53 protein-coding genes and 2 pseudogenes (1 of these 55 only partly in view) are annotated in these 55,341 nt (G+C 66.5%); 28 read left to right on the top strand and 27 right to left on the bottom strand.

Annotation, left to right across the window (positions count from 1 at the left end):
- Nucleotides 1-842, top strand: partial view of an alpha/beta fold hydrolase gene (locus AC1DFE_RS16270; protein WP_476906911.1) — the 3' portion only. Its footprint begins 1 nt before the window's first position; 842 of the gene's 843 nt are visible here — the last part of the coding sequence; its start codon straddles the left edge of the window (only 2 of its three bases are visible, at nt 1-2); it ends in the stop codon at nt 840-842.
- 69 nt (nt 843-911) lie between these two features.
- Here AC1DFE_RS16270 and AC1DFE_RS16265 read toward each other — a convergent pair whose 3' ends face one another.
- Nucleotides 912-2,198: a glycosyltransferase gene (locus tag AC1DFE_RS16265; RefSeq protein WP_476906910.1), complete on the bottom strand. Its 1,287-nt coding sequence runs from the start codon at nt 2,196-2,198 to the stop codon at nt 912-914.
- A 217-nt stretch (nt 2,199-2,415) separates the two neighbouring features.
- On the opposite strand from AC1DFE_RS16265, the gene AC1DFE_RS16260 reads away from it, so the two are divergent.
- On the top strand, nt 2,416-3,243 hold the full coding sequence (locus tag AC1DFE_RS16260; protein WP_476906909.1) for a hypothetical protein: 828 nt from the start codon (nt 2,416-2,418) through the stop codon (nt 3,241-3,243).
- A 35-nt stretch (nt 3,244-3,278) separates the two neighbouring features.
- Here AC1DFE_RS16260 and AC1DFE_RS16255 read toward each other — a convergent pair whose 3' ends face one another.
- Entirely contained in the window at nt 3,279-3,725 is a 447-nt protein-coding gene (locus AC1DFE_RS16255; RefSeq protein WP_476906908.1) for an arsenate-mycothiol transferase ArsC, read from the bottom strand.
- A gap of 33 nt (nt 3,726-3,758) precedes the next feature.
- A pseudogene (locus AC1DFE_RS16250) lies at nt 3,759-4,728 on the bottom strand (flavoprotein); the annotation flags it as partial.
- Nucleotides 4,729-5,055: 327 nt separating this feature from the next.
- Here AC1DFE_RS16250 and AC1DFE_RS16245 point away from each other — a divergent pair.
- Nucleotides 5,056-5,439 carry a hypothetical protein gene (locus tag AC1DFE_RS16245; RefSeq protein WP_476906907.1) on the top strand — a complete coding sequence of 128 codons (384 nt, stop codon included), beginning with the start codon at nt 5,056-5,058 and terminating at the stop codon, nt 5,437-5,439.
- A 15-nt stretch (nt 5,440-5,454) separates the two neighbouring features.
- On the opposite strand, the gene AC1DFE_RS16240 is transcribed toward AC1DFE_RS16245, so the two are convergent.
- From AC1DFE_RS16240 to AC1DFE_RS16225, 4 genes are all read right to left on the bottom strand, one after another.
- A complete protein-coding gene (locus tag AC1DFE_RS16240) occupies nt 5,455-7,431 on the bottom strand; it encodes an APC family permease (RefSeq protein ID WP_476906906.1) in 1,977 nt (658 codons plus the stop codon).
- 155 nt (nt 7,432-7,586) lie between these two features.
- Nucleotides 7,587-8,267 carry a response regulator gene (locus AC1DFE_RS16235; protein WP_476906905.1) on the bottom strand — a complete coding sequence of 227 codons (681 nt, stop codon included), beginning with the start codon at nt 8,265-8,267 and terminating at the stop codon, nt 7,587-7,589.
- On the bottom strand, nt 8,264-10,843 hold the full coding sequence (locus AC1DFE_RS16230; protein WP_476906904.1) for a DUF4118 domain-containing protein: 2,580 nt from the start codon (nt 10,841-10,843) through the stop codon (nt 8,264-8,266). The genes AC1DFE_RS16235 and AC1DFE_RS16230 overlap by 4 nt, the downstream gene beginning before the upstream one ends.
- A gap of 88 nt (nt 10,844-10,931) precedes the next feature.
- On the bottom strand, nt 10,932-11,669 hold the full coding sequence (locus AC1DFE_RS16225) for a GAF and ANTAR domain-containing protein (RefSeq protein WP_476906903.1): 738 nt from the start codon (nt 11,667-11,669) through the stop codon (nt 10,932-10,934).
- Between the two features lie 73 nt (nt 11,670-11,742).
- On the opposite strand from AC1DFE_RS16225, the gene AC1DFE_RS16220 reads away from it, so the two are divergent.
- Nucleotides 11,743-12,024, top strand: coding sequence for a hypothetical protein (locus AC1DFE_RS16220; RefSeq protein ID WP_476906902.1), 282 nt, complete (start codon nt 11,743-11,745; stop codon nt 12,022-12,024).
- Between the two features lie 401 nt (nt 12,025-12,425).
- Entirely contained in the window at nt 12,426-13,307 is an 882-nt protein-coding gene (locus AC1DFE_RS16215) for a response regulator transcription factor (RefSeq protein ID WP_476906901.1), read from the top strand.
- On the opposite strand, the gene AC1DFE_RS16210 is transcribed toward AC1DFE_RS16215, so the two are convergent.
- The 8 genes from AC1DFE_RS16210 to AC1DFE_RS16175 form a co-directional block, all read right to left on the bottom strand.
- Nucleotides 13,286-14,029 (bottom strand): response regulator transcription factor, encoded by a 744-nt coding sequence (locus AC1DFE_RS16210; protein WP_476906900.1) that lies wholly within the window; start codon nt 14,027-14,029, stop codon nt 13,286-13,288. The genes AC1DFE_RS16215 and AC1DFE_RS16210 overlap by 22 nt on opposite strands.
- Entirely contained in the window at nt 14,026-14,766 is a 741-nt protein-coding gene (locus AC1DFE_RS16205) for a hypothetical protein (RefSeq protein ID WP_476906899.1), read from the bottom strand. The genes AC1DFE_RS16210 and AC1DFE_RS16205 overlap by 4 nt, the downstream gene beginning before the upstream one ends.
- Nucleotides 14,763-16,187, bottom strand: coding sequence for a glycosyltransferase family 2 protein (locus AC1DFE_RS16200; RefSeq protein WP_476906898.1), 1,425 nt, complete (start codon nt 16,185-16,187; stop codon nt 14,763-14,765). Before AC1DFE_RS16200 ends, AC1DFE_RS16205 begins: the two co-directional genes overlap by 4 nt.
- Nucleotides 16,188-16,527: 340 nt before the next feature.
- Nucleotides 16,528-17,865, bottom strand: coding sequence for an alkaline phosphatase family protein (locus AC1DFE_RS16195; protein WP_476906897.1), 1,338 nt, complete (start codon nt 17,863-17,865; stop codon nt 16,528-16,530).
- A 415-nt stretch (nt 17,866-18,280) separates the two neighbouring features.
- Nucleotides 18,281-18,445 (bottom strand): hypothetical protein, encoded by a 165-nt coding sequence (locus AC1DFE_RS16190; protein WP_476906896.1) that lies wholly within the window; start codon nt 18,443-18,445, stop codon nt 18,281-18,283.
- Nucleotides 18,442-18,831 (bottom strand): S26 family signal peptidase, encoded by a 390-nt coding sequence (locus AC1DFE_RS16185; protein ID WP_476906895.1) that lies wholly within the window; start codon nt 18,829-18,831, stop codon nt 18,442-18,444. The genes AC1DFE_RS16190 and AC1DFE_RS16185 overlap by 4 nt, the downstream gene beginning before the upstream one ends.
- Nucleotides 18,832-18,906: 75 nt before the next feature.
- Nucleotides 18,907-19,497, bottom strand: a complete 591-nt coding sequence (locus AC1DFE_RS16180) for a hypothetical protein (RefSeq protein ID WP_476906894.1) — start codon at nt 19,495-19,497, stop codon at nt 18,907-18,909.
- A 70-nt stretch (nt 19,498-19,567) separates the two neighbouring features.
- On the bottom strand, nt 19,568-20,101 hold the full coding sequence (locus AC1DFE_RS16175) for an alternate-type signal peptide domain-containing protein (RefSeq protein ID WP_476906893.1): 534 nt from the start codon (nt 20,099-20,101) through the stop codon (nt 19,568-19,570).
- Nucleotides 20,102-20,339: 238 nt separating this feature from the next.
- On the opposite strand from AC1DFE_RS16175, the gene AC1DFE_RS16170 reads away from it, so the two are divergent.
- Nucleotides 20,340-21,290, top strand: a complete 951-nt coding sequence (locus AC1DFE_RS16170; protein ID WP_476906892.1) for a trypsin-like serine protease — start codon at nt 20,340-20,342, stop codon at nt 21,288-21,290.
- Between the two features lie 92 nt (nt 21,291-21,382).
- Here the strand turns inward: AC1DFE_RS16170 and AC1DFE_RS16165 are convergent, their stop codons facing one another.
- On the bottom strand, nt 21,383-22,276 hold the full coding sequence (locus AC1DFE_RS16165; protein ID WP_476906891.1) for an SGNH/GDSL hydrolase family protein: 894 nt from the start codon (nt 22,274-22,276) through the stop codon (nt 21,383-21,385).
- A 201-nt stretch (nt 22,277-22,477) separates the two neighbouring features.
- Here AC1DFE_RS16165 and AC1DFE_RS16160 point away from each other — a divergent pair, with 201 nt between their 5' ends.
- The 4 genes from AC1DFE_RS16160 (at nt 22,478) to AC1DFE_RS16145 (ending at nt 25,906) form a co-directional block, all read left to right on the top strand.
- A complete protein-coding gene (locus AC1DFE_RS16160) occupies nt 22,478-23,416 on the top strand; it encodes a hypothetical protein (RefSeq protein ID WP_476906890.1) in 939 nt (312 codons plus the stop codon).
- A gap of 67 nt (nt 23,417-23,483) precedes the next feature.
- Nucleotides 23,484-23,954: a hypothetical protein gene (locus AC1DFE_RS16155; protein WP_476906889.1), complete on the top strand. Its 471-nt coding sequence runs from the start codon at nt 23,484-23,486 to the stop codon at nt 23,952-23,954.
- Nucleotides 23,955-24,674: 720 nt separating this feature from the next.
- Nucleotides 24,675-25,055 (top strand): nuclear transport factor 2 family protein, encoded by a 381-nt coding sequence (locus tag AC1DFE_RS16150; RefSeq protein WP_476906888.1) that lies wholly within the window; start codon nt 24,675-24,677, stop codon nt 25,053-25,055.
- A 2-nt stretch (nt 25,056-25,057) separates the two neighbouring features.
- Complete coding sequence (locus tag AC1DFE_RS16145; protein WP_476906887.1) at nt 25,058-25,906, top strand: Rieske (2Fe-2S) protein; 849 nt, start codon at nt 25,058-25,060, stop codon at nt 25,904-25,906.
- Between the two features lie 45 nt (nt 25,907-25,951).
- Here AC1DFE_RS16145 and AC1DFE_RS16140 read toward each other — a convergent pair whose 3' ends face one another.
- The 3 genes from AC1DFE_RS16140 to AC1DFE_RS16130 form a co-directional block, all read right to left on the bottom strand.
- A complete protein-coding gene (locus AC1DFE_RS16140; RefSeq protein ID WP_476906886.1) occupies nt 25,952-26,143 on the bottom strand; it encodes a hypothetical protein in 192 nt (63 codons plus the stop codon).
- Between the two features lie 6 nt (nt 26,144-26,149).
- Nucleotides 26,150-26,434, bottom strand: coding sequence for a hypothetical protein (locus AC1DFE_RS16135; RefSeq protein WP_476906885.1), 285 nt, complete (start codon nt 26,432-26,434; stop codon nt 26,150-26,152).
- Nucleotides 26,435-26,759: 325 nt separating this feature from the next.
- On the bottom strand, nt 26,760-28,451 hold the full coding sequence (locus AC1DFE_RS16130; RefSeq protein ID WP_476906884.1) for a hypothetical protein: 1,692 nt from the start codon (nt 28,449-28,451) through the stop codon (nt 26,760-26,762).
- Between the two features lie 436 nt (nt 28,452-28,887).
- Between AC1DFE_RS16130 and AC1DFE_RS16125 the strand changes: the two genes are divergently transcribed.
- The 3 genes from AC1DFE_RS16125 to AC1DFE_RS16115 all read left to right on the top strand — a co-directional run bounded on the left by AC1DFE_RS16125 (nt 28,888) and on the right by AC1DFE_RS16115 (nt 33,421).
- Nucleotides 28,888-30,108, top strand: a complete 1,221-nt coding sequence (locus AC1DFE_RS16125) for a multicopper oxidase domain-containing protein (RefSeq protein ID WP_476906883.1) — start codon at nt 28,888-28,890, stop codon at nt 30,106-30,108.
- A gap of 178 nt (nt 30,109-30,286) precedes the next feature.
- Nucleotides 30,287-30,673: a DUF1622 domain-containing protein gene (locus tag AC1DFE_RS16120; protein ID WP_476906882.1), complete on the top strand. Its 387-nt coding sequence runs from the start codon at nt 30,287-30,289 to the stop codon at nt 30,671-30,673.
- Between the two features lie 99 nt (nt 30,674-30,772).
- Complete coding sequence (locus AC1DFE_RS16115; protein ID WP_476906881.1) at nt 30,773-33,421, top strand: bifunctional lysylphosphatidylglycerol flippase/synthetase MprF; 2,649 nt, start codon at nt 30,773-30,775, stop codon at nt 33,419-33,421.
- Nucleotides 33,422-33,496: 75 nt separating this feature from the next.
- On the opposite strand, the gene AC1DFE_RS16110 is transcribed toward AC1DFE_RS16115, so the two are convergent.
- Nucleotides 33,497-34,231, bottom strand: coding sequence for an SDR family NAD(P)-dependent oxidoreductase (locus AC1DFE_RS16110; RefSeq protein WP_476906880.1), 735 nt, complete (start codon nt 34,229-34,231; stop codon nt 33,497-33,499).
- 326 nt (nt 34,232-34,557) lie between these two features.
- Between AC1DFE_RS16110 and AC1DFE_RS16105 the strand changes: the two genes are divergently transcribed.
- The 4 genes from AC1DFE_RS16105 to AC1DFE_RS16090 all read left to right on the top strand — a co-directional run bounded on the left by AC1DFE_RS16105 (nt 34,558) and on the right by AC1DFE_RS16090 (nt 38,792).
- Nucleotides 34,558-35,598 (top strand): NAD(P)-dependent alcohol dehydrogenase, encoded by a 1,041-nt coding sequence (locus AC1DFE_RS16105; RefSeq protein ID WP_476906879.1) that lies wholly within the window; start codon nt 34,558-34,560, stop codon nt 35,596-35,598.
- 113 nt (nt 35,599-35,711) lie between these two features.
- Nucleotides 35,712-36,989, top strand: coding sequence for an MFS transporter (locus tag AC1DFE_RS16100; RefSeq protein WP_476906878.1), 1,278 nt, complete (start codon nt 35,712-35,714; stop codon nt 36,987-36,989).
- Between the two features lie 160 nt (nt 36,990-37,149).
- Nucleotides 37,150-38,175: a hypothetical protein gene (locus AC1DFE_RS16095; protein WP_476906877.1), complete on the top strand. Its 1,026-nt coding sequence runs from the start codon at nt 37,150-37,152 to the stop codon at nt 38,173-38,175.
- 347 nt (nt 38,176-38,522) lie between these two features.
- Nucleotides 38,523-38,792: a hypothetical protein gene (locus AC1DFE_RS16090; RefSeq protein ID WP_476906876.1), complete on the top strand. Its 270-nt coding sequence runs from the start codon at nt 38,523-38,525 to the stop codon at nt 38,790-38,792.
- 94 nt (nt 38,793-38,886) lie between these two features.
- On the opposite strand, the gene trxB is transcribed toward AC1DFE_RS16090, so the two are convergent.
- Together trxB and AC1DFE_RS16080 are read right to left on the bottom strand one after the other, a co-directional pair.
- A complete protein-coding gene (trxB, locus tag AC1DFE_RS16085) occupies nt 38,887-39,909 on the bottom strand; it encodes a thioredoxin-disulfide reductase (protein ID WP_476906937.1) in 1,023 nt (340 codons plus the stop codon).
- Between the two features lie 94 nt (nt 39,910-40,003).
- Complete coding sequence (locus AC1DFE_RS16080) at nt 40,004-40,438, bottom strand: arsenate reductase ArsC (protein WP_476906875.1); 435 nt, start codon at nt 40,436-40,438, stop codon at nt 40,004-40,006.
- Nucleotides 40,439-40,794: 356 nt separating this feature from the next.
- Here AC1DFE_RS16080 and AC1DFE_RS16075 point away from each other — a divergent pair, with 356 nt between their 5' ends.
- Entirely contained in the window at nt 40,795-42,441 is a 1,647-nt protein-coding gene (locus tag AC1DFE_RS16075; protein ID WP_476906874.1) for a serine hydrolase, read from the top strand.
- Nucleotides 42,442-42,539: 98 nt separating this feature from the next.
- Here AC1DFE_RS16075 and AC1DFE_RS16070 read toward each other — a convergent pair whose 3' ends face one another.
- A complete protein-coding gene (locus tag AC1DFE_RS16070; protein ID WP_476906873.1) occupies nt 42,540-43,547 on the bottom strand; it encodes a LacI family DNA-binding transcriptional regulator in 1,008 nt (335 codons plus the stop codon).
- A gap of 137 nt (nt 43,548-43,684) precedes the next feature.
- On the opposite strand from AC1DFE_RS16070, the gene AC1DFE_RS16065 reads away from it, so the two are divergent.
- On the top strand, nt 43,685-45,151 hold the full coding sequence (locus tag AC1DFE_RS16065; protein WP_476906872.1) for a sugar porter family MFS transporter: 1,467 nt from the start codon (nt 43,685-43,687) through the stop codon (nt 45,149-45,151).
- An 83-nt stretch (nt 45,152-45,234) separates the two neighbouring features.
- On the opposite strand, the gene AC1DFE_RS16060 is transcribed toward AC1DFE_RS16065, so the two are convergent.
- Both AC1DFE_RS16060 and AC1DFE_RS16055 read right to left on the bottom strand, forming a co-directional pair.
- Nucleotides 45,235-45,627 (bottom strand): VOC family protein, encoded by a 393-nt coding sequence (locus tag AC1DFE_RS16060; RefSeq protein ID WP_476906871.1) that lies wholly within the window; start codon nt 45,625-45,627, stop codon nt 45,235-45,237.
- A 27-nt stretch (nt 45,628-45,654) separates the two neighbouring features.
- A complete protein-coding gene (locus AC1DFE_RS16055) occupies nt 45,655-46,023 on the bottom strand; it encodes a VOC family protein (RefSeq protein ID WP_476906870.1) in 369 nt (122 codons plus the stop codon).
- A 1,107-nt stretch (nt 46,024-47,130) separates the two neighbouring features.
- On the opposite strand from AC1DFE_RS16055, the gene AC1DFE_RS16050 reads away from it, so the two are divergent.
- The 6 genes from AC1DFE_RS16050 to AC1DFE_RS16025 all read left to right on the top strand — a co-directional run bounded on the left by AC1DFE_RS16050 (nt 47,131) and on the right by AC1DFE_RS16025 (nt 50,885).
- Nucleotides 47,131-47,640, top strand: coding sequence for a hypothetical protein (locus AC1DFE_RS16050; protein WP_476906869.1), 510 nt, complete (start codon nt 47,131-47,133; stop codon nt 47,638-47,640).
- A 390-nt stretch (nt 47,641-48,030) separates the two neighbouring features.
- Complete coding sequence (locus AC1DFE_RS16045; RefSeq protein WP_476906868.1) at nt 48,031-48,288, top strand: hypothetical protein; 258 nt, start codon at nt 48,031-48,033, stop codon at nt 48,286-48,288.
- Nucleotides 48,289-48,401: 113 nt separating this feature from the next.
- Nucleotides 48,402-48,719 (top strand): hypothetical protein, encoded by a 318-nt coding sequence (locus tag AC1DFE_RS16040; RefSeq protein ID WP_476906867.1) that lies wholly within the window; start codon nt 48,402-48,404, stop codon nt 48,717-48,719.
- Nucleotides 48,720-48,920: 201 nt separating this feature from the next.
- On the top strand, nt 48,921-49,322 hold the full coding sequence (locus AC1DFE_RS16035) for a response regulator transcription factor (RefSeq protein WP_476906866.1): 402 nt from the start codon (nt 48,921-48,923) through the stop codon (nt 49,320-49,322).
- 76 nt (nt 49,323-49,398) lie between these two features.
- Complete coding sequence (locus tag AC1DFE_RS16030; RefSeq protein WP_476906865.1) at nt 49,399-50,220, top strand: sulfurtransferase; 822 nt, start codon at nt 49,399-49,401, stop codon at nt 50,218-50,220.
- 290 nt (nt 50,221-50,510) lie between these two features.
- Nucleotides 50,511-50,885: a VOC family protein gene (locus AC1DFE_RS16025; RefSeq protein ID WP_476906864.1), complete on the top strand. Its 375-nt coding sequence runs from the start codon at nt 50,511-50,513 to the stop codon at nt 50,883-50,885.
- A 318-nt stretch (nt 50,886-51,203) separates the two neighbouring features.
- Here the strand turns inward: AC1DFE_RS16025 and AC1DFE_RS16020 are convergent, their stop codons facing one another.
- Nucleotides 51,204-51,779, bottom strand: coding sequence for an ArsR/SmtB family transcription factor (locus AC1DFE_RS16020; RefSeq protein ID WP_476906863.1), 576 nt, complete (start codon nt 51,777-51,779; stop codon nt 51,204-51,206).
- Nucleotides 51,780-52,093: 314 nt separating this feature from the next.
- On the opposite strand from AC1DFE_RS16020, the gene AC1DFE_RS16015 reads away from it, so the two are divergent.
- Nucleotides 52,094-52,807, top strand: coding sequence for a GAF and ANTAR domain-containing protein (locus AC1DFE_RS16015; protein WP_476906862.1), 714 nt, complete (start codon nt 52,094-52,096; stop codon nt 52,805-52,807).
- 222 nt (nt 52,808-53,029) lie between these two features.
- Nucleotides 53,030-53,182 (top strand): hypothetical protein, encoded by a 153-nt coding sequence (locus AC1DFE_RS16010; protein WP_476906861.1) that lies wholly within the window; start codon nt 53,030-53,032, stop codon nt 53,180-53,182.
- A 31-nt stretch (nt 53,183-53,213) separates the two neighbouring features.
- Here AC1DFE_RS16010 and AC1DFE_RS16005 read toward each other — a convergent pair whose 3' ends face one another.
- A complete protein-coding gene (locus AC1DFE_RS16005) occupies nt 53,214-54,689 on the bottom strand; it encodes a protein adenylyltransferase SelO (RefSeq protein WP_476906860.1) in 1,476 nt (491 codons plus the stop codon).
- A gap of 287 nt (nt 54,690-54,976) precedes the next feature.
- Between AC1DFE_RS16005 and AC1DFE_RS16000 the strand changes: the two are divergent.
- Nucleotides 54,977-55,341: pseudogene (locus AC1DFE_RS16000) on the top strand (hypothetical protein); the annotation flags it as partial.

Here is a 55,341-nt window from a genome sequence, read left to right as displayed (position 1 = left end):
TGTCCACATATGCCGCCGGGCCGGATGCAGGAAACCAGCAGCACAACGCCCCGACAGAACGGGTTCTTCAGATGATTGAGTACCAGCGCTCACAGGACGGTACCAGGATTGCCTACGAGCGGACCGGTGACGGACCGCCGTTGATCATCATCGGCGGAGCCCTGAACAGCCGCCAGTCCGCGGGCATGCTTGTGCCTTTGCTCTCGCCGCATTTCACGGTCTACGCGTACGACCGCCGCGGCCGGGGTGACAGCACGGACACGTCCCCGTACAGTCCGGAGCGTGAGATCGAGGATCTGGAAGCCCTGGTGGGCGCTGCGGGCGGACAGGCCTATGCCTATGGCCACTCATCGGGCGCCATCCTGGCCCTGGAAGCGGCCGCTGCCGGGGCGTCCATCACCAAACTCGCGGCCTACGAGCCGCCCTACCTGACCGGAAGCGCCGGCGGCGAGCCCTGGGAGGATTTCCGCGAACGCGTCCAGGCGGCGGTGGACAACGGGGACCGGGCCGCTGCGGTGGAACTGTTCATCCGCCACACCGGCGCCGGCTTCGACGAGGGCATCAAAGACCAGCCGTGGTGGCCGGGCCTCCTTGGCCTGGCCCACACACTGCCTTATGACCTTGAACTGACCCGGGACGGCAGCGTCCCGGCCGGCCGGCTGGCGAAAGTCCACGCCTCCACCCTGGGAATCTATGGAGGAGCGAGCCCGTCCTGGGCAGAAGCATCAATAAACGCCCTCGCCGACACCATTCCCGGCACCGGCCGGGAACGGCTGGAGGGCCAGAACCATGCGGTTGCCAACGAAGTCCTGGCCCCTGCACTGATCAGTTTCTTCAACTAGCCCCGCACAAACCGCGATCCTCCGGCAGAAAGCGACACGCCGGCGTCGTACTTCTTTACGGCGCGCTAATCACTCAGCGGGGGACGCGCCGCTGCTCAGCATCGCTTCCAGCTCGTCGATGAGCCCGTCCACGCCCGGGGAAGCGGCGATCGCCGCCCCGATCCGCTGGCTTCCGGCGCGGTACCGGCCGTCGTTGAGGACCTTTCGCACGGCTTTGCGGATGGCCTCCGGTTTGGGCCGGCCGGTCTTGAGATTTATTCCGACGCCGGCCCAGGCCACCCGCGCGGCCCCCTCCGGTTTGTCCTCGGTGTCCCCCGCGACCACGATGGGCACGCCGTTTTCCATCGCGTAGTGCAGGCCGCCGTAGCCACCGTTGGTGATGTAGACAGCGACCTTAGGCAGGAGTTCGGCGTCCGGGAGGAACTCGGCGGCGCGGGCGTTGGCGGGCAGCGGCGGCAGCGCTTCGAGGGGCCGGCGGCCGGTGCTGACGACGACGGTGACGTCCTCCTCGGCGAGCCCTTCGAGCGTGGGGCCTACCAGGGCGCTGAAGTCCTCGTTGGAAACGGTCCCCTGCGTCACGTAGACCACCGGCCGGGAGCCGTCCAGCTCGCCCCACCACGCCGGCTTCGGGGTCACGGAGGCGGAGGCGGCGTGCCGGGACATGGGCCCGAAGAAGCGCAGGTTGCCCGGGGCGTCCGAGCGCGGGTACTCGAACTCCTCCACCGTGAACTGGGCGATGAGTTCGGCGCGGCGTGCCCAGTCCAGGATGAACAGCCCGTCCAGCCCCACCCCCACCAGCTCGCGGGTGAGGTCGTCCACCTGCTGCTGGCTGTCCTTCAGCACCACATCCTCAACCATCCAGTTCAGCACGCGGTTCCGCAGCCGGGCTGCTTTTCCCTTGCCCGGCGCCAGACCGGAGCCGTAGGGGGCGCAGTCCGGGCTGGACAGCGTCAGTGGCAGGATTCCGCAGGCGATGACGGCGGGGCGCGTGTGGCGCGGAAGCACGGACAGCGTGGCGGCGCCCATGAAGGTGACCTCCGCCAGGACCGCGTCCGTGTGCTCGGCGGCGATCGCCGCCTCGAGCGGCAGGTACTGGCCGCGGGCCGGCTCGATCACCAGCCCGCGGATGCCCTCGCGGATGGCCTGGACTCCGGTGGCTGCGCTGGGCTCGGACGAGTATTGGGCGCCGGGCCCCAGCGGCAGGAATTCGGCGCCGACGGCGTTGACCGCGCCCTCATAGGCGGGGCCGGTGAGGAACCGCACCCTGTGGCCGCGGTCGATCAGCTGGCGGGCGACTCCGAGCATGGGCGAAACGTGGCCGTCGTGCGGGCCGCTGCAGACGATGACTGATGACATGCTCGGAGCCTATGTGCTGCGGGGGTGCGGGGATAGAGCGGGGCCGGGGTATTTGAGGTGGGCGCATTTATCTGCTGCTCCGTGGTCCTGGCCAAGGTGAAGGCGACGATTCCGGCGGCGATGCCGAACAGGGAGAGCCCGATGATGCCGCAGCCGGATATGCTTCCCCGTGGATACAGGCGCGACCGCGCGGGCTGCACACTATCGGGGGAATTTCATGGCAGGACTGACGGCAACCGGCAGGCTATCCGGGGCCGAGCGAGGGGCGCTGCATGTCACGTTGTGGGGCGCCGTGGCCGTGGCCGTTATTGCCTGGTGCCTGGCCGGAGTCCAGATCTACGGTTTCTGGGTGGGCGATCCTGTCCTCTCGGTCTCCCTGCTGAACAGCTTCTTTCCGGAAATTGGGGAGGACAGCCCCGGTGTCCTGGCCGGCCAGTACGAGACCGCGTCCCTGACCGTCAGCTACATCCCGCTCCCGGCCCGGCTGATGCTGACCTGCGCCGCGCTGCTGCGGCACCTGCCGGTGGTGGCCATCTGCCTGGCGACGGCATTCCTCTGCCGGCAACTGCTCCGGTACCGGCCCCTTGCAAAAGTTGCCACGCCGGCCCTGGGCGGGGCTGGCATCGCAGTTTTCCTCGCAGGCGCGCTACCCGGAATTCTGGAAACCGCCGCCACGGTCACGTCCGCCCAGGAGCTGGGCCTGCCCGGACCGGACCAGTCTCGCGTCCGCGAGACTATGACCATCCCGTTCCTGCCCTTCGACTGGCCGCTGCTGGCCACCGGCATTTTCCTCATCGTGGTGGCCGGCACTTTCCAGATGGGCGCCATCCAACTCGGCGCACGCAATGCCCGCCCGCTCAGGTCCGGCATGCCCGGAACCGATTTCCCGCCGTCGAACGGCTATCCGCTGCCAATCGGGTTCCCGCCGCCAGCCGGATTCCCGGCGCCAGCCGGATTCCCGGCGCACCGCCCGACGTCGGAGAGTTTTCCGGCGTCGGCCGGCCACCCGCCGTCGGACGGAATGCCACGCACTCTGGACGATTGACGGCCACCGCGACCCGGACAGAATTACGCTGGCGGCTACCGGCCGGGCTGGAGCTCACTAACCAGCGCCTCAACCCGGCTTTTGATGTCGTCGCGGACGAGGCGCATGCGTTCCATGCCGTCGATGCCGCGTTCTGAGGGTTCGTCGGTGTCCCAGCGTTCGAACCGGGTGCCGTCGCGGGGTTCGAGCTTGGCTTCGGTGCCGAGGACAACAATGACATCGGCAGCGTCGATGACATCCTCGGTGACGGGCTTGGGGTGTTCGCCGGCGACGTCGATGCCAAGTTCTGTCAGGGATTCCACGGCGAGGGGGTTCAGATCCTGGCCGGGTTTGGTGCCGGCCGAGTGCACGTCGACGCTGCCGGCTGCGAGCTGCCGCATGAGCCCGGCGGCGAGCTGGGACTTGCCGCCGTTCTTGCTGCAGACGAACAGGACGGAGGGCTTCTTTTCGCTGGCTTCAGGAGTGGGCGTGGTGTGGGTCATGAGGTCATTCTTCCTTGTTCGGGCTTGTTCGGGTCAGTTCCCCGCGGAGCGGCCGTCGGCCAGGCCGGTCGGGAACCCGACGAGTACGGGCGCGGGGGCCGCACAGACGCCGGTTTCGGGGAGTGTGAGGTGGACGGCGCTGGCGGCTTCGCGGTCACCGGCGAGGGCGGCGGCGACAGAGCGGACCTGCTCGTAGCCGGTGGCCAGCAGGAACGTGGGGGCCCGGCCGTACGACATCATGCCCACGATGTAGAAGTCCATCTCCGGATGGGCCAGGAGCCTGGTACCGTGCTGCGGGACAGTACCGCAGGAGTGGAATTCGGGGCTGATCAGCGGACCGAGTTCCACCGGGGCTTCGACGGCGGGGTCCAGGTTGAGCCGGAGTTCACGCAGGGTGTCCAGGTCGGGCCGGAACCCGGTGCATGGCACGACGATGTCCGCGTGTAGGGTGCGGCCGTCCACTGCTCCGACGGTGACGAGGGACCACTGGTTTCAGTGAGCTGATGCCGAAGCCGGTATGCAACTCGATCTTGCCGGCCTAGACCAGGCGGCGGAGCCGGCCGCCGAGCTGGCCGCGGGCGGGGAGCCCGTCGGCGTCCCCGCCGCCATAGACCTTTGCGGCCGAGGCGCCGCGGACCGCCCACAGGATCCTGGTGCCCGGTTCTTCCCTGGCAAGCCCGGCCAGGCTGATGAGGGTGTTGGCGGCGGAGTGTCCGGCGCCGACGACCAGGACGCGGCGGCCAGCGAAGGCTCCCCGGTCACGGCCGGTGACGTCGGGAAGTGGGGCGGAGATCCTGGACGCGGCGGCGTTTTCGCCGATGGCGGGCAGGCCGGAGGTGCCCAGCGGATTACGCGTGGACCAGGTGCCCGAGGCGTCGATGACCGCGGCCACGGTGTGGTCACGGGTTTCGCCGTCCCCGGGGGTGAGGTAGTTGTCGATGAGCTCGCCGCCATACGGGAGGGCGGTCAGGCGGGGGGTTTGCCAGCCGGCGGCTTCGAGCACGGTCGGCAGCTGAAGACCCGTCTCAAGGACTAGTAGGGTTGTCCTCGCCGTTGGCAACGGCTTCGATCCAGTCCACGGCCGCGTCGGTCAACTGGGGTCCGTCCGCCGACTCACCCGCCCACCACTCGGGGCCTGTCGCGCCGCTCGTGACCGACAAGTGGCCGGTAAAGCTCACCGGCGTCAGGGATGCGTATGTCCTCGTTGGTGGTTGCGTAAATAATCCGTCAATAAAACTCGCTGGAGCGGTTGGGAAGCCGTTCCTGGACCTTTGATTAAGCACCGGGCAGGGCACGGGCCCCGTCAGGCCGGTTTTGAAGGTGCGTGGAGGTGGGCTTGCAGATGCGTTGGGATGACGGTGATGCAGAAGCCGGGATCAGGTTCTCGGCGTCGGCCGATGCGGTCGAAGGGTACGGTGGCCATGGAGTGGAGGGTATAGCGTTCGCCCCGAGGTCCGGTTACCTCTTCAGGGACGAAGCAGGTGACACGTGGTGGGTAATTTTCCAGCCGTTTTCAGATTCCGGATTTCATGGAGATCAGGTGCTTGGAGACATACTGGCCTGCAGCGCTGCCTACGACGAAGTGGTTCACGTGAAAGTGTTGGCGTCCGGTGTTCGCCGCGCCGACGCCGAGGCAGCCTTCCGGCAGGGATCACCCCTCAAATATGAGGAGGCTGCCGTGGTTGCCCGGCAGGTTCCACGCGTGGTTCGGTAACTGCACCCCAGCCTGTCAGCCGACGTGGACCCAGGGGCGGTTGGTGACGTCGGGGACGGCCTCGCGCAGCACTTCCCTGGTGACGGGAGCGATTTCGCCTTCCCCGAGGAAAAGGAATTTCAGGAGGTTGGTGACGGGGTTGCCTTCGGTCCAGCGGAAGTAGATGTGGGGCATTAGTCCCGTGACGTCCCTGATGTGGAGCAACACGGAAGCGATGGTATTCGGGACGACTGGGCCGTGGACTTCAAGAATCTTGTAGCCGTGCCGGATCACGCCATGGACGTGGAGCTCTGTTTCGAAGTCTGAGGAGTCGTCGACGACGACTTCAAGGAACAGTGCTTCTTGCGCGAGCGGGAGGTGGCTGACTTCGATGGCCGAGGCAAGTTTGTCGCGGTAGGCCTCAGCAGACAGGCGAAGCGGCTCATGGGCAATGATGGCGATGGGGCCCTCGAGCGTATCGGACATAAATTCCAGCGCCTGCTGGTCCAAATGGACGTGGGTGGCGTGCAGTTCGAAGGAGCGCCTTACCCGGGAAAGCAGCGAAATCACGATGATGCCCAGGATGAAAACAGCAGCGATCCTGATACCTTCGGGGCGTTCAAAGATGTTGGCAATGGTGGTGTAGGTGAAGGTCACGGCGATGGCGCCGAAGCCTACGGTGCGTTTGTGCTGCCGCCGGCGCCGGGCCGAGAGGGTGACTGCAACCGCAGCGGAGGTCATCAGCACCAGGACGCCGGTTGCGTACGCTCCGCCCTGGGCGTCGACGTCGGCGTCGAAGAGGAAGGTGATGAGGAAGCCGACCAGGATGAAGACGAGCACCAGGGGGCGGACTGCCTTGGCCCAAGCCGGCGCCATGCCGTAGCGGGGAAGGTACCTGGGAACCAGGTTCAGCAGGCCTGCCATCGCAGAGGCGCCGGCGAACCACAGGATGGCGATGGTGCTGATGTCATAGATGCTGCCAAAGCCGACGCCCAGGTATTCATGGGCAAGGTACGCAAGCGCGCGCCCGTTCGCCTCGCCGCCCGGCTGGAATTGCTGCTCCGGGATGAGGACGACGGTGATGAAGCTGGTGGTGATGAGGAATCCGCTCATGATCACCGCGGCGGTGGTGAGCATCCGCCGCGTTCCCCGGATGCGCCCTGCCGGATGGTCTTCGGTGTCGTTCACATCCCCCCGGACCTGCGGCATGACAGCGACGCCAGTTTCGAACCCTGAAAGGCCGAGGGCAAGTTTGGGGAAGACCAGCAAGGCGATTGCGATGACCATGAGGGGGTCGCCGTGGGAGGTCCAAAGGTTGCTCCACCAGTTGCCCATCGCCACCGGGTGGGTGAAAACCTGGACGAGCGTCGCGACCACGACCACCGCATTCAGGCTGAGGTAAAGGGCGACGAGGGCGACCGCGACGCCGATTGCTTCCCTGAAACCCCGCAGGAACACCGCACCCAGCAGTGCCAGCAGGAATAGCGTAACCGGTACATTCTGGCCTTGGAGCCAGCCCGTGGCCAGTGGGTTCTGGATGAGGTGCGCGGTGGCGTCGGCAGCGGAGAGGGTCATGGTGATCATGAAGTCGGTCGCGGCGAAACCGAGCAGGACCAGGACCAGAAGCTTGCCGCCCCAACGCGGCAGCAGGCGCTCAAGCATGGCGATCGAGCCCTCCCCACGGTGGCTTTCGCCCGCCACGCGCCGGTAGACCGGCAAGGCACCCAGCAGGGTCACTGCGACCAGCACCATCGTGGCCAGCGGTGAGATGACGCCGGCGGCGAGGGCCGCGATGGCCGGCTGGTAGCCAAGGGTGGAGAAGTAGTCCACACCCGTGAGGCACATGACCTGCCACCACGCATGCTTTTTCAGGTGCGCGTCGCTCACGGCACCGGGGCCCTGATGGATGCCTTTGCTGTCCTGCAGCCCGAACAACAGCCAGTTCCTCAGTGCTTCTGCGCCCTGCGGCCGAGCCGCGGAGGGATCGGCCGGCGGCCTGCTCAACGTGGTCATGGATTCCTTTCCGCGCTGCGCAGTGCACCGCGTTTACTGCCGAAGCTAACACCGGCAAAAAACGGCGGATCGCCAAAGGGGTTTTTATTGACGAATCTTTTACGGGCGCTACCGAGGCCCCTACGCAGCAGGACCTCGGGGCGCCGGTGGCGTCGTCACGGTTCGAAGCGGTATCCCATCCCGGCCTCCGTGAGCAGGTGTTTCGGCCGGGCAGGATCTGCTTCGAGCTTGCGGCGCAGCTGGCCCATGTAGACGCGTAGGTAGTGGGTTTCGCTGTCGTAACCTGGTCCCCAGATTTTCGCCAGCATCTGCTGCTGGGTGATGAGCCGGCCGGGGTTCCGGACCAGCAGTTGCAGGATCGCCCATTCCCGCGGCGTCAACCGGACCGGGGCGCCGTCCCGGGTCACTTTCCGGTTCGCGAGATCCACTTCGAAGTCCCCGACGTCGACGGTTGGCCCCTGTTCGCCGACATCCGGCGTAAGGCGGCGCCCGGCCACCCGGAGCCGCGCGAGGAGCTCGTCGAGTCCGAACGGCTTGGTGACGTAGTCATCGGCTCCCGCATCCAGTGCCCGGACCTTGTCGACGGATCCGTGCCGGGCAGAGAGCACAATGATCGGGACGCTGCTGGTGCGCCGGATCCTGGTGATGACATCCACGCCATTGATGTCCGGTAGCCCGAGGTCCAGGACGATGACATCGGGGTGACCGTCCTCGGCGTGGGTCAGGGCTGTCAGCCCGTCGAGGGCGGTCAGCACCCGGTACCCCTCGGCCTGCAGGTTGACCTGAAGGGCACGCAGGAGCTGCGGTTCATCATCGACGATCAACACGGTTCTCACGGGGCGCTGCTCCCTGCATCATGGCTTGGCGAGTCAGCATTTTGGGGACCTGCCGAAAGCGGCAGCCGTATCAGCATGGTCAGTCCTCCCCCTGGAGTCGGTTGAGCGATCAGTTCTCCGCCCATCGCCTCGGTGAAGCCCTTCGCGACTGCCAGACCCAACCCTACGCCGGAGCCTTCCGGAGCGTCGTCAAGGCGCTGGAACGGCTGGAACATCGCGATAACGTTCCCTGCGGGGACGCCTTGGCCGTGATCGATGATGTGCAGTTCGCCGCAGGGCCGGCCATTGACCGTGGCGCCCCCGGCCGTGCTGGAAGGACTCACAATGACGACATCCGAGCCGGGGGCATACTTCAGCGCATTTTCCACGATATTCGCGATTACCCGCTCCAGCATGCCAAGATCCGCGTCGACAGGGGGCATGTTGGGGGCGAGGTCGACCCGGATGTCGCCCGGGGGAAGTCCCCGCAGGGCGTCCTCGATGGCATCGCGCCAGGTGACAGGGGCGGTCAGCGGCGCGGTGGAACCGCTTGATATGCGCGACATGTCCAGCAGGCTGGCGATCAGGACATCGAGCCGGTCCGAATAGGACTCGATAGTGTCAAGCATCTCCGTCTCCACTTCTTCGGACAGCCGGCCCTTCTGGCGCTGCAGCGCGGTAACGGCGAGTTTGATACCGGCCAAGGGAGTGCGAAGGTCGTGGCTGACGGCCCGCAGGATCGAGGTGCGGATGCTGTTTCCTTCGGCCAGTTTCGCGGTGTTTCTCAGCCTGCGATGAAGGGCATGGCGTTCTTGCAGCAGCAGAAGATGGGCGCCGTGCGCAGCAAGGAGCCGCCGGTCGCCCGTAGTAAGAAGCCGACCTGCCACCACCAAGGCAGTGTCGGAGTCGACCAGTTCAACAGCATCGGAACCTGGTACTGCCGAACCTGGAGGCAGGGGAGGTCCGTCTCCGGAAAAGGCCTGCAGTTCCCAGTCTGCCCGCGCTTCGGAGTCTCTGGTGAAGAGGCCGGTAGCCCTGGCTTGAAAGGTTTCCCGGACCTTATCAAGAAACCCTTCGACGGAGTCATCGGCGATCAGGGCGTCGCGGGCCAGATCAGCCAAGGTTGCTGCCTCGGCCCGGGCGCGGGCCGCCTCCCTGGCCCGCCTGGCCGAGAGGCCCACGAGCAGGGACACAGCTACCGCCGTGAAAAGGAACACCAGCAAAGCGAACACATTCTGCGGGTCGCTGATATTGAATGTCCCGACAGGCTCGGTCTCAAAGTAGTTCAGCAGGAGCGAACCCAAAAAGGCCGCCAACACCGCGGGCCATAGGCCACCAATAAATGCCACGGTAATCACGCCGGTGAGATGGACAAGCATGTGGGTCGCCAGGTTCAGCTCCGGGGCAAACGACATCACCGTTGTGGTCAGGACGGGTATCAGCACGGCCAGCATGAATCCTGCCGTTGTCCGGGCCCGGCCCAACGCCGCCGAGGGCGGGCGAGGAAGCGCCCGCGCACCCAGAGGATGGGACACCATGTGCACGTCAATGTCTCCGGAACCCCTCACCACCTTGGAGCCGACACTGCTGCCCAGCAGCCGGCTGGCGAGGCGGCCGCGGGAGACGCCCACAACGATCTGGGTTGCGTTGACGCTGCGGGCAAATTCCAGCAAAGATTTCGCCGCGTCCTCGCCAACAACCGTGTGGTAGCTGCCGCCCAAATCCGTGGAAAGCCGGCGCTGGGACGCCAGCGCCTGCGATACCTCCTCCGGTTGCCCTTGCCCTTCAGGGCGCCGCACGTGAACGGCCAGGAGATCCCCGCCGTTGACCCGGGACAGGATCCGGGAAGCCCGCCGGAGGAGTGCCTCCCCTTCCGGGCCGCCGGTGAGTCCGACAACGACGCGTTCGCGCGCTGGCCAGGTCGCCGTGATGCCCTCGTTGGCACGATACTTCGCCAGGCCTTCATCCACCCGGTCGGCCAGCCAAATCAGGGAGATCTCGCGCAGCGCGAAGAGGTTTCCGAGTCGGAATTCGTTGGCAAGGGCAGCGTCAACCACCTCTGCCGGATAGACGTTTCCGGCCGACAACCGCTGCAGGAGAAGTTCTGGGGCAACGTCCACGAGTTCGATCTGGTCCGCCCGGCGCACAATGTCGTCCGGGACCGTTTCCCCCGGGAGCTGCCCGGTTATGGCGGACACGACGTCTTCCAGCGAGGCCAGATGCTGGATGCTCACTGTCGAGAGCACGTCGATGCCGGCCGCCAGCAGCAGCTCGATGTCCTGCCAGCGGTGTTCATTCCGGCTGCCTGGCGCGTTCTTGTGGGCATACTCGTCCACGACGGCAACTTCCGGGCGCCGTACCAAGACAGCATCCACGTCCAGTTCCTGCACCAGGACACCCGATGGGTCCTGGCGGTGAGGAGCAATCTCAAGCCCTGACATGAGGCCCAGGGTTTGCTTCCTACCGTGGTCGGAAGCAACACCAACAATCACGTCCCGGCCGTTCGCCAGGAGCTGGTGGGCCTCCTGCAGCATGGCGAAGGTCTTGCCCACCCCCGGCGCTGCGCCCAGAAAAATGCGAAGAGTTCCCCTAGCCATATCCACAGTCTCTCAGCACGCGAACGGCTTTGCGGACGGCTTCGTGTCGGCCAGAACGGTCGCGGCGGGGGGACGGCGGCGGGGTGGTTCAGTCCTCGAAGTGGGTCGCGCTTTCCGGGGTGCCGGAGAAGCCGGAGATGATTTCCTCGGCGAGGGCGTGAATTTTCTGGTTCCGGGTACTGGAACTGCGCCGAAGGACCTCGAAGGCCTGATCCTGCGTGCACCGGTTCTGCGCCATGATGATGCCGCAGGCCAAGTCGATGGCAGTCCGGCTTCCCATGGCCGCCCTGAGGTTCTCGGCGAGCTGGTCCGCCGTCGCGATCCTCAGCGCCAGACGCAGGGCCTGCCCGGCCATGACGGCGAAAACCTCGGCGTCGGCGATGACGTCCCCGGTGAACAGGCCGGTGGCCGGAGCAAAGAAGTCCAGGACCGCCGCCGCGTCCGGGCCCAGCTCCAGGGGCATGCCCAGAACGCTCCGGCACCCCGCGGCCGCAAGGCTCTCACGGTACTCCGGCCAGCGGGGATCGGTAGAGACATCACCGAGAAGCACAGGCGCCCCGGTCCGAAGTGCTTCCTCGCAGGGACCCTGCCCCAGGCGCTGCTCGATCCCGTCCAGCAGGATCGCGTCGTCGCTGCTGCCTGCGATCGATGCGCTGCGCTTTCGCCGGTGCAGGGTCACGGCGCACTCAATCCGGGCGCCGGCGGACCGCGTCATCATGGCGGCCGCGAAACCGGTCATCCCATCCAGGAACCCTTTGATGTCCTCGGAGCACGTAATCAGGGCGTGCAGCTGCTCGAAGTCGTCCGACTGATCTCCGGTGTTCATAACCTCAAACGTTAGAAGCAGCCGAACACCGGAACAAGCGGACCGGCACGATATTAAGGCTAGGGTGCGTCGCATGACTGAGCAGTTCGACGTCGAGCCCGTAACAGAAGACCAGTACTTGGTGCGGGCCGAGACCGCAAGCGGAACCGTGGAGTCATGGTTCCGTGCCGACCGCGAGACGCTTGAACAGCTGGGCCTGCCTGATGCCGACGAACTCGAGGTGGTCAGGCAGACAGCGATCTACCTTGCCGGCCGTCAGCCCGTGGAGGACTTCCCCCCGATGCTCGACCTTTTGGACGTCATGGCGAGCTACGAGGACTACGCCGACCACATCCGGCGCCAGCTCGGCCACTGATTCGGGCGCGTGTTCGGGCTGCCGGGTTCAGCCTCCGGTGAGCGGAAGCCAACACCCCCTATTTTGGTGGCCTGAAGCAACCGATTGGTTGCCCGCCATAATCTTTTCCCAACCTGTGCCCACCAGAGTGGCCATATACCGAAGACGAAGGCCAAAAGGCTGTCGCTTCGGGCTGGAGGGGCTGCCAGGAACATCGCCCCATGATGCAGTGGTTCCCGTCCGGTGCTGGACCGGGGCCGGCGATGTTGTGCCTCTGAGACTGGGCACACTCAACACGTCGCCGGCCCCACTCCATGACGACTGGCGGCCGGAAGGGCGACTGCAGGCGGCAATGGGGCACGCATTCGCTGGCGGCCCAAGCCCGTGCGCCTGCCTGTGGCCTCACAGCCTAGGGGGGACCTATGGACATGTCGCGCGTGGCAGTTGTTATAGAAGATGACCAGGACATCCGGGAAGTCATCAGGCATGTGCTGCTGGCATCCGGGTTTGCCGTTTACCCGGCCGCTACAGGACTGGAAGGCGTGGCAGCGGTCCGGCTGCATAATCCGGCGATCGTTACCCTGGACCTGATTCTGCCTGACATTGACGGGTTCGAGGTGGCCCGCCAGGTGCGCCAGTTCACCGACACGTACATCATCATGGTCACCGCCAGGAACGAGGAGCTGGACACCCTGATGGGGCTCGAGTCCGGCGCTGACGACTTCGTCACCAAGCCCTTCCGTCCCCGCGAGTTGCGGGCCCGGGTTGAGGCGCTGCTGCGCAGGTCCCGCGGCCGGGACCATGCGGGGACGCCGGACGTCCCGCCGGCGGAAACAGTTCTTTCCGCCGGCAGCCGTCCGGCGCACCCAGCGTCTATTCCGGCGCCGGCACCTGTTCCGCAGCCGGCAATTCCGACGGCGCAGCCCGCCACCGCTGTTATGGACCGGCCTGCCGCGCTGGTACACAACGGCCTGTGCCTGCACACTGACACACGCACCGTGAAGGTCGCGGGTTCTGAGGTGGAGCTGACCCGCACGGAGTTTGATTTGCTCTCGGCGCTGATGCGGGCCGGCCGGGTGGTCCGGCCGAAAGCCGAACTCGCCAGGGGAATCCGCTCCCGTGAGTACGACACCGGCGCCTTTGTCGGCGAAGCCGAGGAACGCACCATTGAGGTGCATATCGGGAACCTGAGGCGCAAGCTCGGCGACGACCCCCGGCTGCCCCGCTGGGTGGAGACCGTACGGGGCGTCGGGTACCGGATGGCGCCGAAGGTGGCCACCGGTCAGGACCCGGCCAGCCGGTAGCCGGTCCCCCGCAGGGTCTGGATCCACCGCCGGCCGCCATTGAGCCGGCCGCCGAGCTTACGGCGCAGGTTGTGGATGTACACGTCGATCGACCTTTCATCGATGGACGAGACCAGCCCCCCGGTCCGGGGCCGGTGGCCGCCCAGCAGCACGGACAGCTGGGGCCGGCTGCGCACCCGGCGCCCTCCTTCCAGAAGCAGCCGCAGCAGGTCGAACTCTGTCCGGGTCAGCGTGACTTCCACGCCGTCCGCCTGGACCGCGCGCGCCCACGGATCCATCACCAGGCCGTCCCGCTGGAGCATCGGCCGGCCTGCCGCCGGCTGGCCATCGGAACCCCGGCGGGGCCGGCGCTGGAGCGTTTGGACGCGAGCCTGCAGGATGCGGGGCCGGAAGGGCTTGGTGACATAGTCGTCAGCGCCGGCACCGAACGCCATGAGCAGGTCCTGCTCTGCATCACTGCCGCTGACCACCAGGATGTAGGCGTCGCTGAACTGCCTGATCTGCCGGCTGGCCTCGAAGCCGTCGATCCCCGGCAGACCCAGATCGATGGTGACCAGGACGGGGCTGTGGCCGCGCACGGCGGCCACGCCGTCCTCACCGCTGAAGGCGGTGTGGACGGTGAACCCGCACTCCCCCAGCAGCGACGCGATAAGCGCTGCTGTCCCGGGATCGTCGTCGATTACGACGGCGGCCGGTGCCTCTGCTGCGGGTGCAGCCGTCACGGTTGGACCCCCTGGGCGGCTTTCGCTGTTGCCGCGGCGAACACGCTTCCGGGTTTGGCGTAGCCAATGGTGAGCGAGTCAAGGATGGTCTGGCGGGTGAAGATCCCGGTTCCCGGGGCGGTTTCCGTGAGCAGGTCGATGGTGAAGACAATCTTGGTGCTCTTGGCCTTCGGGTTGGCGGGGACCACTACACCCGAGGAGTAGGCGTACGGCGGATCGATGGCGAAGCTGCCGGTGTCGTTGGCCAGGACTGCGCCGAGCGCGTCAACGCGGGCGTTGAACCTGGTCACCTTGATTGCTTCCCCGGTGGGCGCGCCGTCGATCCGGGCGTTGAGGTTGATGATCGGTGAGGAATCCGGTGTCCACGAGGTGGGGTCCTCGGTGGTCCAGTAGTCGATGACCAGGGTGTGCGCGGCGGCGCCGAGCCGGTGCGTTTTGGAGCCGCTGGCCAGATCGCCGCGGACCGCTTTCCATACCGGAGCGGCCGGGGCTTTCTGGACGGCCGGTGCCTTGAGCACTGACTTGGCTGCCGCCGTCGGGCTTGTGGTGGCGACCGGTGTGGGGGTGGTCGCGGCGACCGGGACCAGCGCGGCGGGCTGGTCCGTTGCCGGTGCGCCGGTGGGACCGGGGAGGCCGGGAACGGTGCACCCGGAGAGGGTAAGCGCGGTGCCGAACGCGAGGACGGACAGTGCCGTACGGGCCGCGCGGCGGGTCCTGAGGGCTGGTGCGGCGTTCATGCGTGGAACCCGCGGTGGCTGCGGAACGTCTTGCGGAGCATGAATGTGGTCTGCACCATGGTGGTGATGTACAGCACCGGCCAGCCTATGGACAGGATCGCGGACTGCAGGTCTATGGGCTGCTGCAGCCAGGTGAAAATGAGGCCCGCACCCACCACGAGGAAAACGATGGCCGGCATCAGGTAGGCCGAGCCCGCACCCCGTTCGGCCCGGGCCTGCGCGGCCCAGTTGTCCGTCTGGTTGCTGGTGAAGAACTTCGTCCAGGCCCGGACAAAGTGCCCCATGCGAAGCCACAGGTAGATCTCCGCCGGCACGGCCAGCAGCGCGAATGCGATGTCCCTCGCCGACTTGCCCCTGATGGACAGGGCGATGCGCAGGTTCAGAATGATGGCAACGATGGGCGGTATCAGCCAGACGGGGTAGAACACGTAGGCGTGGATGCTCAGGGACGCCGCCAGCAGCATGATGAAGCTGACCCGGGTGAGGATGTTGAACACCATGGAGATGTTCTCGCTCCACCGCAGCCGCAGGTTCGGGTGGAAGGGCTGGCCCGGGGTGTTGCTCCGCTGGCCCGGCCACATCAGGTCGATGGCCCCGTAGTTCCACTTCACCTGCTGCCCGTCCAGGGAGCGCAGCGTGTCCATCCCGCCCACCGCGGCCCTGGCCCGGGCGGAGATCTTGGTGGCGTAGCCGATGTTCTTGATCTGCAGCGACAGCAGCGAGTCCTCCACCTCCGAGTCCTTCACCCATGGCGTGGACTGCCGGTTGTCCACCATCACGTTCTTCAAAGCATCCATGGACAGGATGGAACACTGCCCGCCGAGGACGGCCATGTTCCGGCCCCGCAGCAGGTTGTCCATGTTGAATGCCGCGAACTGGGCACGCTGGCCGGCGGTGAGGAACTTGGCTGTGAAGCCACGGGCCGTGGGTTCGGCCACCGTGTAAATGGCGGAGATCCCGCCGATCCTGGGATCACTGAGGATCTCCTCCTCCAGGTACTCCACCGCATGCTTCGCCACCACGGTGTCCCCGTCCACGCCGAGGAAGTAGTCGAAATCGTCGCAGACCTGGGCGAAGCCGTAGTTCAGCGCCCCGACCTTCTTGTCCTTGTTCACGCCGATGTCGTGGATGAACACTTCCGTGCGGTAGGTGACGTCCTGGTAGGTGTGCTCATGCGCTCCGGCGAACTCGCGCGCCACGTAGAACGTCTCGTCATCGGAATTGTTGATGACAACGTGGATCGCGTCCGGGAGCCGCGTCTGCTTCAGCAGGGCGGTGAGGACCTCGGCGATCGTGTCCTCTTCGTTGTAGGCAGGAATCACGCAGGCGATGGTGGTCCGCGCCGTCGTTCTGTCCTGGACTTTCCTGGGCATGACCCTCAGGTAGGGCTGCTCCTCTAACTCGTGAAGTGTTGCACTCACTATGCCTCCGCGTGGGCCAGTAGGGTTGCGCCGGACCGACCGGTCCGGGTAGGTCCCATCCTCAAAGCCCAACCGCAAGGCCACCCGCGGCTTGACCACAAAATCAGCTCAACAAACGCACCCCAGACTCAACACCCGCCAAAGACTCAAGAACACCCCGCCGCCGGCTGAAAAAACCACCAGCAATCTTTGGGATTCGATAAGAATTCGCCGGCCAAGGTGACGTGACGATCTGCCCGAGGTTTTTCCAAGGTCCACGCGCGACACTCACAAGGCGGTCGGCCCCAGCCTCCCCCCAATGCCGGGGCCGACTGCACCCAACAGGCCACGCCCGGCCACATTAGCGGCGGGCGAAGACGTCTGCCCCGAAGCTCCTCAGCCCGGGCGCGGCGGCATACCCGAGCCGGGGCAGGCCGAAGATGTCCTCGATGCTGGCCAGCAGACTGAAGTGGTTGTAGGGCGTGTTCGACGCCGTCCCGGGCCTCACGAACGGCGACAGGACCAGGGCGCCGATGCGGCCGCCGGCGGTGCCTCCCGGGATCATGCCCGCCGGGCCCGTGGAGTCGCCCTCGGACTCGTCGAACGTGATAACCAGCAGCCCGTCCGCCCCGTACGCCGGCGAGGCGAGGATGGCCGGGACGTGCTTTCGAAGCCAGCTGTCGGCGGTGGCGAGTCCGCCGGGCTCACCCGTGACGCAGGGGCTGTCGTGGCCGTCGTTGCAGAGGTTAGGGGTGATGTAGGACAGGTTCGGCGTGCTCGCCGCGGAGCGGAGATCCAGGCCCAGGCGGCTGAAGTCGACGACGTTCCGCTGGCAGCCCGGGGCAGACGTGATGGATGCGAAGTAGACAAAGGGGTTGTGCCGTGTGGCGTACTGGTCGCCCTTACTCGCCTTCTGGGAATTGTCGTCGGCGCCCGGTACCGGATGGCGGCAGGGCGTTCCCATGTCCTCCATGTAGCCCTTCCACGTCCTGCCCGCCGCGGTGAGCTGCCCGGGAAGGGTGGGGACCGATGCCGGATACACGCAGCCGGTGCCCTTCACCTGGTGGTACGCGGCTGTTCCCTTCGGCTTCAGGAGGGAGTAGGTCCCGCAATCATCGCGGTTGGCCGGGTTTGATCCCTGGCCTGATATCTGGGCGATGTAGTTCGGCGCGGAGTGGTGCGCCGTGGCGTAATAGCCGGTCAGGAGCACACCCCGGCGCCGGAGAATCTGCGACAGGTAGGGCGCCTCGGACCCGGCGCCCCAGACCTGGCTGTACCCCTTGTTTTCGAGGTTGATGATGAAGACGTGCCCGGGCTTCGGCAGCGGCCTGCCCTGCGCCTGGGGCTGGGCCGCCGCACCCGTAGACGGGGTACCGGGCACAGGTGCGGGAGCGGCAACCGCGGGGGCGGGATGCCTGGTTGCCGGCGCGGGGGAACTCTGCGCCGGCGCGGGGGTGGCAACTTCCGGCGCAGGGGTACGGGGCACGGGGGCGGTGGCCTCCGGCGCAGGGGTACTGACCGCGGGCGAGGATGTATCTGCGCCGCCCGCTGGAGCGGCGGCCTCGGGTGGTGCCGCTACGGCACCGGGGCTGCACCCTGCCAGTGCCGCGGCGAGGACAAGTGCGGTCAGCGCTGCCGGCAGTCTTTGGGACGAGCCTGTGTTGCGCTCCCCGCGGGGAACTGGGCGGGAGTGTCGCATGGATAGCCCCTTTCGGTGCCCGTCAGCCCGATGACCGCCGACGTTGCCCGCGCAGCGTTGGTGTATTACCAGTGTGGCCAAGTGTGCCTTAGAGCAGGCCCAGGGCGGAAGCCCTGGTTTCTTTGAATCCGGCCGGGACGGCCGTAAACCGGGGAAGAAACCCCGAGCGGCTATCTGGCGGGTGAAGGGCGGCGGGCCTGCGAACGTTGCCATGAGACGGACGTTCCCGGCGCTTCCGTTGAGCGCTTCCTTGACCCCGGGCGTATCCGGCAAGATGTTCGCGGTTCCGCTGAATGTGCCCACCGTGTGTTCTGCGCCGTAGGTGCCGTTGGCGTTCACCAGGGCCGCCGTGAGCGTCATGCTGGCGGCAGGAGAAGGGGTAATCGCGGCCGTCTTGCCATTGGCGCTGACGGTGTCATTGCAAGTGAGCACCGTATCTGTCCACGCCACGGTCATTGGTGGCGGTGGCAGATTGCTGCCACAGGCCGGCAGCGGATGTGGCGCCGACCCCCAGCAGGACCGTCAGGACGAAGGCCACCAGGGCGGCCTTCGCACCCGGGAGGTTCTGCAGGCTCCTCACGCGGCCTCGTCTCCCGTGCCTTCTGGTGCTCCGTCTTCGTCACCTGGTTTCCGGAGCCTGCCGCGGAGGGTCCGGAGGATCAGCAGGGCCCCATAGCCGATCAGGGCTGCGGCGCCAGCTGTCACCCACAGGCCGCGGTCTGTATTGCCCATTGCGTTCGCTACGAAACCAACCATCCGGTGCGTCTCATCCGCAGGCTTGCCCGACTCGAGCTGGAAGGTGACGATGTCCCCGTACTTCAGCTCGCTGAATGCTGCAGGCTTCACCACTAGGAACGTGCCCGGAGGGTGCTTCGGAGCCATGGAGTTGGTGAGCACCGTGTACGTCCGGGACCCGGTGGCCTTGGGCACGATAATCAGTACCAAGGCTGCGAACACCAGAACCATCAGCAGCCCAAAGCTGACGAGACGTCCGACGACGGCAACGCCACGCCCGTGGCGCGGGGGCCGCGGGGCGCCCCTTTAGAGTTGGCGTGCGCTGAGGGGAATACTGATGTTCACCGATTGTCCTTTTACTGCGGTGGTCGCGGAAGTGGAGAGCTTCACTTCGAAGCACATCACGGTGCTGCCGCCCTTGGGGACGGCCGCGGAGGTCACGCCCGCGCCCGACAGCGCCAGGTAATTTGTGGTGACTGCGCAGTCGGCAACCGTTGGGGCCGACTTCGCATTGACCGTCACGTATTGGGCAAGCGAGCCGGTCCCCACGTTGGTGACGGTGGGGCTTGCTGCCGTGACGGCGATGCTGAACACTCCCCCGGCGTCCGAGGCATTCGCCACCACAGTGTTGGCGTACGTCGAGCTTCCCGGGCTGAGGACGGCGTTCTGGGTAGTGAGCGCCAGGCTGGCTGACTGCCCGTCGGCCATGGTCATGGGAGTGGTCTGTCCGGACGGCGCCCCGGTGAGGTTGACGGTGAACGAGGCGGAAGTGATTGTTCCCGGAGCCCTGGAAACCATTGCGTTCCAGAGTGCGTAGCTGCCTTGGACGGCCAGGAGGCCCAGAAGCACGGCCGCGGCGATCAGCGCCGCGGCCCGCAATGACCGCGGGATGTGCATGGTTCCTCCTCCTGGCCACTGACCCGGTGAATGCGGGGTGCGGCCGGTGCCGCACACCGCAGTTACCAGACTAGGACAGGCCGGGCTGGGTGACCTGGTTCAGGGTGAAGGCGACGTTGCCGAAGTTGTAGGCCTTGGTCACGTCCGAGCGGCCCGTGGTGGTGGACAGGAATTCGAAGGTGATGGTGGCGGTGACCGTCGTGGAGGTCTTCAGCGGGTTGCTGACGACGGCGCTCGGTGAACCGGCGGTCAGGACGGGATCGGTGACGATGACATTGGCGGCGGTGAATCCGTTGGCGGGGGTTGCACCCGTTGCGGTGATGTTGGCGGCCATTTTGTCACCCGTCAGGGTCACGGTGAGGTTCTGGGTATAGGTCAGCTTGTCGCCGGGGACAACCTTGTAGGTGGAGATGTCGACTGTGGCGTTGTTACGGTCCGTCCAGACGCCAGTGGCGGCCGCGACGTTCAGGTCGCCGGCGATGACGGTGCCGGGAGTGCCTGAAGCGGCGGCGTTCCAGGAGGCCAGGGTGCCGCCGCCGCCCAGCAGAAGTGCAGCGCCAACGGCGATGGCGGCGGTTCCCTTGATCAGTGCGCTGTTCTTCATGATGAGACCCTTCAAAACTTGCGAGTGGATTTCCTGCTGAAAAGAACAATGCCGAGGCAAACTCAGGACTCCATGCGATAAACAGTCAAGAATCACTCAAGAAAAGACACCCGGTTCGGGGTGATATCTTGAGTCACCGTCCCATTTGGGCGGTGACTCAACTTTGGCGCCTGCCGCGTACACCGATGTGCGTTGCCGGCTGCCCGTGCAATTGGAAGCTGGGGCTTTTATGCGCTTTGTGAAGAATCTGCGCGCCGGAAGCGGTGCGCTTTGGGCAGCGGCAAGCGGGCGGCGCGGCATCGCGCGGAACGCAAGTGCCGCCGTCGTTCTGGCCTTTTCTGCCGTACTGGCCCTTACGACGGCGGGCCCGGCCGGTGCGATCACCGGTGACTACACCAAGGACAACGAGCACCCCTTCGTGGGGCTGATTGTTTTCTACGATTCCACCGGAGCGTTCAACCACAGGTGCTCAGGGTCCCTGCTGACGCCCACTGTGTTGCTGACCGCCGGGCACTGCACGGCCGGTGCTTTGTCGGCCCGGGTCTACTTCCAGCAGGACGCCGGCGTGGACTGGACACCGGAAACCGGCATTGATCCGGACACCGGCTATCCGAGCGCCTGCGCTGCGGGAACGCTGGGAACCCAGTGCGCAACCTCAGGCAAGATGTACAACTACGGCTACACCAGCATGGACGCCGTCCCCGAAACCAAGGACGCCGGCCTGGTGATCCTAAACCAGCCCATCGCACTCAGCGAATACGGCCGGCTCGCCGCACCGGGAACCCTGGACGCGCTGGCCACCAAGCGCGGACAGCAGGAAACCACGTTCACCTCCAGCGGCTTCGGCATTTCCGCGGCCAGTCCGGGAGGCGAGACCTCATTCCGGGAACGGCTCATGGCCCAGTCCAAGCTGACGAACCTCAACAGCGCCAGCACCGACGGCTATAACGTCCAGACCAACGGCAACGGCAGCGGCCTGGGCGGCACCTGCAACGCCGACTCCGGCGGCCCGCTGTTCTACGGCACCGCCGAGTCGAACCTCATCACCGGCATCACGTCGTTCAACCACAACCGGTACTGCAAGGGGACGAACTTCTCCTACCGCACCGACCGGCAGGCCGTGATCGGCTGGATCAAAACAACCACCGGAAGCGAGTTCGCAAACATCAAGTTTGGGACCGCCAGCTGACTAACATGTTCGACGGCGGGCGGGCACCCGCCGTCGAACGGTGGCCGCTCGCCGTCGAACGGCCACCCGTCCCAGCGCCCCTTTCTGGGCGGCTACGCCAGGAACTCCGCCGCGGCCTTCACCGCAACGGTCCGCACGGCATACACCGGTGCGAACACCGGGCGCTTGGGCAGCAGGGGTTCGGGTGCCGGATGGTCGTGGATGCCGGGCAGGGCCGCACGCTGCAGGGCAATGCGCTGCCACGCCCACGGGAGGAAGTAGGTCCGCGCCCAGGCAAGGTCCCCGGCCCTGGCATCGCGCCAGCTGCTGTGCGGCAGGGCCTTGGGCTCCAGCGGCTGCAGCGAGTGCTGCACCTGCAGGGTATCCAGCACCTGCATCGCAATGGTGTGGTGTCCCAGCGGCGAGAAGTGCAGCCGGTCCGGGTCCCACATCCGCGGTTCCCTGAGTTGCGGCAGGGTCCACAGGTCCACGAGCAGGCATTCATGCGCGGCGGCCACAATCCGGATGTTCTCGTTGAAGATGGCTATCCGGGAGCGGCTCCGCCCCAGGATGGGCGTGCGCCGCCAGTCCGGCCCGGCGAACAGCATGATGGTGGCGCCGGTGGCACTCAGCCGCTCCACGCCGGCCTCCAGCTTGGCGGCAAGCTTGTCCGGGTCGGTGCGGTGGAACACCATGTCGTTCCCGCCGGCCGACAGCGTGATCAGGTCCGGTTTCAGCTCCAGCGCTGGCTCCGTCTGCCGGTCAAGAATCTGGTCCAGAAGCAGGCCACGTATGGCCAGGTTGGCATAGGCAAAATCTTGGCGCTCCGCGCTGAGCTCCTCTGCCACCCGGTCCGCCCAGCCCCGGAGCCCTCCGGCGCAGCGTTCCTCGGGGTCGCCAACGCCCTCCGTGAACGAATCCCCCATCGCCACATACCGGCTCCAGGGGTGCGGAGCCGTTGCGTCCGCAGCGGAGTCCCGGGGTCCAAATCGGCCGATGTGTTTCATCGCCTCGTCCTCTCCCTTGCGCCCCTGGCGCGGTACGCCTGTGGCGTTATCCAAGGAACGCTCGAGCCCCGCGGGAAATTCCGTAAACGTTCGCACTTTTGTGAATATTTTCCGGATGGATATTTAATCCATTCGGTGTAGTATCTAGATGCCCGCTCTTTTACGCGCTAGCCCCAACCGCCCTGCACGCAAGGAGACACCGTGAGCCTGCCGGAACAGACACGTCCTTTTCGACAGCCTCCCGGCCGGGAAGCCCTCCTGGGATCGCTGCTCGGAATCCTGGCAGGGCTGCTCGGCCTGGCACCATGGCTGATAACCGGCGCGCGACTCCCGCTGCAGAACCTGTGGGGCACCGAGGTTCTCCCGGAACAGATGCCGGTCTCGCTGCTCCCGCTGAGCCAGTACAAACTCACCACGCTCGTGGCTTTCCTCACCGCCGGCGGTGCGGTAGCCGGGCTCGCCGTGCGCATGTGGTCCCCTGCCCGACGCCGTCTGGTGGGGTGGTGCGCGGCGTCCGGCGTTCTTGCCGTCCAGGCCATTGCCGCCATCCAGTCATTCACGGTGCTCTACGGGGGCCTGGATACCGGGACGATGGCGGGCATCTACTTCGCAGGCCTGCTGGCCGGCGTCATCGCGTCCATCGCCGCGGGCCTCGTGGCGTTCCTGCTCCTCCGATCGAGGTCACGGGCCCTGGCTGCGCTGGGCGCCGGGCTGGTGGCGGTGCCGCTCACGTCGTGGGGTGTGGGGTGGGTTGCCGGCTTCGTTGGGCAGACCAACATCCCCGCTGCGGTGCCGGCGCTGTCGCGCTGGGTCCCTGCGCTCATCGTCGGCTTCGCCCTGGCGTGGTGCGGCCTGCGTCCTTTGCGGCGGGCCGTCGTGTGGCTCGCAGGCCTGGCCCTGTTGTGGGTGGTCCCGGCGCTGTTCATCTCTGTCAGTTACGTCCTCGGGACACGCGCACTGGCCAGCGACGTGCAGGAGATGCTGCTGATGAGCCGGCAAATCCTGGCGGCCACCCTTGGACCGGCCGGCGGGGCTGGTCCCACAGTCCTGCTGGCTCTGGCCGTCGCGCTGGCAGGGCTGGGCATCCGATCCGTTGCCAGCCGCCGGCGGCCCGGCAACCGGGTTGGCTCCACGCCATAGGTCGGCGGCTCCCCCGGTGCTAGATTCAAGGTGCCTGCGCCCCTCTGACCTGCAAGGAGCTTCCAATATGCTGATCGGTGGCCTTCCGGCCCACATTCTTTTGGTCCACGGCGTCGTCGTCTTCGGGCCGCTGGCCGGACTAGGCGCCGTCATCTATGGCCTGGCCGGCCGGACGCGCCGGTATCTCGCCTGGCCGCTGGGCGCGCTGGCGCTGATCCTTGCCCCGCTGACACTCATCACCGCGCAGGCGGGTGAGCAGCTGCAAGCTACCCGCGGCGCCACCGACGCCATCCAGGCGCACGCCCAGCAGGGCGACATCCTGAAGATCGCCGCCGTCGTCTTCTTCTTCCTGGTGCTGCTGATGGTCGCCGCCACCTTTGCACCACTGGCCGACCGGGTCCCTGCACTGGCCGGGCTCCAGCGCTCCCGCCCCGCGCGCATCGCGGCGCTTACCCTGGGCGTGCTCGCCGGCCTCTTCGTCATCTACCAGAGCGTGATCACCGGACACTCCGGCTCGTTCTCCGTGTGGGGCGGGTAGCTTCCCAGGCCTCGCGGGACGCCGCCGGCCGGGACCGGCGACGGGCTGGGTGAGCCTCCTGGCATGGGGACCATCGGGCTCTTCCGCCGCCGGCCTAGACTCACATTACGCTTCCTGGCCCGGACGTAGCCGGGCGAAGTTTCTTCCCTGCGGACCCCGAGGTCCGGTTAGGACACACAGCCGACGTTCGGGTGGTCCCCAAGGTGGTCCCAGCTTTCCCCAAGAAGCGCGGATCAGACTTGCCTCACTCCGAAAGGGCCGGCCGTCAGGGCAAGATGGCTGGTCCCAGGCGCCGGGCCCGGAATGTTCCCCATGCTTTCCGGACCCGGCGGAAAGGGTTACGGCCATCGCACCGCGGCAGTCCGTCGGGGCTTTGGCGCGCAAGGTTTTCCCAAGCTTTGTTGGAGAGAATTTGATTGCCGGCCACTCGTTTGCCGCGCGAAAACCGGCATGGCACCGGGAACGACGGAGCCCTCCACGGGCCCGGTGCCGCTTCAAAGCCAGCTCCCCGTCTGCGGCGTGGGTTTCAGTCCAGCCCAGTGGTCTCAGGCGCCGGCGGGCAGGAGCTCTGCCGCCCGGTGCATCAGCACGTGGTTTCACTCTCCTCCATCGACTGGACCGGCCTTACGTCCTAGACTGTGCAGCACCCACTGGAGGCCGGGGCTCATCGCGGGCGCTGCCGGCGTTAAGGACCCCAGCAGCGACGGCGAAGGAGTGGCAGTGACAGGGCTCAGCAACGAGGCACCCGATATCCTGCAGCGCTACTACCGGATCCTGTCTGCCGGAATCGATGCCTATGACCCCCAGGGCGAATTCCGAACCCTGCTCGCCGACGGCCTCGAATTTGAAGGACCGATCGCGGGCAAGCGCACAGGGGCGGACGGCTTCTGCCAAGGCGTCAAGGGCTTCATCACCAATGTAACGTCCATCGAGTTCGTCCACGAAGTTCACGGACCGGACGGATCGGCGACTCTTTACGACGCCCGCCTGCCCGGTGGCATGGCACGGATGGCCGAGTTCTTCAGCATCAGCGACGGCAAGATCGCCGCTCTTAGGATCCATTACGACCCCGCCGACTACACCCTGAAAGGTGGCCGTTAGCCATGAAGCTGGATGCTGTTGTCAAAGCCATTGAGGATTTTAGTGCACTCGACGGGGTGGGGTCTGCCCTCGCCGGGGCCGTGGGAAAGGCAGTGCAGCCACGGCCTGTCCGGAACCTGCTCAGCGGCACTGCCATCGGGCACCCGCTGCATCCGGTCCTCACCGATCTGCCCCTGGGCGCCTGGAGCATGGCGTCGCTTCTGGACTTGGTGGGAGGCAAGGCCTCCGAACCCGCTGCCGACCTCCTCGTAGCCGTCGGCATTGCCACCGCCGTTCCGACGGCCGCAGCAGGGCTCAACGACTGGTCGGACACGCAAGGAAAGACGAGACGAACCGGGCTGGTCCACGCTGCCGCGAACAGTGCGGCCCTGTGCTTCTACGTTTCGTCTGCTGTGGCCCGCGGGACCGGTCGCCGCGGACTCGGCAGGACGCTTGCACTGGCAGGCTTCGGACTCATTACCTTCGGCGGCTACTTGGGCGGCCACCTGGCCTTTGGCGATGCGGTGAACGTCAACAAGACAGCGAGCCGAACAGGACCCGCCGAGTGGACGGACGTGCTCGACGACGGTGACCTCGCCGACGGAGATCAGCGCACTGTGGATGTTGCCGGAATCACGGTCCTGCTGCACCGTTCCGGGGATCGCGTGCAGGCACTCGATGCTCTCTGCAGCCACATGGGCGGCCCGCTGGGCGAGGGGAAGGTCGAGGATGGTTGCGTTATCTGCCCCTGGCATGGAAGCACTTTCCGGCTGACCGACGGCACGGTGGTCCGCGGACCGGCCACCCACCCGCAGCCCGCCTACGAAACCAGGTCCGCTGACGGCCGGATTCAAATCCGCAGCCTCCCCTAGCTGGACCGGAACCCGCCCGTCCATCCGCCATGCACGTCCGTCCCGTCACTCCCGGGGGCGGTCCTCGCAGTCGTTCAGGTGCGCGAGCAGTGCCGCCTCCGGGTTTCCGGGATGCTCTGAGATGTGCCGCAGCAGCCCGAGCCGCATTTCCTCCTCCATGTCAGCGTCGCTCAGGAGGTCGAGGATCAGGCACTGGACCTGCCGGCGGATAATTTCCCGGCCAGGTGGGGTGGCCATTGCTTCCTACCCCACCTTGCCCAGCGAAACCGTCAGGTCCGTCTGCGCCGCCGAGTGGTCCCTGTTCCTCGCCACCATCACGATGGCGTACTGGCCCTTGCGCAGCTGGCCGCTGCCGGTCCTGGTGAAGCCGTTCGACTCATAGAACGCCTCCGCCGACGCGAGCACCTGGTCCGCGCCGCCCGGAACCGTCAGCAGCACGGTCCACGCTCCGGCAGTGCCGCCCGACCCCTGCAGCTGGCCCGGCGGAACCGGCACATCAGCCGGCCAGTCGGCGGGCAGGGCGGGCAATGTGCGGGCACCCTCTCCGCCTTCACCGTTACCGTCCGAACCCCGACGGCGGCCTCCGGACTGAGCGGGCGCCGCACCCGCCGTCGTACTTCCATTGACCGAGGACGACGGCGGGACGGGAACCGACGGTTGGGCTGTGACGGACAGCCCCGGCACGGGCGCTACGCTGACCGCCGCGGTTCCCGCGGACGCGCTGACCGGCGGCGTTACCTGTGGCCCCTGGCTGCAGCCTGCGAGCCCGGCAGTGGCGAGGACCGCCGAAGCGAGTCCCCGCCACAGTGCCCCTCGCCACAAAGACGCGGCTCGGTTCATGGGAGCGGGCCGGTCACCAGGGAGACGGCGCCAGGGCCGCCGCGTTGCCGGTGCCCTCGCCGCTGACCAGGAACGGCAGGTGCCAGAGGTCGTTCGGCACCAGCCCATCGCCGGGCTTCACGTTCTCCGGGAAGAGGTACTCGAAGACCGGCGCGATGTACTGCCCCGGCTGGAGCCCATTGGCCCTGGTGGGCGCGTTCTTGAAGCAGGTGTCCAGTGCTGCCTGGTTGATGGTGGTGGTGCTGACGTTCACCGGCGTGGGCAGGCACAGGGTGCGCACACCCACCCGGACGGTCCGGTCCGGCTGGCTCAGCAGACCGTTGGGCGCCTTGGTGGCCCGCAGCCGTGCCCGCTGCGGCTGGGCCCCGGTGTTCTGGGTGGTGATGCCGCCGGTGGGGCCGCTGATGGGAACGCCGTTCTCGCCCGTCATTTCAAACGGCGTGATCCAACGGTTGCGCACGGATCCGTCCGTGTTGCGGTCCTCGTAGTAGATGTCCACGGGGGTCTTGACGTCCGTGGTTTCGGCTTCGAGGAAGATGCGGTCCTGGGTTTCCTGGGCTACGCCGCTGACTGCAGTCGCCACCGGGTCCGCGGTGCCGACGCCGAACTCGCCGATCGCCAGGTAGCTGGGCTGGGTGCCCGGCTGGGTGTAGATGCCGAGGTTGGCCTCCACCGTGTGGGCGGAGATGTAGTCCTCGGTGCCGTGCATCAGCGTGCCCGAGTAGTCCACGTAGTCGCCGATCTCAAACGGCGCCTGCTGCGACGCGTCCGGGCCCGTCGTCGGAAGTCCGGTGAAGGCCGGCATCACGTACTGCGAGCAGTACTTCTGCCCCGGCGCCGGGCCGCTGAGTTCGCCGCTGGCCGGCAAGGCAACGCCGGCGACGCTGAAGTTGCGGCAGGCCGGGGCGAGCGGCCGGTTCTTCTGCGGGCAGAGCGGGTCATCCTTCACGCTGGGGTCCGTGCGCGGGATGCACATGGGATAGCCCGTGCCCGCATGCACGGTGGGGTTGTCCTGGTCCACGCTGAAACGGTTGTCAGGCGACTGGCCGTTGCTGAACCGGCCGGTGTCCGCTCCGGTGCTGTCGTGCAGGCCGGCGATCTTGGGGTCGTTCAGCTGAACGGTCACGGTGGCGCCGGCCGCGTTGGCCACCTTCAGGGCGCCGCTGGCGTAGTCGATGCCGGTAATTTCGCCGCGGCCGGTGTTGGCAGACTGCTGGGAGACGAAGACCAGCCCCGCGATGTGCTTGGCGCCCACCATGTTGCCCACCGCCCGCAGCTCCAGGCCCTCTGTGCCCAGCGGCGCGCTGCCTCCGGTGCCGTGCACAAAGTCCGCCCAGCTGAGCGTGTTGGCAGGCATCTGGACAATGAGGTTGCAGGGAATGGTGATGACGACGCCGTTGATGGTGACGGAGCCGCCGAAATCGGACGGGTCCGCCGTGGGGCAGGCCGCGCCGTCGACGGTGGCGTTGTGCGCCAGGCCGGTGTCATCGTAGCCGTGCAGGTTCGCGGCGGGGACTGACAAGGCGGGGGTGGGCAGCGTGGGCACCACCCACGGGGACACGATCCCCTTGGGCGGTTTGGCTGTTCCGCCGCCACCGCCCTTGGCGAGGGCGGTGCCTACACCGCCGGTGGCGATCAGGCCGGCGGCGGCACAAATGATGGTGGCTTTTCGAAGCGTACTGGGCCGAACTTTGGTGGTCCTCATGGCTGGTCCTTTCGGAGGTGCCGTTGTTACTGGGGCGGAACGGTTCCCGGGCGGGACTGTTCCTGTGCGGGACGTGCAGGGGTTTCCTGCGCTCATGAGGGGTGCGTGGTGCGGTGCGGGACGGGCTCTGGCGCGCGGCCCGCTCGAGGTGCGGGCCGACGTCGGACGGTCTTCTTTGCCGGGGTAGCAAAGGCAACATTTGGTTGCCGAGCCAACCATCCCCCCGGCCACTTGGGAAAACCCTGCTTTTTCCCCCAACTGGGAGGTGGTCCACCCACCAACCTGAGTCCCCCAAGGATTTCCCAACCGGCCGCCCATAGCTTCCTGTGCATCGAGCCAGCCGTTGCGGCGGGCAACTAATCAGGGGAGGAACACCATGGAGAACCATGGACTATTCAGGGTGCGGCCGCGGTCTCAATCGGTCCCGCCGGCGTGGGTGATCGGCACTATTCTGCTGGGGATCCTGGCCGCGCTGGCACCGCTGCTCTTTGCGTCGGGTCCGGCCACCGCCAAGGTCAGCGCCGCCGTCACCTACGTGCCGCAGACCCGCACGTACTACATCGGCGCCGACGAGGTGGAGTGGAACTACGCCCCCACGGGCAAAAACCAGATCACCGGTGAAGCCTTCGACGACGACGCCGCGGTCTTCACCAAGCAGGGTCCGCAGCGGATCGGCAGCACATACATCAAGTCCCTCTACCGCGCCTACACGGACGACAGCTTCAAGACCCTCAAGCAGCGGACTCCGGCCGAGGAACACCTGGGCTTCCAGGGCCCGGTGATCCGCGGCGTCGTCGGAGACACCATCAAGGTGGTCTTCAAGAACAACCTGGACCGGCCGGCGTCGGTCCACGTCCACGGTGTGTTCTACGACAAGAGCAGCGAGGGAGCCCCCTACGCGGACGGCACGTCCGGTGCTGCGAAGATGGACGACGGCGTGGCCCCCGGCGCCACCTACACCTACACCTATGAGGTGCCCGAGCGGGCCGGCCCCGGACCCATGGACGGCAGCTCCGTGATGTGGATGTACCACTCGCACACCGCCGAGGTGGCGGACGACTACTCCGGGCTCGTAGGCCCCATGGTGATCACCAGGGCCAGCAACGCCCGCGCGGACGGCACCCCGAACGACGTCGACCGGGAGTTCTTCCTGCAGTTCAAGGTCAGCAACGAAAACAACAGCCCGTACCTGCAGCAGAACATCGACAAATTTGCGGGCAAGCCGGCCAAGGTGAACCCGGACGATGAGGGGTTCCAGGAGAGCAACATGATGCACGGCATCAACGGTTATGTATTCGGGAACCAGCCGCTGGAGTCGATGACCATGAAGAAGGGCGAACACGTCCGCTGGTACCTGATGGGTATGGGCACCGAGGTGGACCTGCACACCCCGCACTGGCACGGCAACACGGTGACGGCCCTCGGCATGCGCACCGACGTGGTGAACCTGCTGCCGGCCAGCATGGTGGTGGCGGACATGGTGCCGGATGACGTGGGAACCTGGTTGTTCCACTGCCACGTCAACGACCACATCAGCGCCGGCATGATGACCCGCTACCGGGTCCTCAACGCCGACGGCACCGAAGGCGCCGTCACCGAATCCGCCGGGACCGGGACCGCCGCCGGCTCTGCCGCGACGCACGCCGCCGGGCACTAGGTTTCACTGACTCCTGGCCCAACTGACTCGCAGTAAATGTCGTTTTGAACGCTCATAACGACAACAACTGCGAGTCAGTTGGGCCTTCCCGTGCTCGCCGGAGGTTCTGCGCACCATCGCAAAGTAAGGTTACTGTCGATTAGGAATTCGCGGTGTCGATATGGAAGCAGGAGACTGAATGGATTTCAGGCAAATCATTGAGAGCGCCGGGCAGTACCTCGACTTCGCTGGAGTGGCCGTCATGGTCATCGGCGCGGTCATCTCAGTGCCCATGGCTGTGCGGGGGCGGAACTTTCCCGGGGGCCGCGACGGGCACGAAGGCATATCCGTGTACCGGCAGTACCGGCAGCTTCTGGGCCGGTCCATACTCCTTGGCCTTGAGCTCCTTGTCGCAGCGGACATCATCCGCACGGTGGCGGTGACTCCTACTTTCACCAGCGTGGGTGTCTTGGCCGGGATCGTCTTGATCCGGACCTTCCTGAGCTTTTCCTTGGAACTGGAGATCACCGGGAGGTGGCCCTGGCAGAAGGAGGACAGGCATTCCGGCGCAGCAGCGTCTGCCTGATCGAGGGAATACCTGGGCTTTGGCCGCGCGACACGGACGGGTGAGTTCCAGAGCGGGTGTGGAACAATCGAATAGCCCTTTGAAAGGAGCCATTCACCCATGCGGCAGCCGGACCAGGGACGACGGGTACCCTCCGGCTACCGGACACCCGCGGGCTGGGCCAGGGTGCTGCGCGGCTCCCCCGCCACCCTCGTCTTCGTTGCCCTCCTCTGGGCCGCGGGCGCGGTGTCCGCCAGCCTCCGTTCCGGGCCGCCGCCGTTTCTTCTGCCCCACGTCACAGCCACCTCACGCTCGGTCCCGGACCACTGGTGGACGCTGCTGCTCTCCGCGTTCTGGGAGCGGGACCTGGCCGGGTACATCGTGGGCACACTGGTGCTGCTCTTGGCCGGGCTGCCGCTGGAGCGACGTCTGGGGTCCCTGAAGTTCGCTGTGGCGGCGCTGGCCGGGCACGTGCTGGGAATCGTGGCGACGCTCGGGTTCCTCGCCGTGGCCCGCGGCCTGATGGGCAGCTGGATCCGCGACCTGAGCGGCCACTTCTTCCTGGGGCCGAGCGCCCTGGCCTGCGCGGCCGCGATGGCTGCAACGGCGGCCCTCTCCACGCTGTGGCGGCGCCGCGTCCGCGTAGTCCTCCTGGCCGTGCTGCTCCTGTTTGCGATGTATGCCGGTGGCTTCGAGGACCTGGTCCGGCTCGGTGCGGCCGTGGCCGGAGGGCTGCTGGGTCCGGTCCTCTTGGGACGCCGGCCGCGCTTCGGCTGGCCGGCCGTCTCCCGGCACGAGGCCCGGATTCTGGTGGCGCTGCTCCTGACAGTCGCGGCAACCGGGCCGGTAATCGCGGGACTGGCGCCGCACGCCGTCGGCCCTCTTTCTGTTCTCAAGTTCCTGTTCACCAACATCCAGCCGGTGGATCCCGCAACGCTGCAGGCGTCCTGTTCCCGCTCGGCCGACCTCAGGGACTGCGCAGCCGCCCAGCTGCAACTGCGGGCCGGGGCGGGCGGAATCTTCATGGCAATCCTGCCGTCGTTCATGCTGCTCCTGTTCGCGGACGGCCTGCGGCGCGGACGGCGGTTCGCCTGGGTGGGCGCGCTGTCGATCCAGGCCTCGCTGTCCCTGCTGGCCGCCGTCACCATCGCCGGCGTGCTGCTGCCGCCGCCTCCGGGTTCAGCCTCCCGCGAGGGCGTGGGCGGGATCGAGCTGTCCGGCTATTCCCACCCGCTCAGCCTGGTGCTGCCGATGCTGGTCCCGGTCCTCCTGACAGTGCTCCTGCTGGCAGGCCGGAACCTGTTCCCGGTGCGGGCTCCGCGCGGGACGTACGTGCGGCTGGCCCGCCGGGTGGCGGCTGCCCTGGTTCTGCTGAGCGTGGCTTACCTGGGCCTGGGACTCCTTCTGGCAACCGGATTTACGCCTGCACCCGGGCTGCTTCAGCTGCTCGCCGATGTCCCGGACAGATTCATTCCCCTGGGCTTCCTGGTGGACCGCTCACCGGCCTTCTTCCCCGAAAGCACCGCCGCCGTCGTGCTTTACGAAAGTATCGGCGTCGTGTTCTGGGCGTGGACCGGAGCACTGCTGCTCCGGACATTCCTGCGTCCGGCCCACGGCCGGCACAGCGCGGACGAGGAGCGGGCGCGGCGTATCCTCAAGTCGCACGGCGGCGGCTCGCTGTCATGGATGACCACATGGAGCGGGAACAGTTACTGGTTTTCCGGCTCGAGCTTCATCGCCTACCGGGTGCGCAGCGGGGTGGCCGTGGCGCTCGGCCCGCCGGTGGGACCGCGGGCCGACCGGGAAGCCGCCTTCACGGAGTTTGCCCGGCATTGCCGGTTGAGCGGGTGGACGCCGTGCTTCTACTTCGTGCCCGAGGAGCTCCGCGGCCTGGCCGGACCGCTGGGGTGGGGCTCGGTGCAGGTGGCGCAGGAGACCGTGCTGCGGCTGGACGAGGTGTCCTTCCGGGGCAAGAAGTTCCAGGACATCCGCACCGCGCTGAACCGGGCGGCCAAGGCTGGCATCCGTGCCGAGTGGACCACATTTGCCCGGGCGCCGATCGCTGTCCAGGCCCAGATCGAGGCGATTTCCGAGGAGTGGGTGGCGGACAAGAAGGTCCCGGAGATGGGCTTCACGCTGGGCAGCCTGGATGAGCTGGACGATCCCGAGGTCCGCTGCCTGCTCGCGATCGATTCCGACCACACCCTGCATGCGGTGGCGTCGTGGCTGCCGGTGTACCGGAACGGATACGTGGTGGGCTGGACGCTCGACTTCATGCGGCGGCGCGGCGACGGCTTCCGCGCGAGCATCGACTTCCTGATCGCCTCTGCGGCTCTGAGCCTGCAGGACGAGGGGTGCGAGTTCATGAGCCTGTCCGGAGCGCCGCTGGCGCGGGTCCCGTCTTCCTCTGCCGTGTCTGGTGGGGCTTCCGGTTCTTCTGAGTCCGCCTCCCCTGGGGCTTCCGGGACTTCCGGGGCCTCGAGGGCCTCCGGGGCGTCGGGGGCGTCGGGGGCCTCCGGGGCCGACGCGAACGGCGGCCTCGACCGGATGCTCGACTGGCTGGGCGCAGCGTTGGAGCCGGTGTACGGGTTCCGGTCCCTGCTGGCGTTCAAGGCGAAGTTCAAGCCGGACTACGAGCCCATGTACCTGCTCTACCCGGACGCGGCCGCCCTGCCCGCGATCGCCAACGCCATCACCCGCGCATACCTGCCGTCGATCAACCTGGGCCAGGGCCTGACGCTGGTGCGCGGCCTCCTCACCCGCCGCTGACCCGCCCAACTAGGTCGCAGCACAGGGCGTTCCCAGCGCTGAGAACGCCCTGTGCTGCGACTTACTTGGGCCGGGCTACCCGAGTGCGAAGCCCGTGTGCCGTTCCAGGGCGTCGAGCAGTTCAGCCTGGAACGCCGGGTCGTTGACGGCAGGATGGGGCTCCCGGCGCTGCTGGTGGAACCAATAGCCTCCGGATACCCGGCCTTCAGCAACATCCCGGGCGGCGAGCCACACCTGCGTGACGTGCCCCTGCTCCAGGTCATCGGGTGCGCCTCGTCCGCCCATGCGCGTGGGTACCCATCCCGGATCCACGGCGTTGCTTTCGACCTCGGGCCAGCGGCTGGCCACCGCGGCCGAGAGCGTCGCCACGTACAGCTTGCTGTCCGAGTACGCACCCGGACGCTGGGCCGAGTTCGCCCAGTCGATTCCCCCGAGGTCGGGCGTGCCGGACCGGTGCATGCCGCTGCTGATATACACCATGCGGGGCGGCCGGGCCATGAGCGCGGTCAGGATGTAGGGCGCAACGGTGTTCACGGAAAGGATCTGGTTGCCGCTGTAGACGCCGGCGTTATGGATGACCGCATCGAACGGGCCGTACTGGTCTGCCTGTTCCGCCACGCGTACTGTCTCACCGGGGTCAGCCAGATCCCCGACGACGGTCCCGGCGGCCTGCTCCCTGACAGCCCCGGCACCTGTGAAACGCGACTCATTCCTGGCGTGCAGCACCACTTCATGGCCCTGCTGGATCAGCGCCCGGGCAGCATTCAGCCCGAGCCCGCCGGCAGAACCGGTAATGAATATTCTCGCCACTGTGCCTGCTCCGTTTCCGCTCCCGTTTCCGCCCCTACCAGACTGCCTGATCCACAGTAAAGGGGACATCCCGGCGTCTGGCAGGCCCTGACAGGGACTCCCTCTGTATTCACAGGGTCCGTACGCTGGTTAGTAACCCGCTGCGCGAGGGCCGGACGCCGGCCGGAAAATTCCTGGCGCAAACGGGAAGAGACTTGGGGGTCCCTGTGGTTACCCCTTACAGCAGGGTCTGCCTCACGCCACGGCGATGGGGTTTAGTAGATGAAAGAAACGGCCGATTTTTTTCATCTGTGGCCCGCTCCACCCAACCGACACATAGGAGAACTATGCCTACCGTCAACGCCTACGCCGCGCCCTCCGCTTCCGAGGACCTCATCCCCACCACCATCGAGCGCCGCGAGGTCGGCCCGCACGATGTCCTAATCGACATCAAGTTCGCCGGCATCTGCCACTCCGACATCCACACCGTCCGCGGCGACTGGGGCCCGCAGCAGTACCCGCTCGCTCCCGGCCACGAAATCGCCGGCATCGTCACCGAGGTCGGCTCCGAGGTGACCCGGCACAAGGTGGGCGACCGGGTGGGCGTTGGCTGCATGGTCAACTCCTGCCAGGAGTGCGCCAACTGCCTCGCCGGGGAGGAGCAGTACTGCCTGAAGGGAATGGTCGGCACCTACGGCGCGGTTGACCGCGACGGCACCATCACCCAGGGCGGCTACTCCACGCACGTCGTGGTCACCGAGGAATTCGTCGTCACCATTCCGGAGGGCATCGAGCTCGACGTCGCCGCTCCCCTTTTGTGCGCCGGCATCACCACCTATTCCCCGCTGAAGCGCCGGGGCGCCGGCCCCGGCAAGAAGGTCGCCATCGTCGGCCTCGGCGGGCTCGGCCACATGGCCGTCAAGCTCGCACACGCCATGGGCGCCGAGGTCACCGTCCTGTCCCAATCGCTGAAGAAGCAGGAAGATGGCCTGCGCCTGGGCGCGGACCACTACTTCGCCACCAGCGACGCCGGGACGTTCGAAGCCCTCGCCGGCAGCTTCGACCTGATCATCAACACGGTCAGCGCCTCGATCGACATCAGCTCCTACCTGCAGCTGCTGTCCCTCGACGGCACACTGGTCAACGTCGGTGCCCCGGCCGAGCCGCTCCCGGTCAACGCGTTTGCCCTCATCGGCGGACGCCGGGCCTTCGCCGGTTCCATGATCGGCGGCATCCGCGAAACCCAGGAGATGCTCAACTTCTGCGCCGAACACGGCATCGGCGCAGAGATCGAGGTCATCCCGGCCGACAAGATCAACGAAGCCTACGAGCGCGTCCTCGCCTCGGACGTGCGCTACCGCTTCGTGATTGACGCCGCCACCCTCTAAGGCGGTTAACGCTCGACGGCGGGCCGGTCCCTTAAGGGGCCGGCCCGCCGTCGGCCGTTCCAACCCGGGGCAACGAACAGGCGAGACCAATTACGAAACTTTCAGGAAGATACGTGACCCAAGAACTTTCCGGCTCCGGAACCCCGACGCAGACCCCACCAAGCCAGTCCGCCACCCAGGCCGACACCAAACCGTCCCGTGCCTCCAGGATCCCGCGGGCGGGCCTGCTCATCCTGGCGATGGCCGGGTTCACCGGTGTCACCACCGAACTCCTGCCGTCAGGCCTGCTGCCGCAGATCAGCCGCGACTTGGGCGTGGAGGAATCCGCCGTCGGTTCACTGACCGGCGCCTACGCCGCGGTCATCGTCGTCACGGCCCTTCCCCTGTCCAGGCTGCTCGGCGGGCGGATGCCCCGCAAGACCCTGCTGATCGTGACCGTGCTTGCGTTCGCGCTGAGCAACGTGCTGCTGGCCTTCAGCCCCAACCTAACCTTTGCCATTGCGGCCAGGCTCCTCGGCGGCGTGGCGCACGGCCTGCTCTGGTCCAGCATGGCCCCGTATGTTGCGCGGATCGTGCCGGCGCACTCGGTGGGCAAAGCGATGGCCATCGTCTTCAGCGGCAACAGCATTGCCCTGGCTGTCGGCGCTCCGCTGGGGACGATGATGGGGGCCGTGCTCTCCTGGCGCACGTCCTTCCTTGTCCTGGCCGGAATCGCAACGCTCCTCGCGCTGCTCGCCATTCGTTTGCTGCCCCCGGCCTCCGACGCCGGCCGGAACGCCCCGCCGTCGCTGCGTGCAGCCATGGCACTGCCCGGTGTCATCGCCGTCGCGACCGCCTGGCCGCTGCTGCTCCTGGGCCACTTCGCGCTCTTCACCTACATCGCCCCGTTCCTCTTGGCGGCGGGTCTGCCTGCGAGCGCCACCAGCATCTCGCTGTCCGTCATCGGCGTGGCCAGCCTGGTGGGCATCTGGATCGCGGGCCTTACCGCCGACGCCCGTCCGCGGCGCTCCATCCTGACCGGCGTCGCACTGCTCCTTACCGCTTTCGCCCTCCTGCCCGCGCTTGGCGGCACCTGGACCGGAAGCCTTGCCCTCCTCACCCTGTGGGGCATCGCCTTCGGGGCCGCCGGGATCTACAATCAGGCGGCGATCCTCCGCGCTGGGGGCGAGCACAAGGACGCCGCGAACGGGCTGACCGTCGTGACGATCCAGCTGGGCATCGCGGTCGGTGCTGCCTATGGTGCCGTGGCCCTCAACACCGTCGGCGCGCTCTTTGTGCCGCTGGCCGCGGCCGTTCCTTTGGCTGTGGCGCTGGTGATCATCTTCGCCAGCCGCCACCGCGGATACCCGGCCGGTCCCCGCGAGGTGCGGCCGTCGCGTTCGCCCAAGTAACTCGCAGTTGTTGTCGTTTTGAAGGCTGAAAACGACAACAACTGCGAGCCAGTTGGGCGCGCCGAACTCTTGCGCCGAATCTGCGGCTACATTGCCCCCTTCTTGAGTCTGGTGCTGCACGATCCTTTACAGCATCGTGTGGCGTGGACGAGGAGGTCCGATGGAGTTGGTGCGGCGATCGAGCAGCCCGGCGGAGACGGAAGCCGTAGGCGCCTTCTGGCGGTGGTGGTCCGTGGCGGGAGCGGGCCTTATCACGGCAGCCGTCATGACCGGCGTCTACGGCGACCTCCCGGAAATGATCGGCGCCATGGTGATGGCGATTCACCCCGAGCTGTGTTGGGAGACCGGCCCGGGCGCCCGTTCGCGGCACCGGCTCTGCGTCTCCGGCGGCGGAGACCCCCGCTTGCGGGTCTTGGCCGAGCGATGGCGGCGGGCGGCTCCCCAGCCCACTGAGTCGTGGGAATTCGCCGCGGCCAGGGAGCCGCACGCGGACGCGCTCACTGGCACCCTCGAAGGCTTGGCGCAACCGGTGGATCTGGGGAAGGCCCGGATTGCGGTGGACTGGGACGACCGAAGCGCCCTGGCGGAATTCACCGTTTTCCACCCCGCTTTCACGAAGATGGGCACCGACGACTGCCGCCAGGCGGCCCGCCTGCTCGTGGACTGGCTCCTCGGGGAAGACGATGTCCAGCGATGGGTTGGTGCCATCCACGTCTCCCGGACCGATCCCAGCGACAGCCAACCGGCCGCCGTCGTCCCCGAATTCATCCAGGAAGTGGCCGCCCTGAACCCGGACCCGCGCTGGACGACGCGGGAGGCCAGAACTTCCGCGGGGCAGCGGGTGATTGTCTGCGCCCTGCGGCCACTGCGATGGGTGGATCACCCGCTTTTGGACCTGCACACTGCTGTCCGGATCAGCTTCCGGCGGACCGGGGATGGACTGCCGGACGGGGAGGCCCTGACCGGACTCCTTCACCTCGAACAGGACCTGGACACGCTGCTCGGGCCCCGAGGCAGGCTGGTGGCCTCGGAAACGTCCAACGGGCTTCGCGTCCTGCACTACTACAGCGATTCCGAGGACCAAAACGGGCGTGACAGCTTCGAGCGGATTGCGCGGTCCCGAAAAGACGTCCAAGTGGCGCACACCTATGATCCAGGGTGGGCCCGCGTGCGGAAGTTCATGTAGCGAGTGGCGGCAGCCGGATCCGGAGGGCGGGGGGTATGCTAGCGGGTCCGGCTGCCATGCCCCGCGGCTTTGGTTGGCGCGGTCCGCCGTGGGGGCACTTTGATTCTGCACGTCCATACTTGGGAAAAGGTGAGGCCCGTGAGCGGCCCGTTGCCTTACTGTTGCCTAAGGCCACCAGTTTTGGGGGTGCGCTCCCACTTTTCTTACGGCCGTGCGAGGACGATAATTAAGGCGACCACCGGGGCTGGGCCGGCGGCGGTGTCGCCTGTCTGAGACCAGGGCGACCCCCCCCAGCCGCCGCCGTCCCTTAAACTCACTGCCTCCCTGTTAGGTCGCCCGCAATTGATGTGCCCGTTATCTATGCGACCGAACGTCCGGGCGTGGGCGCCACCACCGTCCTCGACACGCGTGAAGGCCCGTCCTATGGTGAGGAAATGAGCGATGTTCCTTCCGACGATGCTCCGGATCTGGGCCCGGCTCCGGACAAGGATGAAAGCACCACGGGCCTGCTGGCGGATGCGTTTTCTCCGGTCATTGCCCCCGAACACACCGACGAGGAACGCCTCAAGGAGCCCGAGAAATCCCAGCCCCCGGACGAGCGCGAAGGGCCCAAGTAAGTCACAGCACAGGGCGTTCTCAAGGCTGGGAAGGCCCTGTGCTGCTACGTAGTTGGGCCCGCCGCGAGGGACACAACGGCCGGTTCGGCGTGGTTCAGGCGTGTGTGGGTTCCTCCACCAGTGCCGTGGCGATGCTGTCCGCATCCTCCAGCGCGGCGAGGTAGCGCTCGGCGTCGAGTGCCGCCGCGCAGCCGGTGCCGGCAGCGGTGATCGCCTGCCGGTAGCGGTGGTCCACGGCGTCCCCGCAGGCGAACACGCCGCTCAGGTTGGTGCACGTGGTGGGTGAATCCACCTTGATGTAGCCCTCGCCGTCGAGCTCCACCTGCCCGGCCACCAGCTCCGTGCGCGGCACGTGGCCGATCGCCACGAACAGCCCCGTTGCCGGCTGCTGCCGGGTTTCGCCGGTGCGGGTATCGGTCAGGGTGACGCCGCTGACCTTGCCGTTGCCGTGGATCCCCGTGACCGCCGAGTTCCAGGCGAACGTGATCTTGGGGTTGTCCTTGGCCCGCTGGGCCATGATGCGGGAGGCGCGCAGCTCGCCTTTGCGGACGACGACGGTCACGGACTTCCCGAATCGGGTCAGGAAGGTGGCCTCCTCCATCGCGGAATCACCGCCGCCCACCACGATGATGTCCTGATCACGGAAGAAGAACCCGTCGCAGGTGGCGCACCAGGAGACCCCGTGGCCGCTGAACTTCTTCTCCTCGGCCAGCCCCAGTTCCTTGTACGCCGAGCCGGTGGCGAGGATGACAGCAGGGGCCTCGTAAGTCTCCCCGCCCCCGGTGACCACGCGCTTGAGGTGACCCTTCAGCTGAACGGAAGTGGCGTCGTCGAACACCACCTGCGCACCGAACTTCTCCGCCTGCTGCTGCAGGCCGTCCATCAGCTCCGGACCCTGGACGCCCGCCGGGAAGCCGGGGAAGTTCTCCACCTCGGTGGTGTTCATCAGCGCGCCGCCGGCGGTGACAGAGCCGGCCAGGACCAGCGGGCTCAGGCCGGCCCGGGCGGCGTAGATCGCGGCGGTGTAGCCGGCGGGCCCCGAGCCGATGATGATCAGCTGCTCGCTGCTGACCTTGCCGGCGCTGGCCTTCTCGGTGCTGCCCTTCTCGGTGCTCACGTCCTCGGTGCTAACATCCTCGGGCTTGGCGTTTTTGCTCACGGCTGGCTCCTTCTCTTTCGGGCTTGTTCACAGTTTTACTGGGCGCCGGCTTTTACTGGGCGTCGGCGTGCCTGGCGGGCAGCAGCTCGGTAACCAAGGCAGCGACGCGCGTCCGGATTTCGTCGCGGATCGGGCGGACCGATTCAATGCCCTTCCCCGCGGGATCGGCCAGCTCCCAGTCTTCGTAGCGTTTGCCGGGGAACACCGGGCACTCGTCGCCGCAGCCCATGGTGATCACGACGTCGGCCTCCTGGACTGCCCCGGTGGTGAGTGCTTTGGGGACCGCGGCGGAAATATCAATTCCGACGTCGGCCATCGCCTCCACGACCGACGGGCTCACCTCGTGCGACGGCTGGGTACCGGCGGAACGCACCTCGATGGCTCCCCGGGACAGGCGGGCGAGGAACCCGGCCGCCATCTGGGAGCGGCCGGCATTGTGCACGCAGACGAACAGGACGGTGGGCTTCTTGGCTGGGTCGGCGGACATGGCGGTCTCCTGGGTTGGCGGTCGGAGCGCGGGATCGCCGGAAGGAAGCGGTACGTTGCCCACAGACCTGCGTACTCAAGTGCAACAAGAGCGGGCGGTTCAATCAAGAGGCCGATGGGTCAGGCAGCACTGGCGAGTCTGGAGTTTTTGTCCACTTGTCACGACTTGAAGGGCGTTTAACTCGCGATATCTGGACAAAAACTCGCACCCGGCCGACGCTTGCCCGCCGGGGTTTCGAAAACGTATCGGCCTGAGTATCCATTGCTGGGTTGGAGTGCGGGGTCCACTATAGAGAAGAGCGGCAAGACTCGCACCAACCGGCAGCGCCGTGGGCCTGGCGGATCCAGGGGGCTCTCATGGACAAGAACGGCTCTGTTTCCCCGAACCGACGTGCGGTGCTGAAGGCAGCCGGGTTTGGGGCCGCCGTCGTTGCCGCTGCGCCCCTTCTGTCCGCTTGCACCAGCGAATCCACACAGCCGGTGTCAGCGGGGTCGGCATCCCTGCTCCCGGCCCCGCCGGGACAGGTCGAACCGTTGCTGGACGGGCCGAAAGTCAAAAATGCCTTGGCCCAGCTCGACGGATTGATCCGGGATGCCATGGAACAGACCGGGTTGCCGGGGATGGCCGTAGCCGTGGTATACCGGGACGAGGTGGTGTACTCCAAAGGCTTTGGGGTGCGGGAGGTCGGCAAACCGGGCGAGATAAGTCCGGACACGGTGTTCCAGTTGGCGTCCGTGTCCAAGCCCCTGGCGTCCACCGTGGTGGCGGGGGTGGTGGGACGGCAGGTCATCAGCTGGACGGACCCCGTCATCCACCATCGCAAGAACTTTGCGCTCAAGGATGACTACGTCACGCGCAATGCGACCTTTGCCGATCTGATGTCGCACCGCTGCGGGCTGAAAACAGGGTCAGGCGATCTGCTGGAAGACCTCGAGTTCGATCGTGCGTACATCCTGGGCCACCTCAATCAGGAGCCGCTCGACACGTTCCGGTCCACGTACAACTACAGCAATTTCGGCTACACGGAAGGCGGCCAGGCAGCAGCCGATGGGATGAAAATGTCCTGGGAAGATCTGGCCGACGAGATTCTGTTCCGGCCGCTGGGCATGTCCGCCAGCAGTTACCGTCACTCGGCCTACGAGAAAGCGTCAGACAGGGCAACCCTTCACGTGCCGGTCGGAAACAAGGTGTGGGCAGCGAAATACCGTCGCAATGCCGATTCCGAGGCCCCTGCCGGGGGCGCGAGTTCATCGGTGCGGGACCTGGCCAAATGGCTCCGGCTTCAGCTCGGCAACGGCAGTTACGAGGGCAAACCCGTGATCGATCCGGCGGCCCTCCAAACAACCCGCGTTCCCCATGCGGTTTCTGGTGCTGCGTCGGCACCGGCGGCCCGCTCCCGTTTCTACGGGCTGGGCTGGAACGTCTCCTACGACGATCAGGCCCGTACCCAAATAGGACACTCCGGGGCATTCAATCTTGGCGCAGCCACCGCTGTCTCCATCCTTCCGGGTGAACAGCTGGCCATCGTGGCCCTGACCAACGGACGCCCGCAGGGGATTCCCGAAGCCATCGCAGCTGGCTTTCTGGATGCAGCGCAGCACGGATCGCCCACGGTCGATTGGTTGTCGTTCACCGCGGGCGTATTCAAACAGATTGATGAGTCCGAGAAACCCAAGGTCGACTACACCAAGGTTCCCTCTCGCCCCGCTCCTGCCAGGACAAACAGTGCCTACACAGGCACCTACGAGAACTCCTACTATGGTCCCCTCGTGGTCCTCGAGCAGGGCGGCAAACTGGCCATGAAAATGGGCCCCTCCGGCAGTCCCACGACCTTCCCGCTTACCCACTTTGACGGCGACACCTTCAGCTTTGAATCCGTCGGCGAGAACGCCAACGGCCTGGCCGGTGCCCTGTTTGCAGAAGCAGTCCGCGGGTCCTCACCAAGCGTCACCCTGGACTTCTACGACAGAACCGGACTGGGAACATTCACGCGGGCCTCCTAAGGCCACGAACTCGTAGCCGCGCCGAGTTTTTGTCCAGCTGTCACGAGTTCGAGGGTGTTTAGGTCGCGATATCTGCCCAAAAACTCGGGACCGGAGAGCTAACGGGGCGGCGCCGTAGAGCCGCGGACCACCAGACGGGGCGTGATGCACCTGTCCGCGATGGGGGCACCGGGATCGTTGAGCCGCTCCAGCGCGACGCCTCCGGCGATTTTTCCCAGCTCCACGGCATGAAGGTCCACGGAGGTCAGGTCGATGCCGTGCAGCCGGGCAGTCCGTGAATCGTCGTAGCCCACCAGCGACAGGTCGCCGGGAATCGTCAGGCCCATCGAGTACGCGGCTTCGCGGACACCCAGTGCGAACTGGTCGTTGTGTGTGAACACGGCCGTCGGGCGGTCCGGCCCCGCCAGCAGCTCCGCCGCCGCACGCTCCCCTGCCTCCTGCGTGAAATCGGCGGCCGCCACGGTCTGCGGGGTCAGTCCGGCCGCCCGCATCGTCTGTTCGTAGGCTTCCCGGCGGACCATGTGTCCGTCAATGCGCGGCCCGGCCAGATGGGCGATCCGTGTGTGCCCGAGGCCGAACAGGTGCTCGACGGCGGCCCGTGCGCCGGCGTGGTCGTCCGGGTACACGCTGTCCACGCCCTCCACCCGGCGCGTGACACTGACCACCGGAACGATCTGCGCCAGCTCGCGCACGCGTTCATCGGGGTCCAGCAGCGTCGCGGCGATGATGATCCCCACCCGCGCCTCGATGAGCGAGTCAACGGCGCCCTGGTCCTCGCCGCCGATCGAGCGGGAGACGCTGAGGATCAGCCGGTTGCGCGCCTGGGGCAGCGCAAGGCTCACGCCGTTGAGGACATCCGAAAAGACCTCGTTCCGCAGGTCTAGGAGGTAAAGCCCGACGGCGGTGCGGGACTTGCTAGCCAGGGCGGCGGCTGCCGCGTTGTGCCGGTATCCCAGACGCTTGGCGGCGTCGAAGATCGCCCGTTTAGTCTCCTCGCTGACCCCGGCGGCGCCGCGGAAGGCGAACGACACCAGCGTGCGGGAGACGCCGACTTCGCGCGCAACGTCAGCCTGGGTGGCCGGGCGGTGCTGCCCCTGGATGGTCATACCGCCATCCTCCCACGAGTAGAAAACGGAGGAATTAAGCTTATTTGTAAGTTTGACCTTACATTTAAGCCTTTCGCGCGTTAGTCTAGGTGTGACAGCGGGCACACGTCCCGCAAACTTGAGACAAAGGAGTCCTTATGTCTGCTACCCAAGCCCAGCGCGACGGCGCGAATACGCCCTCGCTGCCGCCGCTCACGAACGGCCCGCACCGCAAGCGCCTCGGCATGGTGGCCATGGTGGCAACCTTCGGCGGTCTGCTGTTCGGCTACGACACGGGTGTCATCAACGGCGCACTCCGGCCAATGACCGCCGACCTCGGCCTCACCCCGATCACCGAGGGCATCGTGACCAGCTCCCTGCTGTTCGGCGCCGCGGCCGGTGCCGTGGGCGGCGGCCGGCTCTCCGACACCTGGGGCCGCCGGAAGACGATCATCCTGCTCGCCGTCCTGTTCCTCGTCGGCGCCCTGTCCTGCGTGTTCGCACCGAACTTCGAAGTCATGGTCGTCGGCCGTATCATCCTCGGCCTCGCGGTCGGCGGCGCCTCCTCCGTGGTACCCGTGTACCTCGCCGAGCTGGCCCCCTACGAGATCCGAGGCTCGCTCGCAGGCCGCAACGAACTCATGATCGTCATCGGCCAACTCGCGGCGTTCGTCGTCAACGCCGTCATCGGCAACCTCTGGGGCGAATTCAGCGGCGTCTGGCGGATCATGCTCGCTGTCGCCGCGGTACCGGCAGTCGCCCTGTTCCTGGGCATGCTCCGGATGCCGGAATCCCCGCGCTGGCTCATCGCCCGCGGCCGCAACCAGGAAGCCCTGGCCGTACTCAAGACCATCCGCTCATCAGACCGCGCCGAAGCGGAGATGGCAGACGTCAAGCACCTGGCCGACGAGGAAAAGGAAATGAACCTCTCCGGCTGGGGCGCACTGAAGAACAAGTGGATCCTGCGCATCCTGCTCGTCGGCATCGGCCTGGGCGTGGCCCAGCAGCTGACCGGCATCAACTCGATCATGTACTACGGCCAGTCCGTGCTGGTCGAGGCCGGCTTCGACTCCCGTGCCGCCCTCATTGCCAACATCGCCCCCGGCGTGATCGCCGTCGTCGGTGGCGTCATTGCGCTTACCCTGATGCAGCGGGTCAACCGGCGCACCACCCTCTTCCTTGGCTTCACCCTGACCACCATCTGCCACTTCCTGATCGGCATCGCCTCCATCGCACTGCCCATCGGCAACCCCGCGCGGCCCTTCGTGATCCTCTTCCTGGTGGTTGCCTTCGTCGGGTCCATGCAGACCTTCCTCAACATCGCCGTCTGGGTGATGCTCTCGGAGATCTTCCCGCTGCACATCCGCGGCTTCGCGATCGGTGTCTCCATCTTCTGCCTCTGGATCGCCAACGCCCTCCTGGGCCTGTTCTTCCCCACCCTGGTGGCATCAGTCGGCATCACCGGAACATTCTTCATGTTCGGCGTGGTGGGCATCCTGGCGCTGATCTTCATCTACACGCAGGTCCCTGAAACCCGCGGCCGCACCCTCGAAGCACTGGAGGAGGACGTCACCACCGGTGCCATCTACCTGGTCCACAAGACTCCTGCGCCCGCAGCTCACTAACGGACGTACCCCTAGTTGCACAGGCCCCGCCCCCCGGATTCACTCGAATCCGGGGGGCGGGGCTTCGTCATTGCCGGCCGCCTTTACTGGCCAGCGGGCTGGAACAGCTCGACGACGTTGCCGGCCGGGTCCTCGAGCAGGATCTGCTGGCCGCCCGGTCCCTTAACAATGTCGTTGCGGAACGGAACCCCCGCGGACCGCAGCCTGTCCACCTCGGCGGCAATATCGCCCACAATGAGATGGATCCGGTTCCATCCGCCCGGTGCCGGGACCGCGCCGTCGGGCATTGGCCGTCCCGCCGAACTGGCGGGCCCGCTCAGCAGCAGACGTAGCTGACCGCGCACGACGTCGGCAAAAGCCGGTGCCGCGTTCATTCTTAGGGTGAAGCCGAGGTGCTTGGTGTAGAAGCCGACGGCGGCCTCGACGTCGTCAACCATGTACCGGACGTTGACCAGGTCCTCTGGGTTATCGGGCATTTTCTGCTTCCTCCTTGGCGCTCGGACTCACACGTGCTGGTCGACGATGACCGGGTTGCCGTCGGGATCCATGACAACGAAGCTGGGCGGTCCCGTTCCGTCGCCGGCCTCAGCAACGAAGGCAATGCCTTGGTCCTTCAGCCGGCGCTGGAGATCGCGCGCGTCGGTGAAGGAGCCGAGCTGCTCCGCGTCCTGGTTCCAGCCCGGGTTGAAGGTCAGGGAGTTCTTCTCAAACATCCCCTGGAAGAGGCCGATCACGGTCTGTCCGCTCCGCAGGATCAGCCAGTTCTGGCTGGCGTCGCCCCCGGACTTGCTGAATCCCAGCTTTTCGTAGAACGCCGCTGAGGCCGCAATGTCCTTGACGGCGAGGCTGAGTGAGAAAGCGCCGAGTTGCATGTGCTGCTCCGGTCTCCGGAACTCTCCGGGCCATGAATTTTCGCGGATAGTGCCTGCGGGCTCGTGTACCCGCCCAAACAGCACTATTCCAGAGTGCGCCGACAAAAACCCGGCCTCGAAACAAATCACCGACGGCGGAAACGTCGGGGTGTGGGAGCCAGGGTCCTGGCAGCAAACGGGGCGGTCCGCGCCGGCGACACAGTCCGCATCACTCCAACCCGCGGAAGGCGGCCGGTGAAGCTGAAAATACTCGCGCGCGTGCCCGCCGTCGACGCGCAGCCCTTCGTGATCTGAAGCCTTAACTGCTGCGCGCTAAAACAACTGCTGCTCGCTAAAACGCGTCCGTATGTTCCAGCTCCGGCAGGACCACCAAGGGATCTCCGGCCAAATGCAGCCGGCGCCAAGACTGCCCGTCGTTCCAGGCAAATACAACAGAACCGTCAAGGGGCACGCCGCCGGCAATGGCGGTCCGGGCGGAACTGCCGGGTTTCCGGATTCTTGTCTCCGCCCCCGGCGCAAACGTTCGCCAGACCGGCGGAAGGTCGGCGTCGTAATCTTTGCCAGCACTCGCATCCATGCCCCAATAGAACCAGCTGAGGGTGAACACCCTGTGAACGTGGCCCGTGCAACACGCCCCTGAGTTCACGGAGGCCAGCAAGTTCGTGCGGGCGAGGGTGTTGCCGGGTCCGGTGCGCGAGGGGGGAGTGCGGCCGGACCCGGCAGTTCTGAGGGTTCGGGGCGCGGATTCCGTCTCCTTCAGGACCGTGCCAGCATTGCCCGCTGACACGGGGAAATAGCTGGGGCACCTTGGGGTATTTACGGGCAGAGACCCCCCGTTTCCCCGTGACGGCCCAAGGAACTCCAAAGTTCTTCCAAGCACGACGGCGGAAGCTCCAGACAGGGCCGGCGGCGGTGGCCCTTGGTCCACCCTCCGGGACCTGGCTGCCTAACCCAGTCCGCCGCCGGCCCCAACCAGCGTCCTGCGTGCGACGCCTTCTCGCGGCGCCATGCGGGTTGTTATCAACGGACGGCGAGGAAGCACTTGGCTGGCTCCGGACCCGGCCGGCTTCCTAAGCACCTCCCCCGGCCCTGCTGTAGGTTATGGCCATGAGGCACAACGCGGATAGGCGCGGCACGCTGGCGGAACTCTCATTGGCCGTGGCCGAATTCACCCACGCTCACTGGTTTTTTGGAAACCTCTATGAGGCCGTGGTCAAGGTCCCCCACCGCGTCGCCGCGTCCGGAAACAGCCCCGCGCTGCAGAGGGCGCCGCTTGGGGCCGGAAGCCCGGGACGCTACTACGCGCCAATGGCTCCGGTGACTTTCCCGGCCGCCGTCGTCGCGCTTGCCGCAGGCTGGAACCGCCCGGGCAGCCGGCCATGGCTGGTGACGGCGGCGGCCGCTTCCGCCGCCGGGGGCGCTGCCACGGCATACCTCCTCCGGGCCGTGAATCCCCCGCTATTCTTCGGGCCGCACCCGCTCAGCGAGATGCGCCGGGCTCCCCTGCTGGCCAGGTGGTACCACGTCAACGGCGTCCGTCTCGCGGCCAGCGCCATAGCCCTGGCTGCCATCGATCGGGCGCGTGTGGCCAACTCGGGCAGCAACCGCGTCCGCTGACACGCGTGTCCGGGAGCCCTTCGGCGCGCACGACAGCCCTGGTCATAGCCGGACCCGGCAGCGCGCTGTACTGCCGGGTCCGGTTGTTCGCTGCCGCGTCGTGGTGCGCAGCCACCGCTCCTTGGGACTCTCGATTCTGACGGCCATGGGTTGGGAAAAGGCGGGGGGCGAAACGAGGAAAAGTTGCTTCGGGCCACCAACATTTGGGGTGTCAGGACGTCCGGTCCCTGAGGCCTCCTATATACAACAGTCCCTACTGCAGGGTAGGTTCAATACAGGAGCCCTGCGATTTTTTCTTCCGGGGACCCCTTCGGGCGTTGTGCACCGCCAGGAGGTAAAGCCACTGTAGCCTCACGGCGGCCACCCTGCACCCTGAGGAAAGAGCCTGTCATGGCCACCTCGCATTTCCAGCAATTCCTTTCCGACGCCACCTCCCCGGCCCCCGAGACCGACAGCCCGATGGGGCCGGACTGCCTTTACGGGCTGTACACAAGCTGGTGCCTGATTCAGGGACTTGCACCCAAAACCGACTCTGCTTTCCGGGGCGGCATGCGCCGGTGCCACGTCAACGTCCGCAGCACCAGGCGGCGGATGAAGGGGCGCGCCGCCGCCGACTACATCCTCGCCAGCTACCCGTTCGCGGCCTGACCGTGTCACACAGATCCCCCGGCTTCCGGTCCGACGACACCGGGCGGACCCGCGTCCTGCCAGTGATATGCAGCCAGTGCGGCACCGACCGCCACCTGACCATCAGGTCGGTCATGAACATCAGGAACTACCCTTCGGACGTCGTCATGGTCGCTTACACCTGCAGCCGCTGCCAGCATTTCAGTGAACATCCCGCCCAGGTGTCCGACCTTTCCGCGATCCTGGGGCGCCGGGAGCAAAAAGGGGACGTGCTGATCTTTGGCGGCCACTACATGCACTGCGGACAACCAATGCACAAGGCAGGATCGGAGGTCCGCAGGCTGTCCGCACCGCTGTCCACGGAAGTCGCAGCTGACGACACCCTGGATGTCTACCTGTCCACCCGCGTCCTCAGATGTACCTGCGGATTCCAGATGGAACTGCCCGAGTGAAGGGAATCGTACATTTGAAAGACAAACCTACGCGCGGGTAACTTTGTGCGGGGCCCGCCCTATTCCCCCAATGCGGGTGGTCGCCCACGGAAAACCCCGTACCGCCTTCACAATGGTGCGGGGCTTTTTCGTGCCCAGGCCGCGCACTTCTTGAGGTTTGCGCCCTAGACTATGCACACCTGCTACAGGCCGGGGGGCACGTTGGGTTCACGGGGGCTTTGCCTGGTTATCGAGGATGATCCGGATATTCGCGATCTGCTCACCCTGATCCTTGCACGGATCGGATTTGATGTTCATGCCGCCGGCAACGGCGCTGACGGGGTCGCCGCGGCGTGGGAGCACCACCCCGCCCTGGTGACGGTTGACCTGAACCTGCCGGACATGGACGGCCTGGAGGCGGCGCAGCATATCCGCGCCCGCTCGGATGCACCGATGCTTTTCATCACCGCGCGGGCAGAGTTCGACGACGAGATGGCCGGCATGGCGTCGGGTGCGGCCGCCTACCTGGTCAAGCCCTTCCGCCCGCGGCAACTCACCGAGACGGTCAACAAGCTCTGCCCCGTGGGTCCGCTGACGGCCCACGGCCCGGCGCCGCGCACCTGACCAGGCGCCTTCTCACCGATGGTCCACAATGTGGTACTTCTTGGCTCGGATAGTGAGACGGTCTTAGGCTCGTGCAGTGACTAGTAGCTTGCCTCCCTTTGTGGATATGGAATGGTGCAAGGACCACCGGGAACAGATCGTGCTGGCGGACGTCCGCTGGTACCTTGACGGAACTTCCGGACGGAGCGCCTACGAGGCGGGCCACATTCCCGGGGCTGTCTTCGTGGATCTTGACCGCTGGCTCTCAGCCGAACCGTCACAGGAGGGCGGAAGGAATCCGCTCCCCGACCCGAAGGTCTTTGCCAAGGGAATGAGCGCTGCGGGTATCAGCACCGGAGACACAGTGGTGGCATACGACGATGCCGGCGGTGTCGTAGCAGCGAGGCTGGTGTGGATGCTGCGCAGCACAGGACACCAGGCAGCCATCCTGAACGGCGGCATTGCCTCTTACACAGGAGAGCTTGAGACTCACGAACCCGCCCGGCAACCCGGCCGCTTCACCGCCACACCATGGTCCGTCCAACGGCTCGCCTCCATCCAAGACGCCGCCCCCGGGCGAGGCCGAATTGTTGTGGACGCCAGGAACCGGGACCGCTACGAGGGGCGCCAGGACCCGATCGACCCGCGACCGGGCCACATCCCGGAGGCAATAAACCTGCCCTGCCGGGAGAACCTGGACCCAGCCGGCAAACTACTGGCCAAGGAACAGCTGCACCGCAACGTGGCCGACGCCGGCATCTTCGCCGGCGATGACGTCATCAGTTATTGCGGCTCCGGCGTCACCGCCTGCCACAATCTGCTTGTTCTTGAACACCTCGGCCTGGGCCAGGGCCGGCTCTTCGTCGGCGGATGGTCCCAATATGGCCACGCCACCCATCTGCCGGTGGAAACCGCCTGAAGAAGCCCGCGACCCACGGAAATCCGGCGGGACCGACGTCGAACTTTCCTTTCCTTAGCTGTATCCGCAGGTGGCACTTCGGTTCCATAATGTCCCCATAAACGTCGGGGACACTCGAGCCGGTGATGGTGGCCGGGCGAGGCAGAGTCCCAGGTGGCCGCCCCGGCAGTCGGCGATACGGGCGGCGACGCGGCCCGGGCACGGACGGCCAGTCCGTTCCCGGCACCGAATCAGGGGGAGCATCGCCATCAGTGCAACATCGCCATCAGTGCAACGAGGAGAGAACTGTCATGCTCAAAGACATCGACGTCGCGGCCGTCCTTCCGGCGAAGGACGTGGGCAGGGCGAAGGATTTTTACCGGGACAAGCTGGGACTGGAGCCCATGGAACCAGCGGACGACAACGTGATGTACCAGTGCGGCGGAGCCCGGTTCCTGGTTTACCAAACTGACAACGCGGGCAGCGCAAAAAACACTCAGATGGGGTGGGTAACGGACGACGTCGAGCGGGACGTGCAGGAATTGCGGAGCCGCGGCGTCGTCTTCGAAGAGTACGATTTCCCCGGCCTGAAGACCGAGAACGGCATTGCCACCTCGGACGCAGGCAAGGCCGCCTGGTTCCTGGACAGTGAGGGGAACATTCTAAGCCTCTTCGAACGCCCGTAGATCCGGAGCAGGGTTAATCGGAAAGGGGTCGGAACCACACTGTTCCGGCCCCCATCCGTCTATTCCGCGGCCCCCGGGCGCTGATGCATTCCAGCCGCCCCGCGATGCTCCGGCCCCTCTGCGCTTGGTAGAGCAGAGGGCCCCCAATGGAGAGGATTGAAGAAACTATGAATTCATCAATTCCTCAATGAGAGTCTCGCCCAGTGCCGCCACTCCGTCAAGACCCTAACCCTTAGTGCGCAAAGTGAATTTTTTCGGAACCGTTGGGAGCCGGCCGTGCCCGGGGGAAACCGCGGCCTCCTCTTGGAGGGCCGGCAGTCATTCCGTTCCCGGCACCGCCACCGTCTCGCTGGAAACTTCAGCAAGCGTGAGGCTGCGCTCCCTGGCGGCGGTCAGGAGGCCCGCCAGGGCCTCCTCGGAACTGCGGCCGGTCCGGGCGCTGACGGTACGCACTGCGTTGGTGATCAGGGCGCGCCTCCCCAAGGACTCCTCCAGCACGGTGGCGGACTCGTCCGTCAGGATGCTCTCACCGGCCAGGCCTCGTCCCGCACCCGACATATCGAGGCCCGCCAGGCCTCCGGCGTCAGCCGCAGCCCGGGCGTTCAGCACGGATTCTGCAGCGGCAAGCAGGTCTGCAATCTGGGGAAACGAGAGCCAATACTGCAGCCGCCCCTCCGAACGGCGCCCGGTCACCAGATGCTGGGCACGCAACTGTGCGAGTTGCCCGGCCAGGTGCGACGGCTTCAGCCCCGTGGCCGAACACAGGTCCGCCACCGACGCCGGCCCCGCCGCCAGGACAGCCAAAACCCGGACCCTGGCCGGATGCGCCAGCGCCTTAAACAACTCCGCCTCAGCGGCCGCGACCCAGTCCGCGGGTTCCGACGGTCCCACCACCGCTGCTCCTATCTGCTGTTAACCGATCATTATCGTCCAGAACTCCTCGGGATGCTCGGTTTTTTGTGTTCTGTTTGGCGTCAAATCGTTGTTATTCAAGGGCCGCCACCCCTCGCGGCGCGCGCCTTGCGCTGAAATAATTGTCTTTATCGGTTTCGACGCGGCAGTCTGCCACCGGGACGGCACTCTGCGTACCCAGGAAAGGAACGAACGCACGTGCCTGTCTCAACAGCCAGTCTTGAACAGCCCGGGATCCGCCCGCCCAGCCGGCCAGCTCCCCGCGGGCCAACCCGCCATTTGTTAGCCGGCCCCTGATGCAGGCCAACCTGCCCCTCGCCGACGAGCTGGCGGCGCTCACCGTCCGGATCGCCGACCTGTTACTGACCCACGAAACCGTCGATGAAGCGGTCTCGGCGCTGGCGCAGACCCTGAAGGAAGCGATCCCTGGAACGCTGGGTGCCGGAGTCAGCCTGATGGATATGCGCGGGCGGCGCACCAGCACAGCCTCCACGGATCCCGACATCCTGCAGGCTGACCAGCTCCAGTACGACCTCCGGCAGGGGCCCTGCCTGACGGCCTGGGCCCAGCAGACAACCGTTATTGTCGAGGACTGCCGCACCGATCGCCGCTGGCCAGCGTTTAGCCGTGCCATCGCCGACCTGCCGGTGCGCTCGGTGATCAGCACCCCGCTGTCCACCCCCGATGGCGCCATCGGTGCGCTGAAGGTCTATTCCCCCATTCCCGGCGGCTTCGATTCCAGGGCCGTCCGCCTGATCGAACTGCAGTCCCGCCCGGCCGCCCTGATGCTTGCGAACGCCCAGGCCCGCGACACCGCACAGCGCCTCAGCGACGGGCTCATCGGCGCACTCGGCGCCCGCGATGCCATCGGAACGGCCACCGGAATTGTCATGGAGCGTCTCCACATCAACCGCGACCAGGCCCTCGCCACCCTCATCGGCGCCTCCCGGAGGCACGGGCAACCGCTGCACCAGCTCTCGCTGGACATCATCGGCGGCGGCGAGGTGTAACCCGCCGTCACAAAGCCGCCTCCAAACGGGCCGCAACGGCCCGCGCACAAGGGGACGCCCGCCGTCGTCCATCACCGCATTCCTACGGTTTGGCAACAGACCGGGTGGGGGCTGCTACTACATTTTCCTCCGCTCCGCAATTTTGGCGCGCGGGGCGGTTCCAAGGAAAATAGCGAGTCAGCACACAATGCACTGCCCGCTCACTTCAGGAGACACAGAACCATGACTAACAACTTTGCCCCGGGTGCCGGGCTGATCGCCGCCCCGACTGCAGCCATGGCCGCCTTGGAAGACCTGGACCTCACGCCGCAGGGACTGTCCGACGCCCCGGCGAGCGAGCTTGAACCGGACACCCTCGTACACCCCGGCCCGTAAGCGGCCCCGCGCTTCGAACAGGCTGCGGACGTCAGGTTCCGCAGAAAGTCCGGTAGGGACCAAAACTTTCCGGCGCTGCCTCCGCGTAACGTTCGACGCCGGGACGGTCGTTGTAGGGGTCCGTCACCGCTTCGAGCAATCGCCGGAGTGGCTCGAGGTCACCGCCGGTCGCAGCACCGAGTGCCTCCTCAACAAGGTGGTTGCGGGGCACATATGCCGGGTTGACCCGGTCCATCAGGTCCGCGTCCGGGCTCAGGGCCCGCCAGCGTTCGGCCCAGGCAAGGAATGCCCCCGTTTCCCCTAACGGTTCCGGAAACAGGTCCCGGGCCGGCTCGCCTTTACCGCGGGCTGCCGCTCCAAGGCGCCGGAAGAACGACGTGTAGTCGACGCGCCCATCCTGCAGAAGCGCGAGCAGGTCGTCAATTATCGGCGAGGCAACGTCGGCGGCAATACGGCCGTCCAGTCCGAGCTTCGCCTTCATCCCGGCCAGCCAGGCGGTGCTGTACTGCTGGCGGAATGCACCCAGCGACTCCTGCGCCAGCGCGACCGCACGGTCCTCGTCTTCGTCGAACAGCGGAAGCAGCGCCTCCGCCAGGCGGGTGAGGTTCCACTCCGCCACCACAGGCTGGTTCGCGTAGGCGTAGCGTCCGTTCTCGTCGATCGAACTGTAGACCGTGGCGGGGTCGAATGCATCCATGAAGGCGCAGGGGCCGTAGTCGATGGTCTCGCCGGAGATGGCCATGTTGTCCGTGTTCATGACGCCGTGGATGAAGCCCACCAGCATCCACCGGGCCACCAGCGAAGCCTGGGCGCTTACCACCGCGTCGAACAGCGCGAGGTACGGGTTGCCTGCCTCCGCCGCCCCAGGATAGTGGCGGTCTATTGAGTGGTCCGCAAGGCGGCGCAGGAGTCCGCCGTCACCGGCGACCCGGGCGTACTGGAAGCTCCCCACCCGCAGATGGCTGCTCGCGACACGCGTGAGCACCGCTCCTGGCAGCACGGTCTCCCGCTGGATGGAACGGTCCGTGGCCACGACGGCGAGGGAGCGGGTTGTGGGGATACCCAGGGCATACATCGCCTCGCTGACGATGTATTCGCGCAGCATCGGCCCCACGACGGCGAACCCGTCGCCGCCCCGGGCGAACGGTGTGCGGCCGGAGCCCTTCAGGTGGACGTCGCGGAGGCGCCCTTCGACGTCGGCGATCTCACCAAGCAACAGCGCCCGGCCGTCACCCAGCCTCGATGCAAACCAGCCAAACTGGTGGCCGGAATATGCCTGCGCAACGGGAGTGGCGCCGTCGGGCACTGCATTGCCGATCAGCAGCGGAAGCCCTTCAGGGCTCTTCAGGAAGTCCGGGTCGAAGCCCAGCTCGGCGGCCAGCGGCTCGTTCAGGACAAGCAGCCGCGGGTCGGGGACCTCCACCGCCTTCCAAGGGATGGCCATCTCGGCAAGCTCCGTGGCGAAGCGGCTTTCGAAAGTGACGGTTGATGCGGCTGCGGCGCTCATCTTTCAAGCATACGTTCGGCGCTGTGCCCCAACCCTCCATCACCTCCCGGCGCCTCAACGGAAAGCTCCATCACTAAGGAAGCGCCGGTGATTTTCCCGCAAGACGTGAGGAAGCGTTTAGGGAATTTCTGCAGGAAGTGAGAGAGGATCGGCGCCGAACTTTTGGGCAGCCAACAAATTTTCAACTCATGTAGGAAGTGTACTTACTATTAGATGGTAATCATGCTTACTATTGCTGAGTGCTGGTTCATCAACAGCAGCTAACCCTCAAAGGAAAGAGAGCAATGATGACCGAGAACCCATTCGGCACCGAAGTGGATACGACGGGCCTGGGCACCACCGGCTCGGGCACCACGGGCTACGGCACAACTGGCGCGGGCACCACTGGCTACGGCACCACTGGCGCAGGCACCGCCGACTACCCAGGCACCACGGGGTACCAGGATGACGCCTCGAAGAAGGACGTGGCGAAGGATGAGGCCGCGAACGTGGCGGGCCAGGCTGCCGGCGCCGCGCAGAACGTGGCCGAGACGGCCAAGACCGAGGCCAAGAATGTCGCGTATGAAGCCAAGAACAGCGCCAAGGATCTGCTGCACCAGGCGAAGTCGGACCTCACGGACCAGGCCGGCACCCAGCAGGCCAAGGCCGCCGA

Source organism: Arthrobacter sp. 05T423 (assembly GCF_056396245.1).
The sequence above is the reverse complement of the archived record's forward strand: the minus strand, read 5'-3'. Positions and strand labels throughout refer to the sequence as shown.

Excerpts from the sequence above, each read along its gene's own strand:
- AC1DFE_RS16265 (WP_476906910.1), bottom strand. The coding sequence starts at position 2,198 with ATGTCATCAGTCATCGTCTGCAGCGGCCCGCACGACGGCCACGTTTCG.
- AC1DFE_RS16260 (WP_476906909.1), top strand. The coding sequence starts at position 2,416 with ATGGCAGGACTGACGGCAACCGGCAGGCTATCCGGGGCCGAGCGAGGG.
- AC1DFE_RS16255 (WP_476906908.1), bottom strand. The coding sequence starts at position 3,725 with ATGACCCACACCACGCCCACTCCTGAAGCCAGCGAAAAGAAGCCCTCC.
- AC1DFE_RS16240 (WP_476906906.1), bottom strand. The coding sequence starts at position 7,431 with ATGACCACGTTGAGCAGGCCGCCGGCCGATCCCTCCGCGGCTCGGCCG.
- AC1DFE_RS16230 (WP_476906904.1), bottom strand. The coding sequence starts at position 10,843 with ATGGCTAGGGGAACTCTTCGCATTTTTCTGGGCGCAGCGCCGGGGGTG.
- AC1DFE_RS16225 (WP_476906903.1), bottom strand. The coding sequence starts at position 11,669 with ATGAACACCGGAGATCAGTCGGACGACTTCGAGCAGCTGCACGCCCTG.
- AC1DFE_RS16220 (WP_476906902.1), top strand. The coding sequence starts at position 11,743 with ATGACTGAGCAGTTCGACGTCGAGCCCGTAACAGAAGACCAGTACTTG.
- AC1DFE_RS16215 (WP_476906901.1), top strand. The coding sequence starts at position 12,426 with ATGGACATGTCGCGCGTGGCAGTTGTTATAGAAGATGACCAGGACATC.
- AC1DFE_RS16205 (WP_476906899.1), bottom strand. The coding sequence starts at position 14,766 with ATGAACGCCGCACCAGCCCTCAGGACCCGCCGCGCGGCCCGTACGGCA.
- AC1DFE_RS16195 (WP_476906897.1), bottom strand. The coding sequence starts at position 17,865 with ATGCGACACTCCCGCCCAGTTCCCCGCGGGGAGCGCAACACAGGCTCG.
- AC1DFE_RS16185 (WP_476906895.1), bottom strand. The coding sequence starts at position 18,831 with ATGGTTCTGGTGTTCGCAGCCTTGGTACTGATTATCGTGCCCAAGGCC.
- AC1DFE_RS16180 (WP_476906894.1), bottom strand. The coding sequence starts at position 19,497 with ATGCACATCCCGCGGTCATTGCGGGCCGCGGCGCTGATCGCCGCGGCC.
- AC1DFE_RS16175 (WP_476906893.1), bottom strand. The coding sequence starts at position 20,101 with ATGAAGAACAGCGCACTGATCAAGGGAACCGCCGCCATCGCCGTTGGC.
- AC1DFE_RS16165 (WP_476906891.1), bottom strand. The coding sequence starts at position 22,276 with ATGAAACACATCGGCCGATTTGGACCCCGGGACTCCGCTGCGGACGCA.
- AC1DFE_RS16155 (WP_476906889.1), top strand. The coding sequence starts at position 23,484 with ATGCTGATCGGTGGCCTTCCGGCCCACATTCTTTTGGTCCACGGCGTC.
- AC1DFE_RS16145 (WP_476906887.1), top strand. The coding sequence starts at position 25,058 with ATGAAGCTGGATGCTGTTGTCAAAGCCATTGAGGATTTTAGTGCACTC.
- AC1DFE_RS16140 (WP_476906886.1), bottom strand. The coding sequence starts at position 26,143 with ATGGCCACCCCACCTGGCCGGGAAATTATCCGCCGGCAGGTCCAGTGC.
- AC1DFE_RS16130 (WP_476906884.1), bottom strand. The coding sequence starts at position 28,451 with ATGAGGACCACCAAAGTTCGGCCCAGTACGCTTCGAAAAGCCACCATC.
- AC1DFE_RS16120 (WP_476906882.1), top strand. The coding sequence starts at position 30,287 with ATGGATTTCAGGCAAATCATTGAGAGCGCCGGGCAGTACCTCGACTTC.
- AC1DFE_RS16115 (WP_476906881.1), top strand. The coding sequence starts at position 30,773 with ATGCGGCAGCCGGACCAGGGACGACGGGTACCCTCCGGCTACCGGACA.
- AC1DFE_RS16105 (WP_476906879.1), top strand. The coding sequence starts at position 34,558 with ATGCCTACCGTCAACGCCTACGCCGCGCCCTCCGCTTCCGAGGACCTC.
- AC1DFE_RS16095 (WP_476906877.1), top strand. The coding sequence starts at position 37,150 with ATGGAGTTGGTGCGGCGATCGAGCAGCCCGGCGGAGACGGAAGCCGTA.
- AC1DFE_RS16080 (WP_476906875.1), bottom strand. The coding sequence starts at position 40,438 with ATGTCCGCCGACCCAGCCAAGAAGCCCACCGTCCTGTTCGTCTGCGTG.
- AC1DFE_RS16075 (WP_476906874.1), top strand. The coding sequence starts at position 40,795 with ATGGACAAGAACGGCTCTGTTTCCCCGAACCGACGTGCGGTGCTGAAG.
- AC1DFE_RS16070 (WP_476906873.1), bottom strand. The coding sequence starts at position 43,547 with ATGACCATCCAGGGGCAGCACCGCCCGGCCACCCAGGCTGACGTTGCG.
- AC1DFE_RS16065 (WP_476906872.1), top strand. The coding sequence starts at position 43,685 with ATGTCTGCTACCCAAGCCCAGCGCGACGGCGCGAATACGCCCTCGCTG.
- AC1DFE_RS16060 (WP_476906871.1), bottom strand. The coding sequence starts at position 45,627 with ATGCCCGATAACCCAGAGGACCTGGTCAACGTCCGGTACATGGTTGAC.
- AC1DFE_RS16055 (WP_476906870.1), bottom strand. The coding sequence starts at position 46,023 with ATGCAACTCGGCGCTTTCTCACTCAGCCTCGCCGTCAAGGACATTGCG.
- AC1DFE_RS16050 (WP_476906869.1), top strand. The coding sequence starts at position 47,131 with ATGAGGCACAACGCGGATAGGCGCGGCACGCTGGCGGAACTCTCATTG.
- AC1DFE_RS16045 (WP_476906868.1), top strand. The coding sequence starts at position 48,031 with ATGGCCACCTCGCATTTCCAGCAATTCCTTTCCGACGCCACCTCCCCG.
- AC1DFE_RS16040 (WP_476906867.1), top strand. The coding sequence starts at position 48,402 with ATGAACATCAGGAACTACCCTTCGGACGTCGTCATGGTCGCTTACACC.
- AC1DFE_RS16025 (WP_476906864.1), top strand. The coding sequence starts at position 50,511 with ATGCTCAAAGACATCGACGTCGCGGCCGTCCTTCCGGCGAAGGACGTG.
- AC1DFE_RS16015 (WP_476906862.1), top strand. The coding sequence starts at position 52,094 with ATGCAGGCCAACCTGCCCCTCGCCGACGAGCTGGCGGCGCTCACCGTC.
- AC1DFE_RS16010 (WP_476906861.1), top strand. The coding sequence starts at position 53,030 with ATGACTAACAACTTTGCCCCGGGTGCCGGGCTGATCGCCGCCCCGACT.
- AC1DFE_RS16005 (WP_476906860.1), bottom strand. The coding sequence starts at position 54,689 with ATGAGCGCCGCAGCCGCATCAACCGTCACTTTCGAAAGCCGCTTCGCC.